This window comes from Pseudomonas sp. 3-2 (genome assembly GCF_019710535.1).
Taxonomy (GTDB): Bacteria; Pseudomonadota; Gammaproteobacteria; order Pseudomonadales; family Pseudomonadaceae; genus Aquipseudomonas; species Aquipseudomonas pharyngis.
Map to the genome: position 1 here is coordinate 5,762,501 of NZ_CP081200.1, position 57,671 is coordinate 5,820,171.

Below are 57,671 nucleotides of genomic sequence, written 5' to 3' on the forward strand. Positions count from 1 at the left end.
TACCCGAAGACCCACCTGCTCGCCGCAAGTGGTATCGCCGCCCTTCTCAGCCTGGCGCTCCTGGTGTTTCCATCCAGTGATGTTGAAGCCAAAAAGACAACGCTGAGCCTTGAACTGGAAAGTCCTGCTGAACAACTGACACAAGATCAAGACGCTGCCGACGCAGCTCAAGCCACAAATGAGTCCGTAGCCTCCCCTTTCGCGCAGATCGAAAACAGCGCCGAAGAGACGCAGGAAACCGCTCAGACTGCACCAGCGCCGACACCGGTAGCTGAAGAAAAGAAGGCCCCAAATCACAGGGAAGTGATCGTCTCCAAGGGCGATACGCTTTCTACACTGTTCGAGAAAGTCGGCCTCCCGGCCGCGGCCGTCCATGAAGTGCTGGCCAGTGATAAACAAGCCAAGCAGTTCAGTCAGCTCAAACATGGCCAGAAACTCGAATTCGAATTGAATCCACAAGGTCAGTTGACCAACCTGCACAGCAAGATCAGCGACGTTGAAACCATCACCCTGACCAAGAATGACAAGGGTTATGTGTTCAACCGCGTTACCGCCAAACCGACTGTTCGCACCGCTTATGTACACGGTGTGATCAACAGCTCGCTGTCGCAGTCCGCCGCCCGCGCAGGCCTGTCCCACAGCCTGACCATGGACATGGCCAGTGTCTTTGGCTACGACGTCGACTTCGCCCAGGATATCCGCCAGGGTGACGAGTTCGATGTGATCTATGAACAGAAAGTGGTCAACGGCAAAGCCGTTGGCAACGGTCCGATCCTGTCCGCCCGCTTCACCAACCGCGGCAAGACTTACACCGCCGTGCGTTACACCAACAAGCAAGGCAACAGCAGCTACTACACCGCCGATGGCAACAGCATGCGCAAGGCGTTCATCCGTACACCGGTGGACTTCGCCCGCATCAGCTCTAAATTTTCCATGGGCCGCAAACACCCGATCCTCAACAAGATCCGTGCCCACAAAGGCGTCGACTACGCCGCTCCACGCGGTACGCCGATCAAGGCTGCCGGCGACGGCAAAGTGCTGCTGGCCGGCCGTCGCGGCGGTTACGGCAACACCGTAATCATCCAGCACGGCAACACTTACCGTACGCTGTATGGACACATGCAGGGCTTCGCCAAGGGCGTGAAGACCGGCGGCACAGTTAAACAGGGCCAAGTGATCGGTTACATCGGCACCACCGGCCTGTCCACCGGCCCGCACCTGCACTATGAGTTCCAGGTCAACGGTGTCCACGTCGATCCATTGGGCCAGAAGCTGCCGATGGCCGACCCGATCGCCAAATCCGAACGAGCTCGCTTCCTGGCGCAGAGCCAGCCACTGATGGCTCGTATGGATCAGGAAAAAGCCACCATGCTGGCTTCGAGCAAACGTTAAGCCATGGCTCTGTATATCGGCGTGATGTCCGGCACCAGTCTCGACGGGCTGGACATCGCCCTGATCGAGCAATCCTCGGCGATCAATCTGGTCGCCACGCACTACATCCCCATGCCTGAAACCCTGCGCGCCGAGCTGCTTGGCTTGTGCGCCAGCGGCCCTGACGAGATCGCCCGCTCGGCGATTGCTCAGCAAAACTGGGTAAAGCTCGCCGCGCAAGGAATCCATACCCTCCTCGAACAGCAACAGCTCAAGCCTGAAGCCATTCGCGCGATCGGCAGCCACGGTCAGACCATTCGCCATGAACCGGCGCGCGGTTTCACCGTACAGATCGGTAACCCCGCCCTGCTCACTGAACTGACCGGCATCACCGTCGTCAGCGACTTCCGTAGCCGCGATGTAGCCGCCGGTGGCCAGGGGGCCCCACTGGTTCCGGCCTTTCATGAAGCGTTGTTCGAAGAGCGTACCGGTAACCGTGCGGTCCTGAATGTCGGCGGTTTCAGCAATCTCAGTCTGATCGAGCCGAACAAGCCTGTAGCCGGTTTCGACTGTGGGCCGGGGAATGTGCTGATGGATGCCTGGATTCATCAGCGCCAGGGCGAGAACTACGACCGCAACGGGCAATGGGCAGCCAGCGGCAAGGTTGAGCCCACCCTGCTGAAAGCCCTGCTCAGCGATCCGTTTTTCGTGACGCAAGGCCCAAAGAGCACCGGCCGCGAAGTCTTCAACCTGCCCTGGCTGGAGCAACACCTTTCGCGCCTGCCAGTGTTCCCGGCGGAGAACGTGCAAGCGACGCTGCTGGAGCTCACCGCACTGACTATTGTCGACTCACTGCAAAGCGCTCAGTCCGACACTCGGGAACTGCTGGTCTGCGGCGGTGGCGCTCACAACGCCACACTGATGAATCGTCTGGCCGGGTTGCTGCCGAACGCCAAGGTCGCCAGCACGTCGACTCATGGCGTTGATCCGGACTGGGTCGAGGCCATGGCCTTCGCCTGGCTGGCTCACTGCTGTCTGGAAGGCATCGCCGCCAATCGCCCGAGCGTCACCGGCGCCAAAGGCCTGCGTGTACTCGGCGCCATCTACCCCAACTGACAAATTGCAGATAACAAAACGCCGCAGAACCGTGAGGCTCTGCGGCGTTTTATTGTGTTCGGTGAAACGCGATCAGATCGAGAACGAGGAGCCGCAACCACAAGTGGTGGTGGCATTCGGGTTCTTGATCACGAAACGCGAACCTTCCAGACCTTCCTGATAATCCACCTCGGCACCTGCCAGGTACTGGAAGCTCATCGGATCAACCACCAGACTGACGCCTTCGCGCTCGACGATGGTGTCGTCCTCGGCCACATCCTCATCGAAGGTGAAGCCGTACTGAAACCCTGAACAACCGCCGCCCGTAACGAATACGCGCAGCTTCAAGCGATCATTCCCCTCTTCATCGACCAGGCTCTTCACCTTGTGCGCGGCACCTTGAGTGAATTGCAAAGCCGTGGGGGTGAAGGATTCGACGCTCATGCTGACTATCTCCCGGCGTTACGCCGCCATAATGCGTGATGACGCGCATTATCCGCTTGTCCTAGAAAATCGGTCAACTATTGTTACGGTATATCAATAAAGCTGATTCACTCACCAGAATGCAAAAAGGCCCGTTAGACGGGCCTTTTTACCAAGCAAGATCGGTCGTTACGGCAGCATGCCAGCGTGGGACAGGCCCAGACGCTCATCCAGCCCGAACAGGATGTTCATGTTCTGCACGGCCTGACCCGACGCGCCCTTGACCAGATTGTCGATCACAGAAAGCACCACCACCAGATCACCATCCTGTGGACGGTGAACCGCGATTCGGCAGACGTTGGCGCCACGCACGCTACGGGTTTCCGGATGGCTGCCGGCTGGCATCACATCGACGAACGGCTCATTGGCATAACGCTTCTCGAACAGCGCCTGCAGATCCACCGAGCGATCCACCACAGTCGCGTAGAGCGTAGAGTGAATGCCACGGATCATCGGCGTCAGGTGCGGCACGAAAGTCAGACCGACGTCCTTGCCTGCGGCACGACGAAGTCCCTGGCGAATTTCCGGCAGATGACGGTGACCTTTCACCGCATAGGCCTTCATGCTTTCCGACGTCTCGGAGTACAGCGAGCCTACGGCAGCACCTCGACCGGCACCGCTGACACCGGATTTGCAGTCGGCGATCAGGTGCGAAGCATCGGCAATGCCCGCCTCAAGCAACGGCAGGAAACCCAGCTGCGTCGCGGTCGGATAGCAACCCGGCACCGCGATCAGGCGTGCTTTCTTGATTTGCTCACGATTGACTTCTGGCAAGCCGTAAACCGCTTCGTCCAGCAGCTCCGGTGCACCGTGCGGTTGGCCGTACCACTTGGCCCATTCATCGGCGTCCTGCAGACGGAAGTCTGCCGACAGGTCGATGACCTTGGTTCCTGCCGCCAGCAGTTCGCCGGCCAGTGCGTGGGCGACGCCGTGGGGAGTTGCGAAGAACACCACGTCGCAAGCGCCCAGCGTCTTGATGTCCGGCACGCTGAATGCCAGACCGTCATAGTGGCCGCGCAGGTTCGGATACATGTCAGCCACGGCCAGACCGGCCTCGGATCGGGAAGTGATAACCACCACTTCTGCCTGCGGATGCTGTGCCAACAGACGCAGCAGTTCGACACCGGTGTAACCCGTGCCGCCGACGATACCGACCTTGACCATAAACCTGCCCTCAACGAACCCACTGGAAAGCCGTCGATAATAGGGGCCGCGCGCGCCTGCGACAACCGCCAAGGTGACGTGCGGACGCTCAAGCCTCTACTATCCGGCCTACCGTGACTTAGGGAATAACCAAAAATGCTCTATCTGTGGATCAAAGCGCTACATATCGTCAGCATCGTGTGCTGGTTTGCCGGCCTCTTCTATCTTCCGCGACTGTTCGTTTATCACGCGCAAAGTGAAGACACGATCAGCAAGGAACGCTTCAGCATCATGGAACGCAAGCTCTATCGCGGCATCATGGGCCCGGCAATGATCGCCGCGCTGATCTTCGGCGGCTGGCTGATCTACCTGAACCCGAGCATCTTCAGCAGCGGTGGCTGGATCCACGCCAAACTGACCCTGGTCGTGCTGTTGATCGGTTACCACCACATGTGCGGCGCGCAGGTAAAACGTTTTGCCCGTGGCGAGAACACCCGCAGCCATGTCTTTTATCGCTGGTTCAATGAAGTGCCGGTTCTGCTATTGCTGGCTATCGTAATTCTGGTCGTGGTCAAGCCGTTCTAACTTCTACAAATACAACTTTCCGGGGTACTTCCGATGTCGCTGCCCGCTCTGCTCGAACAACGTCTGCGTCTGCCCGTAGTGGCAGCACCGATGTTTCTGATCTCCAATCCTGAACTGGTGCTGGCGTGCTGCCGTAACGGCGTGGTCGGCAGCTTTCCGGCGCTGAATCAACGCGAAAGCAGCGGATTCAAGGCCTGGCTGGAGCAGATCGAAGCGGGACTGGCGACACTGGAGAACCCGGCGCCTTATGCCGTGAATCTGATTGTTCACAAGAGCAATCCACGTCTGGAGGCGGACCTGAACATCTGCGTCGAACACAAAGTCCCCATCGTCATCACCAGCCTCGGCGCGGTGAAGGAAGTAGTAGACGCCGTGCACAGTTACGGCGGCCTGGTCTTCCACGACGTGACGACCCGCCGCCATGCCGAGAAAGCCGCCGAGGCCGATGTCGATGGCTTGATCGCCGTCGCGGCCGGTGCCGGTGGGCACGCCGGGACCTGGAGCCCGTTCTCGCTGATCGCCGAGATCCGCGAGTTCTTCGACAAGACCCTGTTGCTTGCAGGATGTTTGAACCATGGGCATGAGATTCTCGCCGCACAACTGCTCGGCGCGGATCTGGCCTACTTCGGCACGCGATTTATCGGCACCACTGAAAGTCATGCGCCTGACGCCTACAAGCAGATGCTGCTGACTGCCAAAGCCGCCGACATCATTCATACTCCTGCCGTGTCCGGTGTTCCGGCCAGTTTCATGCGCCAAAGCCTGGAGGCCGCCGGTTTCGACATGGCAGCCCTGCAGGGCAAGGGTGAGGTGAACTTCGGCGACAAACTCAAGCCGATCAATGACGAAGCCAAGGCCTGGAAAACCGTGTGGTCGGCGGGTCAAGGCGTCGGGCAGATCGACGATCTGCCAAGCGTGGATCAACTGGTGGCGCGTCTTGATGCGGAGTATCGCCAAGCCCTGGAGCACGCAGCGCAACTGCCGAAACGCTGGCCGCGCTGAATGAAACCTGGCCGGTCGCTGTCTGACTGGCCTTAGACTCAATTTATCTCGCGACAAGGATGCCTCGGCCATGAGCGAACCCCGTTACAAGATCGTTTTCGACGGCGCGCTCCAGCCCGGCGTCGATATCACCACGGCCAAGCTCAACCTGGCCAATCTGTTCAAAAGCGATGTTGCCGCCATCGAGCGTCTGTTCAATGGCCGCACCGTCGCGCTCAAGCGTGATCTGTCGCACAGCGATGCGCAGACTTATCTGCAAGCGCTGGGCAAGACCGGGATCGATGCCCGGATCGAAACGGAAACGCCCATCGAACTGAATCTGTCGGATGTCCACGAGCAAGGCGCCGCCGTCACCGAACCCGACTCGCCTTACGCGCCTCCTCGCGCCGCCGTCGGTGAAAGCCTGCCGGCATTCGCGCCTCTAAAGCCGCTCAGCGTCGAAGGCCGGATCGGCCGTTTGCGTTACCTGGCATGGTCGATGGTGTTGAGCCTGGTAGCCCTGCCAATCGTCAGCGTATTCGCGCTGATCGGCCTGGGCCTGGTGAGCGCCGACTCGACCACCGGCCTGATCATCGGCGGCCTCCTCGCCTTCTTCCTGTTTTTGGCCTTCGCGATTGTCGGGATCCTGTTCAGCATCCAGCGCCTTCACGATATTGGCTGGTCCGGCTGGCTCTGGCTGCTGACGCTGGTGCCTTTCGTGGGCAGCTTCTTCCCGCTGGTGATCATGGTCGTGCCGGGCAATACCGGCGCCAACCGCTACGGTCCACCCCCTCCGCCGAACAGTACGGCAGTCAAAGTGCTGTGCTCTTTGTGGATCGTGTTTATCGGGCTGTTTTTCATGGCCGGCATGCTGGGCGGGATTACCGCCATCCAGGAAGAGTACGAAAGCAGTCTTGAAAGCAGCTATGAGAGCGGTTCGGTGACCACCGATGAAATCGAGGTCGAAGTCGAACCCGCCGCGAATTCGGCAGACGATGCAGCCGAAGCCGCCCTCGCCCCTGTAGACTCTGCGAAAGAATGAACAACACTCCCCGCCGTGACACCTGCGTCGACGGCGCGGCGCTGTTGCGATGGAGATTTGCATGACCCGTTACGCTCTGATCACCGGCGCCTCCAGTGGCATCGGCCTGGCGATGGCCGAAGCCCTGGCGCGCCGTGGCCGCAGCCTGATTCTGGTGGCCCGCCAGCGTGATCAGCTGGAAAGCATTGCGATTGAACTGACCCAACGCTTCGGCGTGGAGGTGCTGTTCCGCGCCTGCGACCTCGGTGAGCCGCTGCGCCTGTCCGGTTTCCTGCTGGAGCTGGAAGAAGGCGACCGGCAGATCGATCTGCTGGTCAATTGCGCCGGCATCGGTACTTGCGGCCCGTTTCTGGCCCAGGACTGGATGACCGAACAGGACCTGATCGAAGTGAACATCCTCGCCCTCACCCGCCTCTGCCATGCCATCGGCAACAGCATGGCGTTGCAGGGCGGCGGGCAGATTCTCAATGTCGCGTCGGTGGCGGCCTTCAACCCTGGGCCCTGGATGAGCACCTACTACGCCAGCAAGGCGTATGTTCTGCACTTCTCGGAAGCACTGCGGGTGGAATTGAAGAAGTGTGCGGTCAAAGTGTCGGTGCTCTGCCCCGGTCCGACCCGCACCGCGTTCTTTCGCACCGCGCAACTGAACAACGACAAACTCAACGCCAGCAAATTGCTGATGAGCCCCGAGGAGGTCGCGCTGTATACCGTGCGCGCCCTGGAGAAAAACCGCGCAATCATCATTCCCGGACGCCGAAACCGCTGGTTCGCCTTTCTGCCACGGCTCGGTTCGCGCTGGCTCAATCGCACGATTATCGGCATGGTCAACAAGGCTTACTGCCCGCGCTGAAAAGTCCTACGGCAAAACACTGGGCGGCCTTATCACCCTATGAGTACACTCAGGCCAGCCCAAACAACGGAGAAAACAGCTGTGGATACTCTGTTCACCAAGATCATCAACCGGGAAATCCCGGCGAAGATCATTTACGAGGACGACCAGGTTCTGGCGTTCCACGATATCGCCCCACAGGCACCGGTGCATTTTCTGGTGATCCCGAAGAAACCGGTGCGCACCCTCAATGACCTGACCGAAGACGACAAGGCACTGGCCGGGCATATCCTGTTCACCGCCCAGCGTCTGGCGCTGGAGCTGGGCTGCGAGGAAGGCTTCCGGGTGGTGATGAACTGCAATGAAATGGGCGGGCAGACGGTCTACCACATTCACATGCACGTTCTCGGTCAACGCCAGATGAACTGGCCGCCGGGCTGATTGAACCCAGAGATCGGTGGGAGCGCCCCGCTCCCACATGACCCAGCGCAAACCTTCCACGGCCGATTCGGTTAAACTGGCCGCCGAGATTCTTCCCGGAGGTCAGCATGACTACCCAACGTCACTACTCGCCCATTGATCGTCTTCTGCTGCAAGCCGATGCCGCGATGCGTACCTTGCTGCCCTTCAGCGGCCAGCCGTACCGTCCGTCGCCAGCGATCGTGCAGCCCGATGTGCAGATGAGCGATGAAGACACCCGCCACGTCGCCGGTCTGATGCGCATCAACCACACCGGCGAAGTCTGCGCCCAGGCGCTGTATCAGGGCCAGGCGCTGACCGCCAAGCTGCCGCAGGTGCGCGAGGCCATGGAGCATGCGGCCGAAGAAGAGATCGATCATCTGGTCTGGTGCGAACAGCGCATTCACCAGTTGGGCAGCCACACCAGCGTGCTCAATCCGCTGTTCTATGGCATGTCGTTCGGGATCGGCGCAGTCGCCGGGCTGATCAGCGACAAGGTCAGCCTCGGATTTGTCGCGGCGACCGAGCATCAGGTCTGCAAGCATCTGAACGAGCATCTTGAGCAACTGCCGGCCGAGGACGAAAAATCCCGGGCGATTCTGGAACAGATGCGTATTGATGAAGAGCATCATGCGGAAAGTGCACTGGAGGCTGGTGGTTTCCGTTTTCCGGCTCCGGTGAAGTTCGGCATGAGCCTGTTGGCCAAAGTGATGACCAAGAGCACTTACCGGATCTGAAAAACGCCCGTAAAAAAGGCGACTGCCGCAAAGCAGTCGCCTTTTTTTGTGCCCGGATTTCTTAGCTCGGCATATTGCGCGCGTAGAAGATTTCCAGCATTTCGTGCTTCACACGCTCGGCCACCTGAGCGCGTTGCTCGGAAGACAGGTTGCTGGTGGCATCGCCGAACAGGTAGTTGTCCAGTTCGAAGTTCTTCAGCAGCATTTTGGTGTGGAACAGGTTTTCCTGGTACACGTTCACGTCGGTCATCTGGTACGCGTCGCGAGTGTCATCGGAAAGGTAGTTCTGGATCGAGTTGATCTCGTGGTCGATGAAGTGCTTGTTGCCTTCAACGTCACGGGTGAAGCCGCGCACACGGTAATCCACGGTCACGATGTCCGAATCGAACTGGTGAATGAGGAAGTTGAGCGCTTTGAGCGGTGAAATGACACCACAGGTCGACACATCGATGTCCACACGGAAGGTCGCGATACCGGCATCCGGATGGATTTCCGGGTAGGTGTGCACCGTGATGTGGCTCTTGTCGAGGTGGGCCAGGATGATTTCGGGCAATGGGCCCGGGGACTCTTCGATCTGGCTTTCGGTCGGGGTCACCGGCTCTTCCGAGATCAGAATCGTGACGCTGGCACCCTGAGGCTCATAGTTCTGACTCGCAATGTTCAGAATGTTGGCACCAATGATTTCGACAACTTCCGTGAGGATCTGCGTCAGGCGTTCGGCGTTGTACTCTTGATTGATGTACTCGACGTAAGCCTGCTGGTCTTGCGGGGTTTCCGCGTAGCAGATGTCATAGATGTTGAAGCTCAAGGTCTTTGTCAGGTTATTGAACCCGTGGAGCTTGAGTTTGCTTTTCACCGTTAAAAACTCTCTATGTATGCGGCACGGCCGCGTGATCAAGCATGCCCGTCAAGTGCGAACAACGCACCTGCGTAGGACGGTTAACACCTCTTCGCGATGGCGATTTTGGTTATCTGTTCAGGCGGATGACCCGTCGATTGACTGATCACGGCCCTGAAAAAAGTGGCGCATTATGCAGACGTCAGCGGGGGATCGCCAGAGTCTGCACTGCTTTTATGATAGTTGAATGTCGGCTCAGCCGAGTTCAACGATTTCGTAGTCGTGGGTGATCGCTACGCCAGCCGCGCCGAGCATGATCGAGGCCGAGCAATACTTCTCCGCAGACAGTTCGATGGCGCGTTTGACCTGGGCTTCTTTCAGGCCCCGGCCCTTGACTACGAAGTGCATGTGGATCTTGGTGAACACTTTCGGATCTTCGGTCGCGCGTTCGGCATCCAGAAAGGCTTCGCAGCTTTCAACGGCCTGACGGGACTTCTTCAAAATGCTGACCACGTCGAAATTGCTGCAACCGCCGACACCCAGCAGGAGCATTTCCATGGGGCGGACACCCAGGTTACGACCACCGGCGTCCGGCGGACCGTCCATGACCACGACATGACCGCTGCCGGATTCGCCGAGGAACATGGCTTCGCCAGCCCATTGGATGCGTGCCTTCATCGCCAAGACTCCACTGTAGAAAAAAGGGTCGCCAGCTTAGCACAGGGCCCCGCCCGGACAGCGAGCAGGTTCCTAGGACGAATGCACCTTCAGCGTAGGTGATTTCTCGAAATTTCGACGAAGTGTCTGGTAAGCTGGCGCCAATTCACTGGCGCCTTCGCCAGACTGTGTAGCGACCGCCTCAGCGCCTCATATAAAAACCAAATATAACCGTGCAGTCTTTTCGGGATACAACCATGGTTGGTATTACCCCCACACCCAAAATCAAGAACCTCGACAAGCTGCTGATGCATTGCCAGCGCCGCCGTCACGCGGCCAAGAGCAACATCATCTGCGCCGGAGATCGCTCCGACACGCTGTATTTCATCATCCGCGGTTCGGTCACGATCCTGATCGAGGACGACGACGGCCGCGAAATGATCATCGCGTACCTGAATGCCGGGGACTTCTTCGGCGAGCTGGGTCTTTTCGAAGAGGCCGGCCAGGAACAGCAGCGCAGCGCCTGGGTGCGGGCCAAGGTTGAGTGCGAAGTCGCGGAAATCAGCTACGCCAAGTTCCGCGAATTGTCGCAACAGGATCCGGACATTCTTTACGTGCTCAGCGGACAAATCGCACAACGTCTGCGCAACACCACACGCAAGGTCGGCGACCTGGCGTTCTTCGACGTTACCGGCCGTGTCGCTCGCTGCCTGCTGGAGCTGTGCAAGCAACCGGACGCCATGACTCACCCGGACGGCATGCAGATCAAGGTGACCCGTCAGGAAATCGGCCGGATTGTCGGTTGTTCGCGAGAGATGGTCGGTCGCGTGCTCAAGGATCTTGAGGAACGCAACCTGGTGGATGTGAAAGGCAAGACCATGGTGGTCTTCGGCACTCGCTGAGTTCCAAAGCTCAGCCGGCGTAGACCTGCGCCAGCATCAAACGGAAGAGTTCATCGAGACGCGCCAGTGCATGGGGCGCCGGGAATTTTTCATGCAGAGCGATGTGGCTGGCGGCACGAACCCGCTGCTCCAGACCACACGCTTCGTTGAAGCGGTTGACCGCCGCGACCATCGACTCACGTTCGTCATCCACCAGCATCGCCCCGTGAACCAACCCCACCGGACGCTGACCACCCTGACTCTGGCGCCAGCGCTGCGCGGTGCCGACCATCTTGCGACCGTCGAGATTGACGTTGAAGCGACCGTCGCAGAACGCACCGTCGATTTCACCCAACGACGAAGTCCCACCCAACTCATCCAGCAACTCGCAGATCGGATCGCACAACCGCCGGTAGCCGGTTTCGATGCGGTTCAAATCGCCTTCGCTGCGAGGCGGTGCGTAGACCAGTGCAATGTTGATGGTGGAAGCCGATTGCGGAACCGGTTCGCCGCCGGTTTCACGCAGCAACACCGGCCAACCGGCAGCAGCGGAGACTTCGCAGGCGTGATCGAATCCGGGCAAGCGGTTCAAACGGCGCGGCATGACCAAAGCGCGATCGCTGGGCTGCCAGAACAGCAAGCCAAATTCGGCATCACCGGCGCAGACCGAGGCCAGCAGATCCTGTTCGGCTTGCAGGCCGGCTTCGATGGTCAGGGAAGTGGGGATCATAAGGTTTCCATAGGACGTTGAGTCTGAGGTGAATCTTATGCCGCCTTCGCGGGCAAGCCCGCTCCCACAAGGGGACGGGCGCCTGCGAAGACTCGATCAGTCGAGGGTCGAACCGCTCACCGGAACGCCGCGCTCCGGGAAGAACAGACGCTGCAGTTCGATGCCCGGACTTTCGGCGCGCATGAACGCTTCGCCGACCAGGAACGCATAGACATCGCTGATTTCCATCAACTCGACATCGGCACGATTGAGGATGCCGCTCTCAGTGATGACCAGGCGATCACGCGGAATGCGCGGCAGCAAGTCGAGGGTGGTTTCCAGACTCACGTCAAAGGTGTGCAGATTGCGGTTGTTGACTCCGACCAGCGGCGTGTCGAGGGTTTTCAACGCGCGTTCCAGCTCATCGCCGTCGTGCACTTCCACCAGCACATCGAGGCCGACATCTTTGGCCACCGACGCCAGTTCGGCCATTTTCACGTCATCCAGCGCGGAGACGATCAACAACACGCAATCGGCGCCCAGGGCACGGGCTTCGACGATCTGGTACGGATCGATCATGAAATCCTTGCGGATCACCGGCAGTGAGCACGCCGCGCGGGCCTGTTGCAGGTAGGTATCGGCGCCCTGGAAGTAGTCGATATCGGTCAGCACCGACAGGCAGGTCGCCCCGCCCTTCTCGTAGCTTTTGGCGATCTCGGCGGGAACGAAGTTCTCGCGGATCACGCCTTTGCTCGGCGACGCCTTCTTGATTTCGGCGATGACCGCCGGTTGTTTCTTCTTGGCCTGCGCCAGCAATGCCTGGGCAAAACCACGGGGTGCATCGGCCGCCTTGGCCAGACTTTCCAGCTCGCTCAGGCTCACACGAGCGCTACGCTCGGCGACTTCCTGAACCTTGCGGGCCAGAATGTTTTCCAGAACCGTCGGTACACTCATCCCTCATTCTCCACTTTGAATACCGCGGTAAAGGCACCCAACTCCTCGAGTTTTTCCCGAGCAAGACCTGTGTGCAGAGCGTCGTGGGCCAGTGCCACGCCCTCTTTCAGACTTGTCGCCAGGTCGGCGGCGTACAGCGCCGCACCGGCATTGAGCACGATCATTTCGGCAGCCTTCTGGCCGTTCTCGGTCTTGCGCTTGCCCAGTGCATCGCGGATCAGCGCCAGCGACGCTTCCGGGCCTTCGACCGACAGGCCATGCAGGCTCTGGCTCTTCATGCCCAGATCTTCCGGCTCGACCCAGTACTCGGTGATCTGATCGTCTTTCAGCTCGGCGACAAACGTCGGCGCCGCCAGGCTGAATTCGTCCAGACCATCCTTCGAATGCACCACCAGCACGTGCTTGCTGCCCAGACGTTGCAAGACTTCAGCCAACGGCCGGCACAGCGCCGGGGTGAACACGCCCACCACCTGATGCTTCACACCGGCCGGATTCGTAAGCGGGCCGAGCATGTTGAACAGGGTGCGCAGACCGAGATCGCGGCGCGGGCCGGCGGCGTACTTCATGGCTTTGTGGTGAGTCTGGGCAAACATGAAACCGATGCCGACGTTATCGATGCAGCGCGCCACCTGAACCGGGGTCAGGTTGAGGTAGATGCCGGCGGCTTCCAGCAGGTCGGCACTGCCGCTCTTGCCCGACACCGCACGGTTACCGTGCTTGGCCACGGTGCAGCCAGCAGCAGCGACCACAAAGGAAGACGCGGTCGACACGTTGAAAATATTCGCCCCGTCACCGCCGGTGCCAACCACATCGACCACGCCGTCGAGGGTCTTGAGTTCGACCTTGTCCGCCAGTTCGCGCATCACCGACACGGCGCCGACGATCTCGTCGATGCTTTCGCTCTTCATGCGCATGGCCATCATGAACGCGCCGATCTGCGCGTCCGTGCATTGGCCGGTCATGATTTCGCGCATCACGTCGCGCATTTCATCGGTGCTGAGGTCGAGGTGATCGACGATACGGCTCAGGGCTGTCTTGATATTCATGGAAAGTCCTTAGCGCGTGCCGCCGGTTTGTTTGAGGAAGTTGGCGAACAGTTCATGGCCCTGCTCGGTGAGGATCGATTCCGGGTGGAACTGTACGCCCTCGATGTTCAGGGTCTTGTGACGCAGGCCCATGATTTCGTCGACCGAACCGTCATCGTGCTGGGTCCACGCCGTCAGCTCCAGGCAATCGGGCAACGTTTCGTGCTTGACGATCAGGGAATGATAGCGGGTGACGGTCAGCGGGCGGTTCAGCCCGGCAAACACACCCTTGTCCTCGTGGAATACCGGACTAGTCTTACCGTGCATCACCTGGCGGGCGCGGACGACGTCGCCGCCAAAAGCCTGGCCGATGGACTGGTGGCCGAGGCAGACGCCGAGGATCGGCAGTTTGCCGGCGAAGTGCTTGATGGCTTCGATGGAGATACCGGCTTCGGTCGGTGTGCACGGGCCCGGGGATACGACGATGCGCTCAGGGTTGAGCGCTTCGATTTCGGCAATGGTCAGTTCGTCGTTGCGCACCACCTTGACCTCGGCACCCAACTCGCCGAGGTATTGCACAACGTTGTAAGTAAAGGAGTCGTAGTTGTCGATCATCAGCAACATGGCGTTTCGAACCTCTTGAATTCTGACTTGAAGACAGCCTTCGGATGACTTGCCAGGCGCTGCACACGGTCAGACGCGCAGGTCGCGTCGGCACAGCGGCATTTCAAACGGGCAAGGAAGGCAAAGCGATACAGATCCGGCGGAGCCGGCAGAATAGATTCAGGCGCGCCAACGCCAGCGGGCGTGTGCCTTGATGACTTGATCCAGAAGTTTGCTGGTGATCAACACGGGGAAGGTCTCGTTCATACGTTTCGGCACAGTAACTTAGCTGGGCGGAGCGTGCAATATGGCCGGGGCCGTGGGGGATAAAACAATGGGAGGGTTGACGACCGATGGCAAAACGCCGGAAGTTTTTGGTACTGTCGTTTCGTTCACTACAACAATAAATAAACGGACTTGCTCATGATCAAACAGACGTTGTTTGTACCGCTCGCCGGATGCCTGCTCGCGATGGCCTGCGCCCAGGCGAACGCCGCACCCAATCCTTATTCGAATTTCGTGGTCTTCGGCGACAGCCTCAGCGATGCGGGGACTTTCACCGACAGCGGCGGCCCGGCCGGCGCCACCGAACGCTACACCAACCGTACCGGTCCGAACTATCAGGACGGCAGCGGTGAGTTCTACTCGCTCAACGCCACGCAATTGCTCGGTGGCCGCCTCGGCTTCACCCCCGATCAAACCGCCTCCTCGTCCTCCGCGGTACGTGCCGGCCAAGGCCAGCCGGACGGTAACAACTGGGCTGTGGGCGGCTACCGCACCGACCAGATTCTCGACTCGATCACCGGCCAGTCCGCCACCGGCGAACGTACCCGCGCCGGTTATCTGCCGTCGAACGGTTTCCGCGCCGACCCGAATGCCCTGTATTACCTGACCGGGGGCGGCAACGACTTCCTCCAGGGCCGGGTCACCAGTCTCCCTCAGGCGAATGCCGCCGCCGATCGACTGGTCGACAGCGTACGCACACTGCAAGGTGCCGGCGCCCGCTACATCATGGTCTGGCTGTTGCCGGACATCGGTCTGACCCCGGCCATCAACGGTTCGCCGCTACAAGCCTTCACCTCGCAACTCAGCGCCCAGTTCAACACCGAACTGGTCAGCCAGTTGCAGAGCGTCAATGCCAACGTCATCCCGCTGAACGTCCCGGTTCTGCTCAAAGAGGCATTCGCCAATCCGGCGCAGTTCGGTCTGGCGACCGACCAGAATCTGGTCGGCACCTGCTTCAGCGGCAACAGTTGCACGGAGAACGCGCGGTACGGGATCAACAGCGCCACCCCGGATCCGACCAAGCTGATCTACAACGATGCCGTCCACCCGACCGAAGCCGGGCAGCGCCTGATTGCCGATTACGCCTACTCGCTGCTGGCCGCACCATGGGAAGCGACCCTGTTGCCGCAAATGGCCCAAGGCACCCTGCGCTCGCATCAGGATGAACTGCGCAACCAGTGGCTGGCGGATTGGCAAAACTGGCAGGCCGTTGGCCAATGGCGGGCGATTGTCGCCGGCGGCGGCCAGCATCAGGACTTCGACAGCCAGCGCAGCGGCGCCAGCGCCGACGGCAACGGTTACAACCTGAACATCGGCGGCAGCTACCGCCTCAACGACGCATGGCGCGTGGGCGTGGCGGCCGGTTTCTACAATCAGAAACTCGAGGCCGGCGACAACGACTCGGACTACAAGCTGAACACTTATCTGGGCACCGCATTCGCCCAGTACCAGCAGAACCGCTGGTGGGGTGACGCCGCCGTGACCGCCGGGCATCTGGATTACGACAGCCTCAAACGCAAATTCCAGCTGGGAGTCAACGAACGCGGCGAGAAAGGCGATACCGACGGCTATGTTCTGGCCTTCAGCGGACGCGTGGGCTACGACATTGCGCCAGAAGCGAGCAGCCCATGGCACCTGTCGCCATTCGTCAGCGCCGATTTCGCCAAGGTTGAAGTCGATGGCTACTCGGAAAATGGCGCCGACTCCACGGCACTGACGTTCGATGACCAGTCGCGCATTTCCCGGCGTCTCGGCCTCGGGATCCAGGGCAAGTACCAGATCACCTCGCAGACCCAGGTGTTCGGCGAACTGGCCCACGAGCGCGAGTACAACGACGACACCCAGAATGTGACGATGAACCTCAACAGCCTGCCGAACAACCGCTATACCCTGGCCGGTTATGCCCCTCAAACCAACCTGAACCGCCTGAACCTCGGCGTGAGCCACAACCTCACCAAGGATCTGGCATTGCGCGCCAGCTACGACATCCGCAAGGATGACGACTTTACCCAGCAAGGGATCAACGTCGGCGTAGCGCTCGACTTCTGATTCGCAGGCCATAAAAAAACGCGGCGCCCTCACAGGCGCCGCGTTTTTTTTGGCTGAATCAGCAATCACTCAGTCCGGGGTTTGCTCGGCCAGTGCAACGGCGCGGAACATCGCCCGGCGCTTGTTGATGGTTTCTTCCCATTCCAGCGCCGGCACCGAGTCAGCGACGATGCCGCCACCGGCCTGCACGTGCAGTTCGCCGTTCTTGATCACGGCGGTACGGATCGCAATCGCGGTGTCCATGTTGCCGTTCCAGGCGAAGTACCCGACCGCGCCGCCATACACGCCACGCTTGACCGGCTCCAGCTCGTCGATGATTTCCATCGCACGGATCTTCGGCGCGCCGGACAAGGTGCCCGCCGGCAGGATCGCCCGCAGTGCGTCCATCGCCGTCAACCCGGCCTTCAACTGACCGGTGACGTTGGACACGATGTGCATCACGTTGGAATAACGCTCGATCACCATCTTCTCGGTGAGCTTCACCGAGCCGATCTCCGATACGCGCCCGGTGTCGTTGCGACCGAGGTCGATCAGCATCAGGTGCTCGGCGATCTCCTTGTCGTCGGACAGCAGGTCTTCTTCCAGCGCCACGTCCGCCTCTTCGGTGGCCCCGCGAGGACGGGTGCCGGCAATCGGGCGCACGGTGATCAGGTTGTCTTCGACCCGCACCAGCACTTCCGGCGAACTGCCGACGACGTGGAAGTCACCGAAGTTGAAGAAGTACATGTACGGCGTCGGGTTGAAGCAACGCAGTGCGCGGTACAGATCGATCGGCGCTGCCTTGAAGTCGATCGACATGCGCTGGGACGGCACCACCTGCATGCAGTCACCGGCGAGGATGTATTCCTTGATGGTGTCGACGGCTTTTTCGTAGTCGTCCTGAGTGAAGCTGGAACGGAACACCGGCTCGGCCGCCTGCGGCTTGCTGAAATCCAGGCCACGGCGCGGGGTGATCGGCTGACGCAGTTTTTCCAGCAGTTGCTGCAATTGCGCCTGGCCCTGCTCGTAGGCATCGGCCTGCGTCGGGTCGGCCAGCACGATCGCGTGCATCTTGCCGGCGAGGTTGTCGAACACCACCACCGCATCGGAGACCATCAGCAGAATGTCCGGCACACCCAGCGGATCCGGGTTCGGGCATTTGCCGAGGCGCTTCTCTACATAACGCACGCAGTCGTAACCGAAGTACCCCACCAGACCGCCGTTGAAGCGCGGCAGACCGGCAATGGTCGGCACGTTGTAGCGGGCCTTGAAGGTTTCGACGAAGGCCAGCGGGTCTTCGACGTCGTGGCTTTCGGTCTCGACGCCATCGACGGTGATACTCACGTGATGGTCGTGAACCCGCAGCACGGTGCGGCACGGCAGGCCGATGATCGAGTAACGGCCCCATTTCTCGCCGCCCTGCACCGATTCGAGCAGGTAGGAGTTGGGCTGGTCGGCCAGTTTCAGGTAGATCGACAGCGGGGTGTCGAAGTCGGCCAGGGTTTCGCAGGCCAGCGGAATGCGGTTGTAGCCGTCAGCGGCCAGACGCAGGAATTCTTCGCGGATCATAGGGTGCCTCGTGGTGTGAGGGGCAAATCAGTCAGGTGTGCAAACGCGCCGGCAGGCCGGCCAGGAACAAGTCAGGCGCGCCAACGCCAGCGGGCCAGGGCCTTGATGACTTTCATCCAGAGTTTGCGGGTGACCACCACGATGGCGTTTCCAGAAGGGGATTGAGAAGCGTCGGGCAACGTTATCTCAGCGGCCGTATCCAGGCAACCGGGAATTAGCTTGCGCAGGTCGTCGATCACCAGCGCCGGGGATTCCTCGGCAATCGGCCGGCCATGGTTGTAGCCATAACTGAGCCCGACGCATTTGACCCCCGCCGCTTTCGCCGCCAGTACATCGCTGCGCGAGTCGCCAACGAACAGCGATTGCGAGGCCGGGATACCGGACATCTTCATCACGAAGAACAGCGCCGCCGGGTCAGGCTTCTTCTGCGGCAGGGTATCGCCGCCGATGATCCACTTGAAGTAGCGGCCGATCTTCATCTGATCCAGCAGCGGTGCGACGAAGCGCTCCGGCTTGTTGGTGATCAGCGCCATGGCCACGCCCTGCTTGTGCAGCCATTTCAGGGTGTCGCGCACGCCGGGATAGACCACGGTCAGCTCATGGCTGGCGCCGTAGGCCTCCATGAAAACCTCCAGCGCATGCTCGGCTTCGACGTCATCCACGGAGGAATGATCGATGCCGCCGGCCAATGCGCGGCGCACCAGCACCGGCGCACCGTTGCCGACCCACTCGCGTACCGACTCGATACCGGCAGGCTTGCGCCCGAGCGAGAGCAGCATGTTATCCACAGCCGCCGCCAGGTCGGGTACCGAATCGATCAGCGTGCCATCCAGATCGAACATCACCAACCGCGGCAGTTGCCCCGGGAACAGCTGCTCAAAACCGCTCATGGGCGAGCCAGCGCCAATTCGGAACGCATCTTGTCGATGACTTCCTGATAGTTCGGCGCATTGAAGATCGCCGAGCCGGCCACGAAGGTGTCGGCGCCAGCGGCAGCGATTTCGCGGATGTTGTTGACGTTGACGCCGCCGTCGATTTCCAGGCGGATGTCACGGCCCGAGGCATCGATGATCGCCCGCGCTTCGCGCAGCTTGTCGAGGGTGCCGGGAATGAATTTCTGTCCACCGAAGCCCGGGTTGACGCTCATCAGCAAGACCATGTCGACCTTGTCGATCACGTACTTGAGCACGTCCAGCGGGGTCGCCGGGTTGAACACCAGGCCGGATTTGCAGCCGCCTTCACGGATCAGTTGCAGCGAACGATCGACGTGCAGCGTGGCTTCCGGGTGGAAGGTGATGTAGGTGGCGCCGGCTTCGATGAAGTCGCCGACGATGCGATCCACCGGGCTGACCATCAGGTGGGCGTCGATCGGCGCGGTCACGCCGTACTTGCGCAGCGCGGCGCAGACCATCGGGCCGATGGTCAGGTTCGGTACGTAGTGGTTGTCCATGACATCGAAGTGGACGAAGTCGGCACCGGCGGCCAGAACGTTGTCCACTTCCTCGCCCAGGCGGGCGAAGTCGGCGGAAAGAATCGACGGAGCAATAACGAAGGGCTGCATGACGCACCTTTTCTGAGCTAAATCACGATGGCGCGCATTGTATACCTCAAGTTTCCGCGCGCGCACCGTGACCGCGATGATTGGGTTGTGCCATGACCGATGACCGGCGGGTTCTCAGTACGCCGCCCGGTAGATCTTCTCGATGTCGGCGGCGCTGAGCTTGCGCGGGTTGTTGCGCATCAGGCGCTCGATTCCCGCGGCCTCTACCGCCATGGCCGGGATCGCTTCTTCAGGCACGCCGAAACTGCGCAGACCCAGCGGGATTTCCACCGCCGCGCACAGTTCGGTCATCGCCGCGACGGCGCTATCGGCGGCTTCATTGAGACTCAGATGAGCGGTCTTTACTCCCATGGCTTCGGCAATATCCTGCATCCGTTCGACGCAGGCCATCTTGTTCCAGGTCATGACATACGGCAGCAGCAAGGCGTTGCTGACACCATGGGCAATGTTGAAGCGCCCGCCCAGCGGATACGCCAGCGCATGCACCGCGCCGACCCCGGCATTGCCGAACGCCATGCCGGCCATCAGGCTGGCGGTGGCCATGTCCTCTCGGGCTTGCAGGTTGGAGGGATTGGCGTAGGCCTTGGGCAAGGACCGGGCGATCAACTTGATCGCGCCGATGGCCAGCGAATCGGTGATCGGCGAGGCATTCAGCGACAGGTAGGACTCGATGGCATGCACCAGCGCATCGACGCCACTGGCGGCGGTGACACTGCGCGGGCAGGTCAGGGTCATCTGCGGACTGACCAGCGCCACGTCCGGCAACAGGTAGTCGCTGACGATGCCTTTCTTCAGTTGGGCGACCTTGTCCGAAAGAATGGCGACGTTGGTCACTTCAGAACCGGTGCCGGCCGTAGTCGGGATGGCGATCAGCGGCGGGCCTTTGCGCGGCACCTGATCGACGCCGAACAGATCCTCCAGTGCGCCGTGATAACCGGCGTACGCCGCGACGCTCTTGGCGATGTCGATGGCACTGCCGCCACCGAGGCCAATCAGACCGTCATGCCCGCCCTCTCGGTAGACGCGCATGCAATCCTCGACAATGGCGATTTCCGGGTCCGGCAGCACGCGGTCGAAGATTTCGTACTCGCGCTCGCCGATCTGCGCCAGCGCCAGCTCCACCGTGCCGGACTTGACCAGCGCGGCATCGGTGACGATCAGCGGGTTGTCGATATCCAGCCGCGTGAGTTCGGCCGCCAGTTGCTCGATGGCCCCGGCGCCGGTGATCAGTTTGTGAGCGATCTTGAACGAGGAAAGACTCATCGTGCGCAGCCTCTTATAGATGGGGGAGCTGAGCACAAGCGTAGCTGGGGAAATCAGGTTGTCTGTCATTCAGCGCATGAATGGCAGACAACCCGGATCTTGCAGTCGTCAGACTTGAGCGGTGCGTAGTTTTTCACTCCGCCCACGCAACCATTCCAGCGTCAGCAACAGAATCACCGAGAAGGCAATCAACAACGTCGCAGCCGCAGCAATCGTCGGACTCAGGTTCTCGCGAATCCCGCTGAACATCTGCCGTGGCAACGTCGCCTGCTCGGGACCTGCAAGAAACAGCGTCACCACCACTTCATCGAACGAGGTTGCGAAGGCAAACAGCGCCCCGGAAATTACCCCCGGCGCAATCAGCGGCAAAGTCACCCGGCGGAACGTGGTCAATGGCGAAGCACCAAGACTGGCCGCCGCCCGCACCAGATTATGGTTGAAGCCCTGCAACGTCGCCGACACCGTGATGATCACGAACGGCACACCGAGCACCGCGTGCACCACGATCAGCGAAAAGAAGCTGTTGCCCAGGCCCAGCGGCGCGAAGAACAGGTAACTCGCCACACCGATGATCACCACCGGCACCACCATCGGCGAAATCACCAGCGCCATCACCAGCGGCTTGCCGGGAAAGTCGCCACGGGTCAGACCGATGGCCGCCAGCGTGCCGAACACCATCGCCAGCACCGTCGCGGCCGGGGCGACGATGATGCTGTTCTTCAACGCGCGCATCCATTCCGCCGAGGCGAAGAAATCCTGATACCAGTGCAGCGAAAAGCCCTGCAGCGGATACACCAGGAAACTGCCCGAGTTGAACGACAGCGGCACGATCACCAGCACCGGCAGGATCAGGAACAACAGGATCAAGCCGCAGAGGATCCGCAAGCTGTAGAACCACACCCGCTCGATGGGCGACATATAAGGACTCAGCATTTCAAATTCCCCTTAGCTCAGGCGCAGGCGACTGGCGCCCACCAGCCAGCTGTAGATCAGATAAAGCACCACAGTCGCCAGCAGCAACAGCCCGCCGAGTGCGGTGGCCATGCCCCAGTTGATGCTGGTGTTGGTGTAAAACGCGACGAAGTAGCTGACCATCTGATCGTTCGGGCTGCCGAGCAGCGCCGGGGTGATGTAGTAGCCGATGGCGAGGATGAACACCAACAGGCAACCGGCGCCGACACCGGCGTAGGTCTGCGGGAAGTACACCCGCCAGAAACTGGCGAACGGATGGCAGCCAAGGGAAATCGCGGCACGCATGTAGGTCGGCGAGATGCCTTTCATCACGCTGTAGATCGGCAGGATCATGAACGGCAGCAGGATGTGCACCATCGAGATGTAAACCCCGGTGCGGTTAAACACCAGCTCCAGCGGTTTATCGATGATCCCCATCGCCATCAGCGCGCTGTTGATCAATCCGCCGGATTGCAGCAACACGATCCACGCGGCGACTCGCACCAGAATCGAGGTCCAGAACGGCAGCAACACCAGAATCATCAGCAGGTTGCTTTGACGCGACGGCAGGTTGGCCAGCAGGTAGGCCAGCGGATAAGCGAGCACCAGGCAGATCACGGTGATGATCAGGCCCATCCAGAAAGTCCGGGCGAAGATGTCGAGGTAGATCGCCTGATCCGGAGTCGCCGGGGCAATTTCGCCGAGGTCGTCGATACGATGATCCACCGCCGCCAGCAGATAGAACGGGGTGATGCTGCTGGTGTTGCGCTTCACCGCTTGCCAGTAGGCCGGGTCGCCCCAACGCTCGTCGAGGCCTTCCAGTGCTTCTTTATAAGAGGCCGGTTCGCTGGCGAATGGCAGCGAGCGAGCGGTTTTGGTCAGCAGGCTGCGATAACCGGCCAACTCCATGTTCAGGCGCTTGGACAGATCGCCCAGGGTCTGGTTTTTGCGCGCTTCGGCGAGGTCTTCGCTGGCGGCTTTGTAGACCGGTTCGGCGGGCAGGCCTCGGCCGTCCCACGCAGCAATCGCGGTTACGGTGCGCGGCATGCCGCCAACCACTTCCGGGTTGCCGACACTTTTATAGAGCAGCGCCACGATCGGCACCAGGAACACCAGCAACAGAAACAGCACCAGCGGCGCGATCAGCGCCTGGGCCTTCCAGCGGTTGACCCGCTCGGCGTGCTTGAGCCGCTGCTTCAAGGTGGGGCTGTTGCCCTCGTTCAGGGGAACGGCGATGGCCATGACGTACTCCGCAAATCTTTGATCGTTACAGAGGCGGCAAGCCACCTCGAACTTTTAATGTGGGAGCGGGCTTGCTCGCGAAGGCGGCGTGTCAGTCGACATCAAGGTGAATGTGCTGACGCTTTCGCGAGCAAGCCCGCTCCCACAGGAGGGCAAGCCCTCTGGTTACTTCGCAGCCCAGGAATTGAAGCGCTGCTCCAGTTGCTCGCCGTTGTCAGCCCAGAAGCTGACGTCGATCTGCACCTGGTTGGCGATGTTTTCCGGGGTGGTCGGCATGTCTTTCAGGATCGCCTTGTCCAGCAAAGGCACTGCCTGAGAGTTGGCCGGGCCGTAGGCGATGTTTTCCGAGTAGGTCTTCTGCTGTTGTGGCTGCACCGAGAACGCGATGAATTTCTTCGCCGCTTCGGCGCGCTTGGCGTCCAGGCCTTTCGGAATGGCCCAGGCATCGAAGTCGTAGATACCGCCGTTCCACACCACTTTCAGATTGGATTCTTTCTGCACGGCAGCAATACGACCGTTGTAGGCCGAGCTCATGACCACGTCACCGGAAGCGAGGTATTGCGGCGGCTGGGCGCCGGCTTCCCACCACTGGATGTTCGGTTTCAACTCATCCAGTTTCTTGAACGCGCGATCCTGACCGCCCTTGCTGGCCAGTTCCTTGTACACGTCTTTCGGCGCAACGCCGTCGGCCATCAGTGCGAATTCGAGGGTGTACTTGGCGCCTTTGCGCAGGCCGCGCTTGCCCGGGAATTTTTTGGTGTCCCAGAAATCCGCCCAGCTGGTCGGTGCGGTTTTCAGCTTGTCGGCGTTGTAGGCCAGCACGGTCGACCACACGAAGAAGCCCACGCCGCACGGCTGGATCGCGCCTTTGACGTAGTCTTCGGACTTGCCGAACAGCGCAGGATCCAGTTGCTCGAACATGTCTTCGTCGCAGCCACGGGACAGTTCCGGCGATTCAACCTCTACCAGATCCCAGGACACGCTCTTGGTGTCGACCATGGCTTTGACCTTGGCCATTTCACCGTTGTACTCGCCGGCGACGATCTTGCCGTTGCCCGCCGCTTCCCACGGTGCGTAGAAGGCTTTGACTTGCGCCGCCTTGTTCGCCCCGCCAAACGACACCACGGTCAGATCCGGGCCGGCGGCCATTGCGCTTGCCGCACCCATCAGGCCCAGGGTCAGGGCTGTGAACTTCAGGGATCTCAACATTTATTGTTCTCTCCACGTGCAGGGTTGGTGTTGGTATTGCGGGGCGTTTCAGTGCGCCTCATGGGGACGCCCTCACTTAGTTTCCTCACCGCGTTGTCGCCTTAAAGCGGGCCAGGCAAGGCGCAGGCCGAAGGGAATGGTGTTCCCTTTCCAAGGCCTGCAACGCAGCATGGCCCGCTTTAAGGCACAACCCGAAGGGCCGGGCCTGCTGTTGTGCAGGGCTGCGTTGCTCGAAGCTTATTTGGAATGACCAAACCACGCTTCTCGCGCCTTGCCCTGCACAACAGCAGACCCGGCGCGGTGTGGAAACTAAGTGAGGGCGTCCCCTAGTGGATCGAGCGCGCGAACGTGCTCGACCTGCCAGCCAAGCGGAACCACGTCGCCGACCGCGAGCGCTGGATCGAGCTCGGCAATCGGTTGTTTCACGAAGAAGTCGGTCTTGCCGCAGACTTCCAGGCGCACCCGGACGTGGTCGCCCAGATAGATGAATTCGGCCACCCGCCCGGAGAAGCGGTTGACGCATTGGTCACTCGAACCGTTGAGGCTGACGCGCTCGGGGCGGATCGACAGGGTGACCGGTTCGCCGGTCTGGCCGATGTTGACCGCCAGCGCCTCGACCTTTTCCCCGCGCCCCAGCTCGACCACGCAGCGCTCGCCGCTCTGGCTGAGCAGGCGACCGTTGAGGCGGTTGTTCTCGCCGATGAAGTTGGCGACGAAGGTGTTTTTCGGTTCTTCGTAGAGGGTGCGCGGCGGGGCGATCTGCTGGATCTCGCCCTGGTGGAACACGGCCACGCGGTCGGACATGGTCAGGGCTTCGCCCTGGTCGTGGGTCACGTAGACCACAGTCACGCCGAGGCGCTGGTGCAGGTGTTTGATTTCCATCTGCATGTGTTCACGCAGTTGCTTGTCGAGGGCGCCGAGGGGTTCGTCCATCAACACCAGTTGCGGCTCGAACACCAGCGCGCGGGCCAAAGCCACACGTTGTTGCTGACCGCCGGACAATTGCGCCGGATAACGCGATGCGAACGCATCAAGCTGGACCATGCTCAGGACTTTCTTGACCTTGTCGCTGACGTCGCTTTTGTTCAGGCCACGCACGGTCAGCGGAAACGCCAGGTTTTCAGCGACGGTCATGTGCGGGAACAGCGCGTAGTTCTGGAACACCATGCCGATGTCGCGCTTGTGCGGCGGCACGTTGTTGATCGCCCGCCCGGCGAGGAGGATTTCACCGGCGGTCGGCGTTTCGAAACCGGCGAGCATCATCAGGCTGGTGGTCTTGCCCGAGCCGGACGGCCCGAGCAAGGTGAGGAATTCGCCCTTGCGAATGTCCAGGTTGAGGTCTTTGACGATCAGGTTCTCGCCGTCGTAGCTCTTCTGCACTCCACGAAAGCTGACCAGCACATCGCTGGCCCCTGCGTTTGATTCGACCTGGCTCATACCCACACCTTTGTTATTGATGACTGCTGTGGGATTAAGCCTAGTGGCTGCTTGCAGTCACGCAAATCGGGGCGCAGGAGAGAATTGCCTCAGCCGGATGGAAGGCCGGGGGTAGGGATTGCCCTACAAGGATGGCGTGTTTTGGCAAACCCGACGCATGGGTCGGGGCTCAAGCCGTCAGAACCGGCAAAAGCGCCTGTCGCTATTGGATATGTCGCTCAGAGGAGCTTGTGTTCCATCGCATACTTCACCAGCTCGGCGAGCGAAGTGATGTTGAGTTTCTGCATCAGCCGCGCCTTGTGGGTACTGATGGTCTTGCTGCTCAGGGCCAGTTGTTGGGCGATGTCGTTGACGTTGGCGCCTTGCGCCAGGCGTTCGAACACCGAGAATTCGCGCTCCGACAGCAACGAGTGCAGTGGTCGCGCATCGGTCAGGCCGACTTCGAAGACCATGCGGTCGGCCAGCTCCGGGTCGATGTAGCGCCCGCCCGCCGCCACTTTGCGAATGGCCGTCAGCAGCAGCGCCGGATCGCTGTCCTTGGTGGCATAACCGGCGGCGCCGACCTTCAGCGCCCGGGCGGCCATCTGTGCTTCGTCGTGCATCGACAGCACCAGAATCGCCGGCGGATGGTTCAGCGCGCGGATTCGTGGAATCGCTTCGAGCCCGTTGACGCCGGGCATCGAGATGTCCAGCAACACCACTTCGCAGGGCACATTGCGCAGGGTTTCGAGCAATTGCTCGCCGTTGCTCGCCTCCCCCACTACTTGCAGATCCTTGGCCAGGCCGATCAATTGCTTGATGCCTTCGCGAACGATGGTGTGGTCTTCGGCTACCAGTACACGGATCACTTACTTCTCCTCATCCAGTGGCACCCGCACGCTCAGCGTGGTGCCCTCGCCCGGCTCGCTGTCGAGTGACAGCTGCCCGCCCATGATCAACACCCGCTCGCGCATGCCCACCAGTCCAAAGGATGTCGGCCTGCCGGCAGCGGCGACAAATCCTACGCCATCATCGCTGACCGTCAGACACAATTCGTTGCCTTCCTGCGTCAGCGTCAGTTCCACAGTATGCGCCTGAGCATGGCGCATGACGTTGGTCAACGCCTCCTGAAGAATACGGAACAGGCCGATGGCCTTGGCGTCGCTGAGGGGCGCAAGGTTGTCCGGTACCTGCACCAGACACGGAATCTGCGTGCGCGCCTCGAACCGCCGCGCCTGCCACTCGATGGCCGAGGCGATCCCGGCATCGAGAATCGGCGGGCGCAGCGCCGTCGCCACATCCCGCACCAGCTGGAACAACTGGGCAATCAGGCGCTTCATGCTGTTCAAGCGCTCGTTCAGACCCGGATCAAGTTGCGCGTAGGCCAGTTCGCACATCGACGTTTCCAGTTTCAGCACCGTCAGCATCTGCCCCAGTTCATCGTGAACCTCCCGGGCGATGCGCGCCTTTTCCTCTTCCCGCACGCTTTCCAGGTGCGCCGACAGTTCGCGCAGTTGTTCGCGGGAGGCCGCCAGCTCCAGTTCGATGCGTTTACTTTCGGTGATGTCCCAGACAATGCCGTCCCAGACATAGGCACCGCCCTCCAGCTGACGGGTGATGGCTTTGATCTCAGCCCAGCGCTGCTCGCCCTGGCGCGTGAGAATCCGGCCCTGCCACGACCAGTCGCTGTCGGTGTCCAGCGCCTGGTCCTGAGTCTGGTGATAAGCGGCCCGGTCATCCGGATGCACCAGACTGCGAAGTCCCATGTCGCGATGGGCGATGGCGGCCGGCGCATAGCCGACCAGACTTTCGCTGCCCTCGCTGATGTAGGCAAAGTCGATCTGCCCGGTTACCGGTGCACGCTCGAGACGGAACACCAGCCCCGGCACATTGGCCGCGATGCCTTGCAGCCGCGCCTCGCTTTCTTGCAACGCAGCCAGGGCACGACGGCGTTCGGTGACATCGGTGAGGTAAACCACCAGATACTCGCCATCGCGAAAACGCAGAAAACTCAGCGACACGTCCGCCGGCAGCACACTGCCATCGGCCCGCACACAATTGGTTTCAAAGCTCAGCGGCCCTTCTTCGCTGGCTCGGGCGCGTTTCCACAGGTTGAGCCAGCGATCCATGTGCAGGCCCGGTTCGAAGTCGATCAACGGTCGGTCGATGATGGCGCCCTGTGGATAACCGAGCATGTTTTCTGCCGCACGGTTGGCGTAGCGCACATGGCTGTCCCAATTGACCCAGAGAATGCCGACGGTGCTCTGATCGATGGAAAACTGGGTCAGGCGCAAGGCCTCTTCGCTGGCGGCGCGCAGGGCGATGTCTTCACGCGCGTCGAGCAGGCGCTGTTCAAGACTGCGCTGCTGGCGGCGCTGCCAGAAGACGATGGCCACGCAACTGAGCAGTAGCACCGCGAACAACAGACTCAGGTTCTGCCAGAAGCCCGGCGATTCGGAGAGTCGCGGATATTTGGGTTGCAGCCATTGCGCATGCAGGCGCTCCAGATCCTTGGCCGGGATTGCGCGCAAGGCACTCTCGACGATCCCGGCCAGCTCCGGCCAGTCACGACGGGTGCCGATGCGCAGCAGTTGCGGCAGACCGATGTCACCGACCACCACCAGCCCGGCAAACTCCGGTTCCGCCGACAGCCGCCCGAGCTGCGCCTCATCGACCACCGCGTAGGACGCCTGCTGACTCAGCAACAGTTGCAGCGCCTGGCGCTCCATCGGTACGCCTTGCAGATTCAGGTGCGGATAGTTGCCGCGCAGATAATCGGCGGTGACGCCGGGCATGCGCACGGCGACGCGGGTCTGGCTGTCGAGTTTTTCCAGCTCCACGGTCGCGCTGCTTTTCTGGTCGCTGACCACCAGTTGCGGCACACGCATGTACGGGTCGGAGAACTGCCACAGACGCAGCCCGCCCGGGGTCTGGGTCAGACCCGGGGCAATGTCGATTTCGCCGTCCCGGGCGGCGGCCTCGAGTTGGGCCAGATCCTGAAAATTGCGCCAGCTCAGTTCGACATTCAGCGCTCTGGCCAATGCCTTCATCACTTCGACATTGGCCCCCGACAGCCGCTGCAAGCGCCGGTCGTATTGCGCGTACGGCGCCTGCAGCACCAGACCGACACGCAATTCGTTGTGCTGTGCGAGCCACTGTTGTTCGCTCGCCGATAACCGCGCGAGGTGGCTCGGTGGCGCAGGCGCCGCCCAGCCCATCAAGGGAAACGCCAGACAGCCGATAACCCACAGGCAGCAAAAACGCATCATTGAAGTCTCATACACTGACAAATTCTGACCAACCCATTAGGCTGCCGGGATAACTTCTGGCCTGGAATAACCGATGCCCCCTGTCTATCGCCTGGCAATGCCAGCATTGTGCCTGTCGCTGATCCTGCCTTGTGCGTTTTCCGTCGAAGCCGCGGATCCGGCACCTGCCCCCGCCGCAGAAAAAGCCGCCGAAGAAAAACCGGTCGAACGCCAGCCACTGCTTGAGCGTAGTCAGGAAGAAGCCGCGGCACTCGAACGCAAGGTTCCAGCCCAGGAACAACAGCAACTGCAAGCGGGCAGCGACACCTTCCTTGCCCTGTGGAAACCGGCCAACACCGCCGAACCCAAAGGCGCGGTGATCCTCATTCCCGGTGCCGGCGAAACCGCTGACTGGCCCCAAGCGATCGGCCCGTTGCGCCGCAAGTTGCCGGACGTCGAGTGGAGCAGCCTGAGTATCACCCTGCCCGATCTGCAAAGCGATGCCATCGCCCCGCGCGTGGTCGAAGCCCCCGCCGCAGCGAAAACCGCTGACCCCGGCAGCAAGGATTCGACCACCGCCGAGCCGATCGAACAAGCCGCCGGCGGCGAAGCCGACGTGGCCGACAAGGTCGTTGCCGAAACCACCGAGGAGCAGTCCAAGGCCGATGCCGAGCGAATTTTCGCCCGCATCGACGCCGCGCTGGCCTACGCCGAACAACAGAGCGCGCGCAGCATCGTCGTCCTCGGCCATGGCACCGGTGCTTACTGGGCGGCGCGCTACATGAGCGAGCGACAAAGCTCGCAGGTCGAGAAGCTGGTCCTGGTAGCCGCGCAGACCCCGGCCAAGGCCCAACCGCAACTGGTGGAACTGACGCCGACCCTGAAGCTGCCGACCGCGGACATTTTCTACATGGATAAAGCGCTGGACCGCAACGCGGCACTGGAGCGCATGCAGGCGAGCAAGCGACTGAAGACCTCCGCGTTCAGTCAGGTCGCACTCAAGGCTTTGCCGGACAACAAGGCCGAGCAGGAGCAGTTGTTCCGCCGGGTGCGGGGCTGGTTGAATCCGCAGAGCCCGGACTGACAAAGCGCAGAAAAAAAATCGCAGCCCAACGCTGCGATTTTTTTATGCCTAGCGAAAATCCCGCCGTTCGCGAATCAACGTGTAGGCATTGTGCAATTCGCGGGTCCTGTCGGTGGCCTCACGCACCTGCGCCGGCGTGGCCCCAGTCCCGGCCACCTTGTCCGGGTGATGCCGGCTGAGCAGACGCCGATAGGCGCGTTTGATCTGTGCCGGTTCGCTGGTGGCTGAGACGCCGAGCAGGCGCATCGCTTCCTGATAGCTCACCGCCGCGCTGACGATCGGACGCTTGTGTGGCTCGTAGTCCGCCGCCAGCGCCTGGATCTGCTGGGTCGTCCAGCCCAGCCACTTGCCCCACTGCGCCAGCAATTCCCGCTCGCTGACGCCGGCCCGACCATCGGCGAAGACCATTCGCCAGCAGGCGCGCAATACACCTTCAGCCGCGTGAGGTTGAGTGCTCAATCGACGCAGATAACCGCGCAGATTGTCGTTGCCGGACTTGCCGCGATTGAACGCGGCAATCGCCCGGCGCTGCGCCGGCTCGCTCATTTCCAGCGCGCGCATCTCATGCCGCGCCTGCTGGATGTGACCGTCCGTGACCCGCCCGTCGCTCTTGGCCAGACGCCCGAGCAACACGAATAACAGTTCGTCGTTGCGCAGCATCGGCCGCCCGCCGAGTTTTTCCCGCAAATGCCCCCAGCTCTGCAAATGCAGGCGCCGATCCAGCGCCTGCCCCAACAAAGCCCCAAGCATGGCCCCCGGAATGCTCGCGATAGCAAAACCCGCTCCGGCTCCAATCAGAGTCCCTGGCCACAACATATCAGCGACTCGCTTCTATCAAGGCTTCGGCTTCGGCCAGACGCTCGTGGGTACCGACATCGACCCAGTGACCTTTCAGTCGCTCGCCGGTCACCTGCGCCTCCGCCATGGCTTTACGCAGCAGCGGCGCCAGTTTGAAGGCACCGTTGCTGCAGCCATCGAACAACTGCGGGTGCAGCACGGCGATGCCGCTGTAGGTCAGGGTCGCCGCGTCAGCCTGGCCATCACGCACCTGGCCGTCGGTCAGGGTGAAGTCGCCTGTCGGGTGATGGGCCGGGTTGTCCGCCAGCACCAGATGCGCCAGCCCGGTGATCGGCTGATGCAGCACGCTGAAGTCGTAATCCGTCCAGATGTCACCGTTGACCACCAGAAACGCGTCGTCGCCCAACAGCGGCAAGGCGCGGAAAATGCCGCCGCCGGTTTCCAGTGGCTCGCCCTCCGGCGAGTACTGGATCGACACGCCGAACTGCGAACCATCGCCCAGATGATCTTCGATCTGCTGGCCGAGCCAGGCATGGTTGATCACGATCTCATTGAAACCGGCTGCGGCCAGGGCACGCAGGTGATATTCAATCAGCGGCACCCCACCGGCTCGCACCAGCGGTTTGGGGGTGGTCAGGGTCAGCGGGCGCATGCGCTCGCCTTTGCCGGCCGCCAGAATCATTGCCTTCATGCCGTCACTCCACCACGCAGGCTGGCGAGCAGTGCCTGCAGATCCGCCAGCTCGGGACGGCGGGCGACGACCGCTTCTATATAAGAGAAGAAACGCGGCACATCACCGAGGTAACGCGGCTTGCCGTCGCGATGGCAGATACGGGCGAAGATGCCGATGACTTTCAGATGACGCTGCACGCCCATCAGATCGCTGGCGCGCATAAACTCTTCGAAGCCCGGCTGCACCGGGATGTTCAGTGCTGACGCCTGCTGCCAGTAGCTTTCCAGCCAGCCGCGCACACGCTCTTCTGGCCAGCTGAGGAAGGCGTCCTTGAACAGGCAGGTCACGTCGTAGGTCACCGGGCCATACACCGCGTCCTGGAAATCCAGCACGCCGGGATTCGGCTCGCTGAGCATCAGGTTGCGCGGCATGTAGTCGCGGTGCACCAGCACTTTCGGCTGGGCCAGGGCGCTGTCGATCAGCAGCTCGCTGACCTTTTGCCACTGCTGCTGTTGGGTGGCATCGAACTCGACGCCCAACTCGCGTTTCACGTACCACTCGGGAAACAGTTCCAGCTCGCGGCGCAACAACGCGACGTCATAGCTCGGCAGCGGTGCCACCATCGGCAACTGCTGAAAAGCCAGCAGCGCTTGCAGGGCATCGCTGAATAACGCTTCGGCATTTTCGCTGTCGATCACGTCCAGATAGGTCTGGTTGCCCAGGTCATTGAGCAAAAGAAAGCCACGTTCGAGGTCTTCGGCATAAATTTTCGGCACGTTGATACCGGATTTCGCCAGCAAAAAGGCGATATCCACGAACGGTTTGCAGTTTTCCTGAGGCGGCGGCGCGTCCATCACGACGAAGCTGCGACCCGCGCCTTCCCAACGGAAATACCGGCGGAAACTCGCGTCGCTGCTGGCCGCGGTCAACGTGGCCGGGGGTACGGCTCCCCAGCCCTGATCTGCAAAAAGGGTTGCCAACTGTTCATCGAGCCAAACTTTCAGGTGTTGCAAGCGTACATCTTGATCAGGCATTGCAAGGGTCTCCGACGGCGCTAGCCGTCAAGCGGGTCATGCTTTATTATCCAGCATCTTTTTCAGACCATCGAGAGGCGTGCGGCCCACACCGCGGGCAGATGGCACGCAGGAAGCCCGGACTAATAAGATGGCATTGAAATCCCCCGCGTTTCGTAAAAAATTTCCGTTGTTGGTAACCGGCAGTCTGCTGGCTATGCAACCTCTGGCCAGTTCATTCGTTGTTGCCGCCGAGCAGTATGACTGCGCCGTCTCGGCAACGGGTGGCTGGGCCTGCTCGCCGAAGACGCCGGCCGCTGCCTTGCCGCCGCGTCCCGTGCATGACGGCAGTGCCGTCAGCGCCGCTGGCGAAGCCCCGGCCGAGAGCGGCTCCACTGCGGAGTCCGGGCCCAAGCCGGTACTGGTTACCGAGTCCAAGGGCCGCGGCCTGAAATCCCGTAGCGAAGACTACAGTCACCTCGACTGGGTTCCGCGCGAGAAGCTCACTGCCGCCCAACTGGCCGAGACCGGTCCTTACTGCTCTGGTTCCTATATCGAACCGATTCGTCCTGGCATGAATGACAAGACGAATAAAAGTGATGCCCCGACCTTCATCGGCGCCAAGGCGTCGCGTTATCAGCAGGATTCGCAGGTTGCGAGTCTGGCCGGTGACGTGGTCATGCGTCAGGGCAGCATGCAGGTCGAAGCCGACGAGGCCAACCTGTATCAGGCCGAAAGCCGTGGCGAACTGGCGGGCAACGTGCGCATTCGCGACAACGGCGCGCTGATCGTCGGCGACCACGCCGACGTGCAGCTCGACACCGGTGAAGCCAAGGTCGACAACGCCGAATACGTCATGCACAAGTCGCGCATCCGCGGTAACGCGCTGTACGCCAAGCGTGCCGAAAACGCGATCATCCGTCTGAAGGACGGCACGTACACCACGTGCGAACCGAACAGCAACGCCTGGCAGCTCAAGGGCAACAACATCACCCTGAACCCTGCCACCGGCTTCGGTACCGCGACCAACGTGACGCTGCGGGTCAAGGACATTCCGGTCCTGTACACGCCGTACATCTACTTCCCGATCGACGATCGTCGTCAGTCGGGTTTCCTGCCGCCGACCATCGGCACCGGCAGCGACACCGGCTTCATGCTGGTGACCCCGTACTACTTCAACCTGGCGCCGAACTACGATGCCACGTTGTATCCACGTTACATGGCTAAACGCGGCCTGTTGATGGAAGGCGAATTCCGCTACCTCACCAAGTCCAGCGAAGGTCAGTTCGGTGCGGCGTACCTCAACGACGAGGAAACCGAGCGCAGCAAACAGACCGACTACCAAAAGAATCGCTACATGTACAACTGGCAACACAAGGGCGGTCTCGACTCCCGCGTGTTCACCCAGGTTGACTACACCAAGATCAGCGACCCCTACTACTTCCAGGATCTGCAGACCGATCAGATCGGCGTGAAAAGTGCCGACTTCGTGAACCAGCAGGGCTCGGTCACCTATCGTGGTGACAGCTACACCGCCCGCTTGAACGCCCAGGCGTACCAACTGGCAACCGTATCGAACATCACGCCATATGACCGTCTGCCGCAGATCACCTTCAATGGTCAGCTGCCGTATCATCCGGAGGGTCTGAACTTCGATTACGAGACCGAGATCGTTCGGTTTGACCGCGATCTGAAGGACGGCAATTTCGTCAACGAAGACGGCACGATCGAGCGCCGCCTCGATAACAACGTGTTCGGCCTGGCTCGCGCCAACGGTGACCGTCTGAACCTGAAACCAGGCGTCAGCCTGCCGATGAACTGGACCTATGGCTTCTTGAAGCCGTCGCTCAAGTACCAGTACACCCAGTACCAACTGGATCTGGATGGTCAAGGCAAACGCGACATTGCGACGCAAAATGCCGAGCAAAACAAACTCAACGGCACCTTCGACAGCAACCAGAGTCGTGGCGTCCCTATCGCCAGCGTTGACGGTGGCCTGTACTTCGACCGCAATACGTCCTTCTTTGGCAAGAACTACCGCCAGACGCTTGAACCGCGCATGTTCTACCTCTATGTGCCGAAGGTGGATCAGGAAGACATTCCGGTATTCGATACCAGCGAATACACCTTCAACTATGCGTCGCTGTTCCGCGACAACCGCTTCTCCGGCGCCGACCGTGTCGGCGACGAGAACAAGCTGTCGCTGGGCGTGACCAGTCGCTGGATCGAAGACGACGGGTTCGAGCGTCAACGCATCAGCGTCGGCCAGGCTCTCTACTTCAAGGATCGCGAAGTCCAACTGCCAGGCATCGCGTTCAACGACCGCGACGACGCCAAGGCCAATGTTTCGCCTTACGCGCTGGAATACGAATACCGCTGGAACCGCGACTGGCGCACCACGGCCGACTACAACTGGGATCCGGACAGCCGCAGCCCGCGTTCCGGTAGCGCGATGTTCCACTACCAGCCTGAAGACAACCCGAACAAGGTGGTCAACGTCGGCTATCGCTATCGCAACGACCAGGTCCGCTACGACCAGAACACCGGTAAATGGGCCGTTGGCGGTGGTGACTACGGCACGCCTGGCCAGCCTGGCTACGTGAAGGACTACTACAAGATCCAGCAGCATGATTTCTCGGTCATCTGGCCGATCGTTCCGCAGTGGAGCGCGATCAGCCGCTGGCAGTACGACTACAACCGCAACCGCACGCTGGAAGCCTTCGGTGGTTTCGAATATGACAACTGCTGCTGGAAACTGCGCCTGATCAACCGTTACTGGGTCAGCTATGACGAATTCAGTCAGAACGCCCCGGAAAACGAAAAAGGCGACCACGGCGTCTTCCTCCAAATTGTTCTGAAGGGACTCGGCGGCCTCACCGGCGCCAAGGTAGAGAGCTTCCTCGACAAAGGCATCCAAGGTTATCGTCAACGTGAAGACCAAGCTTTCTGATTGTCTGCGCCCGCTGATGCTGGGCGCGCTGTTCCTGGGTACCGCGGCTAACGCCGCGGTGCAGTCCATCGATAAGGTTGTGGCCATCGTCGACAACGACGTGGTCATGCAGAGCCAGCTGGATCAACGCGTCCACGAAGTTCAGCAAACCATCGCCAAGCGTGGCGGCGGCTTGCCGCCTCCGGGCGTACTGGATCAACAGGTGCTCGAGCGCCTGATCGTCGAGAACCTGCAACTGCAGATCGGCGAACGTTCCGGCATCCGCATCACCGATGAAGAGCTGAACCAGGCGGTCGGCACCATTGCCCAGCGCAACAACATGACCCCGGAGCAGTTCCGCATCGCCCTGTCCCGCGATGGCCTGTCCTACGAGGACGCTCGCGAGCAGATCCGTCGTGAAATGATCATCAGCCGTGTACGCCAGCGTCGTGTGGCCGAACGTATTCAGGTCTCGGAACAGGAAGTGAAGAACTTCCTCGCCTCCGATCTGGGCAAGATGCAACTGTCCGAAGAGCTGCATCTGGCCAACATCCTGATTCCGACCCCGGAAAGCGCCAACTCCGAAGCGATTCAGAGTGCTGCTCGCAAGGCAATGGACGTTTACCAGCAGCTCAAGCAAGGTGCCGACTTCGGCCAGATGGCCGTGGCCTACTCCGCAAGTGACAACGCCTTGGAAGGCGGCGATATGGGCTGGCGTAAAGCCGCTCAACTGCCACCGCCGTTCGACCGTGAACTGAGCAGCATGACACCGGGTGACATCACTCAACCGGCACGCACTCCAGGTGGTTTCATCATCCTGAAGCTGCTGGAAAAGCGTGGTGGCGAGAGCCAGATGCGCGACGAAGTGCATGTGCGTCACATCCTGGTCAAGCCAAGTCCGGTTCGCGACGAAGCCAAGACCAAGGAACTGGCTCAGTCGCTCTACAACCGCATCGAAGCCGGTGAAGATTTCGCCGAACTGGCCAAGAAGTATTCGGAAGACCCGGGCTCCGCCCTCAACGGCGGCGACCTGAACTGGATCGACCCGAACGCACTGGTACCGGAATTCCGCGCCGTGATGGCCAAGTCCCCGCAGGGTCAGCTGTCCAAGCCGTTCCAGACCCAGTACGGCTGGCACGTTCTGGAAGTCCTTGGCCGTCGCGCCACCGACAGCACCGAACAGGCCCGTGAGCAGCAAGCAATGACCGTACTGCGTAACCGCAAATACGACGAAGAGCTGCAAACCTGGCTGCGTCAGATCCGTGACGAAGCGTACGTAGAGATCAAACTCCCTGGTGCAGACCAGGCAGCGCAGTGAAACCCAAGCGTTTCGCGCTGACACCCGGCGAACCGGCCGGCATCGGTCCCGACCTGTGCCTGCTGCTCGCCTCGCAAGCCCAGCCACATCCCCTGATTGCCATCACCAGCCGCGACCTGCTCCAAGAGCGGGCCGCGCAGTTGGGGCTGGCCGTCAGCCTGCTGGAAGTCGCACCAGGCAACTGGCCGGACGCTCCGGCGCCCGCCAACAGCCTGTACGTCTGGGACACCCCGCTCAGCGCCCCCGTGGTCGCCGGGCAACTGGACAAGGCCAACGCCGCATTCGTCCTCGAAACCCTGACCCGCGCCGGCAATGGCTGCCTGAACGGTGATTTCGCCGGGATGATCACCGCCCCGGTTCACAAAGGCGTGATCAACGAATCGGGTATCGCGTTTTCCGGTCACACCGAATTTCTCGCCGACCTGACCCACACCGCCCAAGTGGTAATGATGCTCGCCACCCGCGGTTTGCGCGTGGCGCTGGTCACCACTCACCTGCCCTTGCGCGACATCGCCGATGCGATCACGCCGGAGCGGCTGGAACGGGTCACGCGGATTCTGCACGCCGACCTGCAACAAAAATTCGGCATCGCCCAACCGCGCATCCTGGTCTGCGGGCTCAACCCGCACGCCGGTGAAGGCGGACACCTGGGCCATGAAGAAATCGACATCATCGAACCCACATTGGAGCGCCTGCGCGGCGAGGGCATGGACCTTCTTGGCCCGCTGCCTGCCGACACTCTGTTTACCCCCAAATATCTGGAGCACTGCGACGCAGTGCTGGCGATGTACCACGACCAGGGCCTGCCCGTGCTGAAGTACAAAGGCTTCGGCGCTGCGGTCAACGTGACCCTGGGCCTGCCGATCATCCGCACGTCGGTCGACCATGGCACCGCCCTGGATCTGGCCGGCAGCGGCAGGATCGACACCGGCAGCCTGCAAGTCGCCCTGGAAACCGCCTATCAGATGGCCGAGACCCGTTTATGACCGAGCAATACCAACACAAGGCGCGCAAACGCTTTGGCCAGAACTTCCTGCATGATGCCGGCGTCATCGACCGCATCCTGCGCTCCATCAGTGCCAAGGCCGGCGACCGCATGCTGGAGATCGGCCCGGGCCAGGGCGCATTGACCGCCGGCATCCTCAACTCCGGCGCCCAGCTGGACGTGGTGGAGCTGGACAAGGACCTGATCCCGATCCTCAATCAGCAGTTCGCCGGCAAGAGCAATTTCAACCTGCATCAGGGCGATGCGCTGAAGTTCGACTTCAACAGCCTGAATGCTGCGCCGAACAGCCTGCGCGTGGTCGGCAACCTGCCGTACAACATCTCCACGCCTCTCATTTTCCACCTGCTGAACAACGCCGGCATCATCCGCGACATGCACTTCATGCTGCAGAAGGAAGTGGTCGAACGTCTGGCCGCAGGTCCGGGTGGTGGTGACTGGGGTCGGTTGTCGATCATGGTTCAGTACCATTGCCGCGTAGAGCATCTGTTCAACGTGGGGCCGGGCGCATTCAACCCGCCACCGAAAGTCGACTCGGCCATCGTTCGCCTGGTGCCGCACGCGGTTCTGCCGCACCCGGCCAAGGATCATCGCCTGCTCGAACGCGTGGTTCGCGAAGCTTTCAACCAGCGCCGCAAAACCCTGCGCAACACCCTCAAACAACTGCTCAGCAACGCTGAAATCGAAGCCGCCGGCGTTGATGGCAGTCTGCGTCCCGAGCAACTGGATCTGGCGGCATTCGTACGTCTGGCCGACCAGCTCGCGGTACAGGTCCCGGCAACCCCCGCCGCCGACTGACAGCCGATGAACGCTATCGGGCAGGACGCCACTCTGGTTTACTGCCCGATACTTGCCTAGACTGATTCCCCATCAGCTACGCCTCGCGTTCCGCTTCGTTTAAGGCCCTTTTGCATGTCCGATCCTCGTTATCAGGTCGATGTCAGCGTCGTTACCCACTATCTGGCAGACCAATCGCAACCCGAGCACGACCGCTTCGCCTTCGCCTACACCATCACCGTGCAGAATAATGGCGAGCAGCCCGCACGCCTGATGTCGCGTCACTGGGTGATCACTGACGGCGACGGCCATGTCGAAGAAGTCCGCGGCGCCGGTGTCGTCGGCCAGCAACCACTGATCGATTCAGGCAAAAGCCACACGTACAGCAGCGGCACGGTCATGACCACCAAGGTCGGCACCATGCAAGGCACTTACGAAATGGTTGCCAGCGACGGCAAACATTTCGACGCAATCATCAAGCCCTTCCGCCTCGCCGTCCCCGGAGCCCTGCACTGATGGCGACGTATGCCGTGGGGGACCTGCAAGGCTGCCTCGAACCGCTGAAATGCCTGCTCAAGCAGGTTGCGTTCGATCCGGCGATCGATCGGCTGTGGCTGGTCGGCGACCTGGTCAACCGTGGCCCGCAATCGCTGGAAACCCTGCGTTTTCTATATGGCATGCGTGAATCGCTGGTTTGCGTGCTGGGCAATCACGACCTGCACCTGCTGGCGGCCGCTAAAAAGATCGAGCGCCTGAAAAAGTCCGACACCCTGCGCGAGATTATCGAAGCCCCCGACGGCCCGGTGCTGATGGAGTGGTTGCGTCAGCAAAAGCTGATGCACTACGACGAAGTGCGTGATGTCGCCATGGCCCACGCCGGCATCCCGCCGCAATGGTCGCTGCGGCGCGCTCTGAAGTGCGCCGCCGAAGTCGAAACCGCCCTGCGCGACGACAATCTGTTTCCCGCCTACCTCGACGGCATGTACGGCAACGAACCGGCGAAGTGGGACAACGATCTCAAAGGCGTCACCCGCCTGCGAGTCATCACCAACTATTTCACGCGCATGCGCTTCTGCACCGCCGAAGGCAAGCTTGACCTCAAGAGCAAGGAAGGCCTCGACACCGCGCCACCGGGGTATAAGCCCTGGTTCCAGCACAAGGAGCGCAAGACCAAAGGTCTGCGGATCATCTTCGGTCACTGGGCGGCGCTGGAAGGCAATGTCCATGAGCCAGGCATCTGCGCACTGGACACCGGTTGTGTCTGGGGCGGCAGTCTGACCCTGATGAACGTCGACAGCGGCGAACGCCTGTCATGCAAATGCGATGAGCATGGAGGCATTGCCCCAACCGTCGCACCACTTATCCCCGAAACTTCGCCAGTCAGCGTCCCGCGTTAGACTGCGCTATCAGCCGAGCAACAGGAACCCGCCATGAGCGAATTCAAACGTATTCCCCCAGAGCAGGCCCAGGCCCTGCGCGAGCAAGGTGCAGTCGTGGTCGACGTTCGCGACCCGGCGACCTTCGCCGCCCTGCACATCAGCGGCTCGAAGCATCTGGATAATCATTCCCTGCATGCTTTCATCCAGGGCGCCGACCTCGATGCTCCGACCGTCGTGGTCTGCTATCACGGCAACTCGAGCCAGGGTGCTGCGGCGTACCTCGTGAGCCAGGGCTTCTCCGACGTCTACAGCATGGACGGCGGCTTCGAACTGTGGCGTACGACTTTTCCTTCGGAAACCGCGCAAGGCACCTCCGAATAATTTTTTTGTAACGCGCAGGCCCCGGCTCCCGTGGGCCTGCGCCGGCAGACGAACGGTCTTGCCACAACTAATTACGTATCTCGCCTTTACCTCCCGAATTCCCAACTATCCTTAAGCCCAGGCCATCCAAAACAGGGGAGAGCCGGTACACCGGCGCACGGGTCATCGGGAGTGACTTTCAAGGTTGTCGACCGCGAAAGTGTTCTGGGGGGTAAACAATCAGCTGCCACAGCGGCTGCTTGCCAGCATCGACTGAGTGATCCGGCGTCGGCTCCACGTATCGAGCGAGGTGACGTCATGAGTATCTTTAGCCACTTCCAACAACGCTTCGAGTCCACACGCCAGGAAGAATTCTCCCTGCAGGAGTACCTGGAACTGTGCAAAAAGGATCGCAGTGCCTACGTTTCCGCCGCCGAGCGTCTGTTAATGGCCATCGGCGAACCGGAACTGCTCGACACCTCGACCAACTCGAGGCTGTCACGAATCTTTTCCAACAAGGTGATCCGCCGCTATCCGGCCTTTGAAGACTTCCACGGGATGGAAGAATGCATCGACCAGATCGTGTCGTATTTCCGGCATGCGGCCCAGGGCCTGGAAGAGAAGAAACAGATCCTTTACCTGCTCGGCCCCGTCGGCGGTGGTAAATCGTCCCTGGCCGAGAAGCTGAAACAACTGATGGAAAAAGTGCCCTTCTATGCCATCAAGGGCTCGCCGGTATTCGAATCGCCTCTGGGCCTGTTCAACGCCACCGAAGATGGCGCGATCCTCGAGGAAGACTTCGGCATTCCACGGCGCTACCTGAACACCATCATGTCGCCATGGGCCACCAAGCGCCTGGCCGAATTCGGCGGCGACATCAGCCAGTTCCGCGTGGTCAAGCTGTACCCGTCGATCCTCAACCAGATCGCCGTGGCCAAGACCGAACCGGGTGACGAAAACAACCAGGACATCTCCGCACTGGTGGGCAAGGTCGATATCCGCAAACTCGAAGAGTTTCCGCAGAACGACGCCGACGCCTACAGCTACTCCGGTGCGCTGTGTCGGGCCAACCAGGGCCTGATGGAGTTCGTCGAGATGTTCAAGGCACCGATCAAGGTGCTCCACCCGTTGCTGACCGCCACTCAGGAAGGCAACTACAACAGTACCGAAGGCCTGGGAGCGATTCCTTTCACCGGGATTTTGCTGGCCCACTCCAACGAGTCGGAGTGGCACACCTTCCGCAACAACAAGAACAACGAAGCCTTCATCGACCGGATCTACATCGTCAAGGTGCCGTACTGCCTGCGGGTCAGCGACGAAGTGAAGATCTACGACAAGCTGCTGTTCAATAGCTCCCTGTCCAAGGCCCATTGCGCGCCGGACACCTTGAAGATGCTGGCGCAGTTCACTGTGCTGTCACGCCTGAAGGAGCCGGAAAACTCCAACATCTATTCCAAGATGCGCGTGTATGACGGCGAAAACCTCAAGGACACCGATCCGAAGGCCAAGTCTATCCAGGAGTACCGCGATGCAGCGGGCGTCGACGAAGGCATGAACGGTCTGTCGACCCGGTTCGCGTTCAAGATCCTGTCCAAGGTCTTCAACTTCGATCCGCACGAAATCGCCGCCAACCCGGTGCACCTGCTCTATGTGCTGGAGCAGCAGATCGAACAGGAACAGTTCCAGGCCGAAACCCGCGAGCGCTACCTGCGCTACCTGAAAGAATACCTGGCGCCGCGTTATATCGAATTCATCGGCAAGGAAATCCAGACCGCCTACCTCGAGTCTTACAGCGAGTACGGCCAGAACATCTTCGACCGCTACGTGCTGTATGCGGACTTCTGGATTCAGGATCAGGAATACCGCGATCCGGAAACCGGCGAGATCCTCAACCGCGTTGCCCTCAACGAGGAGCTGGAAAAGATCGAAAAACCGGCCGGCATCAGCAATCCGAAGGATTTCCGCAACGAGATCGTCAACTTCGTGTTGCGTGCCCGGGCCAACAACAACGGCAAGAACCCGACCTGGCTCAGCTACGAAAAACTGCGGGTGGTCATCGAGAAGAAAATGTTCTCGAACACCGAGGACCTGCTGCCAGTCATCAGCTTCAACGCCAAGGCCAGCAAAGAGGATCAACAGAAACACAACGACTTCGTTACACGAATGGTCGAACGCGGCTACACCGACAAACAGGTACGACTGCTCTCCGAGTGGTATCTGCGGGTCCGGAAATCGCAGTAAAGCAGCTGCAAGCTACAAGCTTCGAGCTGCAAGTAAAAAGCGCATGAGCCTGATGCCAGGGCATATGCCTGCACTTGCGGCTCGCAGCTCACTACTTGAAGCTGCCCGGAGGGCCTCCTATGAGCTATGTGATCGACCGACGTCTCAATGGCAAGAACAAGAGCACGGTGAACCGTCAGCGCTTCCTGCGGCGTTACCGTGACCACATCAAGAAGGCTGTCGAAGAGGCGGTCAGCCGGCGTTCCATTACGGATATGGAGCACGGTGAGCAGATCAGCATTCCCGGTCGCGATATCGACGAGCCGGTGCTTCACCATGGTCGCGGCGGCAAGCAGACGGTGGTCCATCCCGGCAACAAGGAGTTCACCGCCGGCGAACATATTGCCCGTCCGCCGGGAGGCGGAGGTGGCCGTGGGCCAGGCAAGGCTGGCAACTCCGGCGAAGGCATGGACGAGTTCGTCTTCCAGATCACCCAGGAAGAATTCCTCGAATTCATGTTCGAGGACCTCGAACTGCCCAACCTCGTCAAGCGCAACCTGACCGGCACCGACACCTTCAAGACGGTACGTGCGGGGATCAGCAACGAGGGCAACCCGTCGCGGATCAACATCATCCGTACCCTGCGTTCGGCTCATGCACGGCGCATTGCGTTGTCGGGCAGCAGCCGCGCCAAATTGCGGGAAGCCAAAGAGGAGTTGGCTCGGCTGAAACGGGAAGAGCCGGACAACTTCGGCGATATCCAGGATCTTGAAGCAGAAATCGAGCGACTCAGTGCGCGTATCCATCGCGTGCCGTTTCTCGATACCTTCGATTTGAAATACAACCTGCTGGTCAAGCAACCCAATCCCAGCTCCAAAGCCGTGATGTTCTGCCTGATGGACGTTTCCGGCTCCATGACCCAGGCGACCAAGGACATCGCCAAGCGCTTCTTCATCCTGTTGTACCTGTTCCTCAAGCGGAACTACGACAAGATCGACGTGGTGTTCATCCGCCACCACACCAGCGCCCGGGAAGTGGACGAAGAAGAGTTTTTCTATTCCCGCGAGACCGGCGGCACCATCGTTTCCAGTGCACTCAAGCTGATGCAGGAGATCATGGCCGAGCGCTACCCGAGCAACGAGTGGAACATTTACGCCGCCCAGGCTTCCGACGGCGACAACTGGAACGACGACTCGCCGATCTGCCGCGACATCCTGATCAACCAGATCATGCCATTCGTGCAGTACTACACTTACGTGGAGATCACCCCGCGCGAACATCAGGCCTTGTGGTACGAATACGAGCGCATCGCCGAAGCCTTTTCCGACACTTTTGCCCAGCAACAACTGGTCTCGGCCGGGGATATCTATCCGGTCTTCCGTGAACTCTTCCAGCGCAGGTTAGTGACATGACCGCCAAAGAGCAGAAGCGCCAACCCATTTCCACCGGCTCGGAATGGACATTCGAGCTGATCCAGACGTACGACCGTGAAATCGCCCGTATCGCGGCCCGCTATGCCCTGGATACCTATCCCAACCAGATCGAAGTGATCACCGCCGAACAGATGATGGACGCCTATGCGTCGGTCGGCATGCCGCTGGGCTATCACCATTGGTCCTACGGCAAGCACTTCCTCAGCACCGAAAAATCCTACAGTCGCGGGCAAATGGGGCTGGCGTACGAGATCGTGATCAACTCGGACCCGTGCATCGCCTACCTGATGGAAGAAAACACCATCTGCATGCAGGCGCTGGTGGTTGCGCATGCCTGCTACGGCCACAATAGCTTCTTCAAGGGCAACTATCTGTTCCGCACCTGGACCGACGCCAGTTCGATCATCGATTACCTGGTCTTCGCCAAGCAGTACATCATGCAGTGCGAGGAGCGCCACGGGATCGATGCCGTGGAGGATCTGCTCGATTCCTGCCACGCCCTGATGAACTACGGTGTCGACCGCTATAAACGTCCGTACCCGATTTCCGCCGAAGAAGAGCGGCGTCGGCAGAAGGATCGCGAAGAACACCTGCAGAAGCAGATCAACGACCTGTGGCGCACCATTCCCAAAGGCGCAGACAAGTACAGCGACAAGGACAACGCGCGCTTCCCGGCCGAACCGCAGGAAAACATCCTGTATTTCATCGAGAAACATGCTCCGCTGCTGGAGCCCTGGCAGCGCGAGATCGTGCGGATCGTGCGCAAGATCGCCCAGTATTTCTATCCACAGCGCCAGACCCAGGTGATGAACGAAGGCTGGGCGACGTTCTGGCACTACACGCTGATGAACGACCTGTACGACGAAGGCCTGGTGACCGACGGCTTCATGATGGAGTTCCTGACGTCCCACACCAGCGTGGTGTTCCAGCCTGGGTTCGACAGCCCGTATTACAACGGCATCAACCCGTATGCCCTGGGCTTTGCCATGTATCGCGACATCCGGCGCATGTGCGAAGAGCCCACGGAAGAAGACCGCCGCTGGTTCCCGGACATCGCCGGCAGCGATTGGTTATCGACCATCAAGTTCGCCATGAGCAGCTTCAAGGATGAGAGTTTCATCCTGCAATACCTGTCACCCAAGGTGATCCGCGACCTGAAGCTGTTCAGCATCCTCGATGACGACCAGAAGGACGATCTGCTGGTACCGGCGATCCATGACGAGGGTGGTTACCGGATCATTCGCGAAACGCTCGCGGCGCAATACAACCTGGGCAACCGCGAACCGAACGTGCAGATCTACAGCATCGACCGCCGCGGCGATCGCTCGCTGACCCTGCGCCACCAGCAACACGACCGCAAACCGCTGGGCGACTCCACCGAGGAGGTCCTGAAACACCTGCACCGGCTGTGGGGCTTCGACATTCATCTGGAAACCCTGCAGGGCGACCAGATCATGAAGACCCATCATGTTCCGCCCCGCAGCGAACACAGCGAGGGGGACTACGGTCGACTCGACCTGGCCGTCATTCATCTTTGATCCCGTTCAGGCCTCCGAAAGTCCGGCGCAAGGGTTATCCTGTCGGGCCAACGGAGGTTTTTTATGCAGATTTACAAGGTCGGCGGTGCGGTACGTGATCGCCTGCTGGGCAAACCGGTCACCGATATCGATTGGGTGGTGGTCGGCGCGACCACGGAAGAAATGCTTGCCAAGGGATTTCGCCCGGTCGGCGCGGATTTCCCGGTGTTTCTTCACCCGAAAAGCGGCGAGGAGTACGCCCTCGCCCGCACCGAGCGCAAGAGCGGTCGCGGTTATGGTGGCTTCACCTTTCACGCCAGCCCCGAGGTCACGCTTGAAGAGGACCTGATCCGCCGTGATCTTACGATCAACGCCATGGCCGAAGACGATCAGCAAAACCTGACGGATCCCTATCATGGCCAGCGCGATCTCGAAGAACGGATTCTGCGTCACGTTTCCCCGGCGTTTGCCGAAGATCCGCTCAGGGTTCTGCGTGTTGCGCGCTTTGCTGCCCGCTACGCGGAGCTCGGTTTCAAGGTGGCGCCCGAGACCCTGGAGCTGATGCGTCAGCTCAGCGAATCGGGCGAACTGGAAGCCCTTACCGCCGAACGCAGCTGGAAAGAGATTTCCCGCGCACTGATGGAAGATCAGCCCCAGGTATTCATTCAGGTACTGCGCGATTGCGGCGCCTTGAAGGTGCTGATGCCAGAAGTCGACGCCTTGTTCGGCGTACCGCAGCCGGAAGCCCATCACCCGGAGATCGACAGCGGCATTCACACCCTGAGCGTGCTCGAGCAATCGGCCCTGCACAAGCAACCGCTGACCGTGCGCTGGGCCTGTCTGCTGCACGACCTCGGCAAAGGCCTGACGCCAGAGGCGGAATGGCCACGACATATCGCCCATGAGCACAAAGGCCTGACATTGATCAAAGCGGTCAACGAACGCTTCAAGGCACCGAAGGACTGTCAGGAGTTGGCCTTGCTGGTCGGCCAATATCACACCCACGGGCATCGCGCCCTGGAGTTGAAAGCGTCGACTTTGCTTGAGTTGCTGCAAAGCTTTGACATTTACCGTCGACCACAGCGTTTCGAAGAATTTATCGCCGCGTGCGAGATGGACGCCCGAGGCCGCAAAGGGCTTGAGCAGCGCAGTTATCCACAGGCCGATTACCTGCGCGGTGCGGCCAATGTGGCGCGCAGCGTGGCGGTACAGCCGTTGCTGGAGAAGGGATTCAAGGGCCCGGAACTGGGCGAGGCACTCAAGCGCGAACGGCTAAAGGCGCTAAAGGCTCACAAGGAGTCGGCAGCGTTCTGAAATCAGGTGATCCGCCCTTGCGAGGACGGATCAGGCAGTTCAACGCATGCCCGAAGGCGTGAGCTGAGTACCGCGCCACTCAAATCCGACCGGTGCAAGCACCTGATCGATCTGCGCCTCAGCCCACAATGTCGCAAAGCTTTTTCCCACACCAGGATGCACCCGATCCGGCGCAATCAAAGACAGCGGCCACAGCACAAAGGCATTTTTCAGGATTTCCGCCCGAGGCAGGACCAGTCCATCGAAGTTGCCCGCCAGATCGCCGTACAGCAGCACGTCGATATCCAGCGGCAAGCCCTTGCGATCCGGCGCATAACGGCCATTGTCCGCTTCAATGAATTTCAAGCGGCGATCCAGTTCGATCAACGGCAGATCCGTAAAAGCCGACACCACGAAGTTGAAGAACGGCCCGCTCTTGATCCCCACCGGCTGGCTTTCGAACACAGGCGAACAGCGGATATCCACCAGAAACGTGGACAAGGCATCCAGACCGGCCTGCAAATGGGTTTCGCGCTCGATATTGCTACCGAGCCCGAGATAGACCTGGGTCAGCGACATCCGCGCTCGATCTCCACACCCACGCCACCCTTGGCGGCCGGTACGGCACCTGGCTTGGTCAGCTTCAGGCGCACCCAGGTGATCTTGAATTCACTCATCAGCGCTTCAACCAGACGTTCGGCGAAAGTCTCGACCAGTTGATACTGGGATTGCTCGGCAAAGGCCTGGATCCGCGTGGACACACTGGCGTAATCGAGCGCCAGGGTCAGGTCGTCACCGGCGGCGGCCGGCCGATTGTCCCAGGCGAAGCTCAGATCAAGACGCAGGCACTGTCGGATGCCGCGCTCCCAGTCGTAGGCACCGATCACGGTGTCGACTTCCAGGCCCTCGATAAACACTCTGTCCAAGCACTTCTCTCCGCTGCACGACAAGGGCGCAATGCGCCGTTAGAATCAGGGCGTCCTCGCCCGGAATAGTTAGCATGTTTTGGTTACTGGCGATCCTCGCCTACCTGCTCGGCTCTCTGTCCTTCGCCATTTTGCTCAGCCGCCTGACCGGAAATCCGGATCCGCGAATGAGTGGCTCGGGTAATGCCGGCGCCACCAACATGCTACGCCTGGCCGGACGCAAACTCGCGATCCTGACCCTGCTGGGTGATCTGTGCAAAGGCCTGCTGCCGGTGCTGATCGCTTCGGCTGTAGGCCTTTCGCTGCAGGATCAGGCGTGGATCGGCGTCTGCGCCGTGATCGGTCACCTGTTCCCGTTGTACTTCCGTTTTCGCGGCGGCAAGGGCGTCGCTACAGCGGCCGGCATGTTGCTGGGCCTTTATCCACCCGCCGCGCTGTTGGCCGTGTGCGCCTGGCTGCTGACGTTCTATCTGACCCGCACCAGTTCGCTGGCGGCGCTGATCGCCACACCCCTGACTCTGCCACTGCTGGCGTGGCAGGAACCGGCAGCGTTGTTGCCGATGAGCACGCTGACACTGCTGATCGTCTGGCGCCACCGGGGCAATCTACGCGACCTGTTCGCCGGGCGCGAACGGCATTTTTAAATACCGCACGTGAGCGCCGCTCATTACAGCGCCGACAGTTGCTCCATTGGCCAGCGCGCCTGCACGCTGATCGCCAGGCTTTCCTGCTGACCGGCCTGCAAACGCTGGCAGCCGGCAAACGCGATCATCGCGCCGTTATCGGTGCAAAACTCGGGACGGGCATAAAACACATCGCCCTTCATGTCGCCGAGCATTTTCTCCAGCGACACACGCAGGGCCTTGTTGGCACTGACGCCGCCGGCGATCACCAGACGCTTCATGCCGGCCTGCTTCAGGGCCCGCTTGCACTTGATGGTCAAAGTCTCCACCACGGCCTGCTGGAACGCCAGCGCGATGTCGCAACGGGCTTGCTCGCTGTCGTCCCCGGCGCTGACGCATTGCTGCCAGGTGTTGAGAGCGAAGGTCTTCAGGCCGCTGAAGCTGAAATCCAGGCCCGGGCGATCACACATCGGACGCGGGAAGGTGAAACGTCCTGTGACGCCCTTCTCTGCGAGCTTGGCGATTTCCGGTCCGCCCGGATAATTCAGGCCCATCATTTTGGCAGTCTTGTCGAAAGCTTCGCCCGCCGCATCGTCCAGCGTCTCGCCGAGCAGGCTGTATTGGCCGATGCCATCGACCTGAACCAGCTGCGTATGACCACCGGAGACCAACAAAGCGACGAACGGGAACTCTGGCGGTTTTGGCTCCAGCATCGGCGCCAGCAGGTGGCCTTCCATATGGTGCACGCCGAGCGCCGGAATGCCCCAGGCAAACGCCAGCGCCTGGGCGCAGGAAGCCCCCACCAGCAGCGCCCCGACCAGGCCGGGACCCGCGGTGTAGGCGATGGCGTCGATCTCGGTCGGTACGCAGTCAGCCTCGGCCAGCACCTGACGAATCAGGGGCAGCATGCGCTTGACGTGATCGCGCGAGGCGAGCTCCGGCACCACGCCGCCATAGACGCGGTGCAGGTCGATCTGGCTGAACAGCGCGTCGGCCAGCAGACCGCGCTCACTGTCGTACAAAGCGACGCCGGTTTCGTCGCAGGAAGTTTCTAATCCCAGTACTAGCATGGGTTTGCGCCTTGTTTAGGCTGAATTCGAAGGCGCGCATAATAGTCGCCGCGTGATGCCCCGACCAGCGGTTTTCGATCAGAGGCTTTGCATTCCGAGCGATGAGGGGTTAACATCCGCAACCCTTAAAAACCGACGTCTTCAAGTGCTCTTTTGCCGCGAGGATGTTGACCCCGGTAATGAATGAAGGTAGCTCTGGATGCCAGCCGTCAAAGTTAAAGAGAACGAACCCTTCGACGTAGCTCTGCGTCGTTTCAAGCGCTCCTGCGAAAAAGCCGGTGTACTGGCTGAAGTTCGTAGCCGCGAATTTTACGAGAAGCCAACTTCTGAGCGTAAGCGCAAGGCAGCTGCTGCTGTTAAGCGTCACGCCAAGAAAGTTCAGCGCGAACAGCGCCGCGCCGTTCGTCTGTACTAATACACAGACGATCGTAGCAAGCTTCTGCCAAGCCCGGCCCTCAGCCGGGCTAATGGCATTTGCGTAAAACGCTTGATGCTTCACCGTCGAAGCCGCAGATGCGACCGAGACAAACCCGCTTCACCGCGTCAGGCCTGGCTCTTTTGCCAGCGGTGCACGTCTTTTCTGACGAGCCTTTCAAGGCTACTGACGAGCACACCCACTGATTCCTCTTACGACGATCAGCCCAAGGCACCTGCTTGCGTGCCCGCTTCATGAGCTATCCGAGGCCGATTACCAGCCGTCAGCGGATTCAGCGCAACATTTTCGAATAGTCGAAGACTGATGATTACTAACGTCAGTGGATTTTCGGCAGATACACTTCCCGACAGCGATTACGCAAACGACACCGGTCGAGCCGCCCCACGTGCGCGCATCACTCATTGACCCGCGTCTGGCCGCCTTTCGCATCGGATCCATTACAGCGCAGACGAGAACGCCATGGCCGGGCTGATTCCCCAGAGCTTCATTGACGACCTTCTGAACCGCACCGACATCGTCGACGTGGTCAGCTCGCGCGTGCAATTGAAGAAGGCCGGCAAAAACTACACCGCCTGCTGCCCGTTCCATAAAGAGAAAACCCCGTCGTTCAGCGTCAGCCCCGACAAACAGTTCTATTACTGTTTCGGCTGCGGCGCCGGCGGCAACGCCCTCGGTTTTCTCATGGATCACGATAACCTGGACTTCCCTCAGGCCGTCGAAGACCTCGCCAAAGCCGCCGGCATGGAAGTCCCACGGGAAGAAGGCGGTCGCACGAACAAACCGCGCCAGCCGACCGACTCGCCACTTTATCCACTGCTCACCGCCGCCGCCGACTTTTATCGACAGGCGCTCAAGAGCCATCCGGCACGCAAGGCGGCAGTGGATTACCTCAAGGGGCGCGGCCTGACCGGCGAAATCGCCCGGGACTTCGGCCTCGGATTCGCCCCACCGGGTTGGGACAACCTGTTCAAACACTTGAGCAGCGACACCTTGCAGCAGAAAGCCATGATCGATGCCGGCCTGCTGATCGAAAACGCCGAAACCGGCAAACGCTACGACCGCTTTCGCGATCGCGTGATGTTCCCGATCCGCGACACCCGCGGGCGGATCATCGCTTTCGGCGGCCGAGTGCTCGGCGACGACAAGCCAAAGTACCTGAACTCGCCGGAAACCCCCGTGTTCCATAAAGGCCAGGAACTCTACGGCCTCTACGAAGCACGCAAGAACAATCGCAACCTCGACGAAATCATCGTCGTCGAGGGCTATATGGACGTCATCGCCCTGGCCCAGCAAGGCCTGCGCAATGCCGTCGCGACATTGGGCACCGCCACCAGCGAAGAACACCTCAAGCGCCTGTTTCGCGTCGTGCCGAACGTACTGTTTTGCTTTGACGGCGACCAGGCTGGCCGCAATGCCGCGTGGCGCGCACTGGAAGCCACACTGCCCTGCCTGCAGGACGGGCGCCGTGCACGCTTTCTGTTTCTGCCTGAAGGCGAAGACCCGGATACGTTGATTCGCGCCGAGGGCACTGACGCCTTCCGCGCCCGGATCAATCAGCACGCACAGCCGCTGGCGGACTACTTCTTCCAGCAACTGACCGAAGAAGCCGACCCGCGCTCGCTGGAGGGCAAGGCCCACATGGCCACGCTCGCAGCACCGCTGATCGACAAGGTCCCTGGCGCCAACCTGCGCATCCTGATGCGTCAGCGCCTGAGCGAGATCACCGGCCTGAGCAGTGAAAGCGTCAGCCAACTGGCCCAGAGCGCGCCGCAGGAAGCACCGCCGGCCTACGACCCGGGCATCGACTATGACGCCATGCCGGACTACAGCGACTACCATCAGCCGCAGGCACAGGACATGTATGTGCCGCAGCAGGAATGGACGCCGAAGAAACCCGGTGCCGGCGGCAAGAAATGGGACAAGAAACCGTGGGACAAGAATGGCAAGCGTGGCGGCGATCGCGACCAGCCCCGTGCCCCACGCGTGCCGGCCGCCGTCGAACCACCGACCCTGGCCGCCCTGAGAACCTTGCTGCATCACCCGCAACTGGCGGAGAAAGTCGAGGACGCCGGGCACTTCGCGGACGAGACCCAGACCAACGCACAACTGCTGGTGGCACTGCTCGAAGCCGTACAGAAGAATCCCAAGCTAAACTCATTTCAGTTGATCGCGCGATGGCACGGAACCGAACAGGGCCGCTTGCTAAAGGCGCTGGCGGAAAAGGAATGGCTGATTGACGGAGACAACCTTGAACAACAGTTTTTCGACACCATTACTAGCTTGTCAGCCCGCCAACGCGAGCGAAATCTGGAACAACTGCTCAGGAAAGCGCGTCAAAGCGAACTGAGCGCCGAAGAGAAAAATCAACTGCGCGACCTTTTAAGTCGCAATGTTTCCGCATCAAACCCGACCTCAACTGGCGCGTGAGGTCATAGCTCAGGTATAATCCTCGGCTTGTTTTTTGCCCGCCAAGACCTTCAGTGGATAGGGTGTTATGTCCGGAAAAGCGCAACAGCAGTCTCGTATTATTGAGTTGATCAAACTGGGTCGTGAGCAGAAGTATCTGACTTACGCCGAGGTCAACGACCACCTGCCCGAGGATATTTCAGATCCGGAGCAGGTGGAAGACATCATCCGCATGATTAACGACATGGGGATCCCCGTACACGAGAGTGCTCCGGATGCGGACGCCCTTATGCTGGCCGACGCCGATACCGACGAGGCCGCTGCGGAAGAAGCAGCCGCTGCGTTGGCGGCGGTGGAGACCGATATCGGTCGCACCACCGACCCGGTGCGCATGTACATGCGTGAAATGGGTACGGTCGAGCTTCTGACTCGTGAAGGCGAAATCGAAATCGCCAAACGCATCGAGGAAGGCATCCGTGAAGTGATGAGCGCCATCGCGCACTTCCCTGGCACGGTTGACCATATTCTCTCCGAGTACACTCGCGTCACTACCGAGGGTGGTCGCCTGTCCGACGTTCTGAGCGGTTACATCGACCCGGACGACGGCATTGCGCCGCCTGCCGCCGAAGTGCCGCCGCCGATCGACGCGAAAGCGGCGAAAGCCGAAGAATCCGACGACGATGACGACGCCGAAGCTTCCGATGACGAAGAAGAAGCCGAAAGCGGTCCGGATCCGGTCATTGCCGCACAGCGCTTCGGTGCTGTCGCCGACCAGATGGAAATCACCCGCAAGGCCCTGAAAAAGCACGGTCGTCACAACAAGGCGGCAATTGCCGAACTGTTGGCCCTGGCCGAGCTGTTCATGCCGATCAAACTGGTGCCGAAGCAATTCGAAGCCCTGGTCGAGCGTGTTCGCAGTGCCCTGGATCGTCTGCGTCAGCAAGAGCGCGCGATCATGCAACTCTGCGTACGTGATGCACGTATGCCTCGCGCCGACTTCCTGCGCCAGTTCCCGGGCAACGAAGTCGACGAAAGCTGGTCCGACGCCCTGGCCAAAGGCAAGAGCAAGTACGCCGAAGCCATTGCTCGCGTGCAACCGGACATCATCCGTTGCCAGCAGAAGCTGACCGCGCTGGAAACCGAGACCGGTTTGACCATCGCCGAGATCAAGGACATCAACCGTCGCATGTCGATCGGTGAGGCAAAAGCCCGCCGCGCGAAGAAAGAAATGGTTGAAGCGAACTTGCGTCTGGTGATCTCCATCGCCAAGAAGTACACCAACCGCGGCCTGCAATTCCTCGATCTGATCCAGGAAGGCAACATCGGTCTGATGAAAGCGGTGGACAAGTTCGAATACCGTCGTGGTTACAAGTTCTCGACTTATGCCACCTGGTGGATCCGTCAGGCGATCACTCGCTCGATCGCCGACCAGGCCCGCACCATCCGTATTCCGGTGCACATGATCGAGACGATCAACAAGCTCAACCGCATTTCCCGCCAGATGCTGCAGGAAATGGGTCGCGAACCGACCCCGGAAGAGCTGGGTGAACGCATGGAAATGCCTGAGGACAAGATCCGCAAGGTATTGAAGATCGCCAAAGAGCCGATCTCCATGGAAACCCCGATCGGTGATGACGAAGACTCCCATCTGGGTGACTTCATCGAAGACTCGACCATGCAGTCGCCAATCGATGTCGCCACTGTTGAGAGCCTGAAAGAAGCGACCCGCGAAGTACTGTCCGGCCTTACTGCCCGTGAAGCCAAGGTACTGCGCATGCGTTTCGGTATCGACATGAACACCGACCATACGCTCGAAGAAGTCGGCAAACAGTTTGACGTGACCCGCGAGCGGATCCGTCAGATCGAAGCCAAGGCGCTGCGCAAGCTTCGCCACCCGACGCGAAGCGAGCATCTGCGCTCCTTCCTCGACGAGTGATACCAGAACCCCCGGCCCAGGCCGGGGGTTTTGTTTATAGGGCAGATTAAATACTCAGCTCCGCCCTCCCCCGCGCACAGCCCGTCTACACTCGAAACATTCCCCCGAGCCATAACGAGACCGTTATGCCCAGACTGGCGTCCGTGCTTTTTTTGCTGCCACTGATGATCTGGACCGCAACGGCTGACGCGCTGACTCTGAACGATGAAGAACGTAGCTGGCTGGCGGCTCACCCGGACCTGCGCCTGGGTGTCGATGCATCGTGGCCACCCTTCGAGTTCCGCGACGACCAGAATCGCTATCAGGGCCTGGCGGCGGACTATATCGATGTGATTCGCCAACGCCTGGCGATCAAACTCACGCCCATTGAGCCGGTGAGCTGGACCGTAGTGCTCGAACAGGCGAAAAACGGCAAGATCGACCTGTTGCCGGGCATCATGTCCACCCCGGAACGCCAGAGCTACCTGTCGTTCACCCGCCCTTATCTCGACTTTCCGATCGTCATCCTCGCCCACGTCGGCGGCCCACAACCGCGCAAGCTCGAGGAGCTTTACGGCCTGAAAATCGCCGTGGTGGAAAACTACGCGCCCCACGAACTGCTGCGCACCCATCATCCCGACCTGAACCTGGTGGCGATGCCCAACGTCAGCTCTGCGCTGCAGGCCCTGGCCACCGATGAAGTGGACGCCGTGGTCGGCGATCTGGCCTCCAGCGTCTGGAGCCTGCGCCAGCTCAAACTGGATGGATTGTATGTCAGCGGCGAAACCCCTTATCGCTACCAACTGGCGATGGGCGTCCCTCGGGACAACAAAATGCTGGTGGGGATTCTGGACAAGGTGCTTGCCGATATGTCCCCGGAGGAAATCAGCAGCATTCAGGAACATTGGGTGGGCAACGTCCTCGATCACCGGACATTCTGGTCCGATCTGCTGGTTTACGGTGTACCGGGGCTCTCGCTTCTGGTCATCGTGCTGGCGGTGGTGATCCGCATCAACCGCCGCCTCAGTTCGGAAATCGCCCGGCGTATCGACCTCGAACAGGAACTGCGCAGTAGCGAATACCACTATCGCGGACTGGTGGAGAGTCTTTCGGCCATCGCCTGGGAAGCGCGGATCAGTGACTTCACCTACAGCTATGTTTCGCCCCACGCCGAAGATCTGCTCGGTTATCCGCTGTCTCACTGGCTGATTCCGGGCTTCTGGCGCAATATCATTCACCCGGCGGATCTGACCCGCGCCCAGAGCTTCTGCGATCACGAAGTCTTGGCTGGACGCGACCACAGCCTCGATTACCGGGTGATCACCGCTGACGGCCGCTGCCTGTGGGTGCGCGACATCGTCAGCCTGATCGAACATGGCCATGAACCGGTGATGCGCGGTCTGATGATCGACATCAGCGAAACCAAACGCACTGAAGAGGCGTTGCGCCTGTCGGAACAGAAGTTCGCGTCGGTATTCCAGCAATGCCCGGACATCCTGGTCATTGCACGGCTCTCCGACGGCTGCCTGCTGGAGGTCAACGAAGCCTTTGAGGAGCAGATCGGGCTCAAGGCCGAAGAAGTCATCGGCCAGACCGCCACCGAACTCAACATCTGGGGCATTCCCGGTGTTGGTCCCGGCCTGCTTCAGCGACTGCAGGCCGGCAGCATTCGCAACCTGGAGATGCCCTTTCGCCGCAACAATGGTCAGGTGTTCACCGGGCTGATTTCCGCAGAACCCTTCGAGCTCGACACCACACCGGCGCTGGTCGTGGTGGTGCGCGACATCACCCAGCTCAAGGAAACCCAGCAGCAACTGCAAACCTCCGAAGAAAAGTTCGCCAAGGCTTTCCACGCCTCGCCGGACGGTCTGCTGCTGTCGCGCCAGAGCGATGGCCTGCTGCTGGAGGTCAACGAAGGTTTCAGTCGCATCACCGGTTTCAACAGCGCCATGTCGGTGGATCGCTCGGCGCTGGACCTGGGCATCTGGGTCAACCTCAACGAACGCAAGCAAATGCTCGATCTGCTGCACCGCGACGGGTTCGTTCGCGACTTCAGCTGCCACATCCGCCGCAGCGACGGCCAGATCCGGCTCTGCGAGGTCTCCAGCCGTCCACTGCCGATCGGCGACGAAGACTGCATGCTGACCATCGCCCGGGACATCACCGAACGCCACTTGATGCAGGAAAAACTGCAGCAGGCTGCAACCGTGTTCGAGAGCACTGCCGAAGGCGTGCTGATCACCGACACCCAGCAACATATCAGTGCCGTGAACCGCGCCTTCACCGAAATCACCGGTTACAGCGAAAGCGAAGCGCTGGGTCACACTCCGCGCCTGCTGGCCTCCGGACTGCACGACAGCGCGTTTTACGCGGCGATGTGGCATCAATTGACCGACGAAGGCCACTGGCAGGGCGAAATCTCCAACCGGCGCAAGAACGGTGAGCTCTACCCAAGCTGGCTGACCATCAGCGCCGTGCGCAACCGCGACAAGTTCATCACCCACTTCGTCGCGGTGTTCGCCGATATCTCCAGCCTGAAGCACGCCCAGGCCAAACTCGACTACCAGGCCCATCACGACCCGCTCACCGGCCTGCCAAACCGCACGCTGTTCGAAAGCCGCCTGTTGATGGCACTCAACAGTCAGCAGGAAAACGGCGGCCAGGGCGCGGTGTTGTTCCTCGACCTCGACCGTTTCAAGCACATCAACGACAGCCTCGGTCACCCGGTCGGCGATTTGCTGCTCAAGGGCATCGCCGTACGCCTCAAGGAGCAACTGCGAGACATCGACACCGTCGCGCGGCTGGGGGGCGACGAATTCATCATTCTGCTGCCCGGCCTGCAGCAACCCGGCGATGCCGACAACATCGCCACCAAACTTCTGAACTGCTTTGGCGCGCCGTTCCAGGCCGGCGAGCATGAGTTCTTCATCAGCGCCAGCATCGGCACCAGCCTTTACCCGCGCGACGGCTGCGATGTCGCGACCCTGATCAAGAACGCAGACGCGGCGATGTACCGCTCCAAGGCCAAGGGCCGCAACCGGGTCGAAAGCTACACCCGCGACCTCACCGCCCAGGCCAGCGAACGCGTAGCACTGGAACACGAACTTCGCCGGGCCATCGAGCGCGAGGAGTTGTACCTTTATTACCAGCCGAAAATCAGCCTCGACGATCACAATCTGGTCGGCGCCGAAGCCCTGATCCGCTGGCGCCACCCGAACTTCGGCGAAGTGCCGCCAGAGCATTTCATTCCGCTGGCAGAAGAGAACGGCATGATTCTGCAAATCGGCGACTGGGTGCTGGAAACCGCGTGCCGGCAAATGTTCGAGTGGGGCCA

51 protein-coding genes (2 of these 51 running past the window's edge) are annotated in these 57,671 nt (G+C 60.7%); 27 read left to right on the top strand and 24 right to left on the bottom strand.

Features of this window, described 5'->3' with window-relative positions:
- Positions 1-1,392, top strand: partial view of a peptidoglycan DD-metalloendopeptidase family protein gene (locus tag K3819_RS26240; RefSeq protein ID WP_085612903.1) — the 3' portion only. Its footprint begins 33 nt before the window's first position; 1,392 of the gene's 1,425 nt are visible here — the last part of the coding sequence; the start codon falls outside the window, past its left edge; it ends in the stop codon at positions 1,390-1,392.
- Between the two features lie 3 nt (positions 1,393-1,395).
- Positions 1,396-2,487, top strand: coding sequence for an anhydro-N-acetylmuramic acid kinase (locus tag K3819_RS26245; RefSeq protein WP_221398200.1), 1,092 nt, complete (start codon positions 1,396-1,398; stop codon positions 2,485-2,487).
- Between the two features lie 72 nt (positions 2,488-2,559).
- Here K3819_RS26245 and erpA read toward each other — a convergent pair whose 3' ends face one another.
- Both erpA and argC read right to left on the bottom strand, forming a co-directional pair.
- Positions 2,560-2,910 (bottom strand): iron-sulfur cluster insertion protein ErpA, encoded by a 351-nt coding sequence (erpA, locus tag K3819_RS26250; protein WP_003228776.1) that lies wholly within the window; start codon positions 2,908-2,910, stop codon positions 2,560-2,562.
- Positions 2,911-3,078: 168 nt separating this feature from the next.
- Positions 3,079-4,113 (bottom strand): N-acetyl-gamma-glutamyl-phosphate reductase, encoded by a 1,035-nt coding sequence (gene argC, locus K3819_RS26255; RefSeq protein ID WP_064599800.1) that lies wholly within the window; start codon positions 4,111-4,113, stop codon positions 3,079-3,081.
- Between the two features lie 135 nt (positions 4,114-4,248).
- Here argC and hemJ point away from each other — a divergent pair, with 135 nt between their 5' ends.
- From hemJ to coq7, 6 genes are all read left to right on the top strand, one after another.
- Positions 4,249-4,677 (top strand): protoporphyrinogen oxidase HemJ, encoded by a 429-nt coding sequence (gene hemJ, locus K3819_RS26260; RefSeq protein ID WP_011336184.1) that lies wholly within the window; start codon positions 4,249-4,251, stop codon positions 4,675-4,677.
- 33 nt (positions 4,678-4,710) lie between these two features.
- On the top strand, positions 4,711-5,679 hold the full coding sequence (locus tag K3819_RS26265) for a nitronate monooxygenase family protein (protein ID WP_221398201.1): 969 nt from the start codon (positions 4,711-4,713) through the stop codon (positions 5,677-5,679).
- A gap of 70 nt (positions 5,680-5,749) precedes the next feature.
- Positions 5,750-6,700 carry a DUF805 domain-containing protein gene (locus tag K3819_RS26270; protein ID WP_085612907.1) on the top strand — a complete coding sequence of 317 codons (951 nt, stop codon included), beginning with the start codon at positions 5,750-5,752 and terminating at the stop codon, positions 6,698-6,700.
- A gap of 61 nt (positions 6,701-6,761) precedes the next feature.
- On the top strand, positions 6,762-7,550 hold the full coding sequence (locus K3819_RS26275) for an SDR family oxidoreductase (protein WP_064599806.1): 789 nt from the start codon (positions 6,762-6,764) through the stop codon (positions 7,548-7,550).
- 81 nt (positions 7,551-7,631) lie between these two features.
- Positions 7,632-7,970 carry a histidine triad nucleotide-binding protein gene (locus K3819_RS26280; protein ID WP_007956318.1) on the top strand — a complete coding sequence of 113 codons (339 nt, stop codon included), beginning with the start codon at positions 7,632-7,634 and terminating at the stop codon, positions 7,968-7,970.
- A 107-nt stretch (positions 7,971-8,077) separates the two neighbouring features.
- A complete protein-coding gene (gene coq7 / locus K3819_RS26285; RefSeq protein ID WP_007956317.1) occupies positions 8,078-8,725 on the top strand; it encodes a 2-polyprenyl-3-methyl-6-methoxy-1,4-benzoquinone monooxygenase in 648 nt (215 codons plus the stop codon).
- A gap of 61 nt (positions 8,726-8,786) precedes the next feature.
- Here the strand turns inward: coq7 and speD are convergent, their stop codons facing one another.
- Positions 8,787-9,581 (bottom strand): adenosylmethionine decarboxylase, encoded by a 795-nt coding sequence (speD, locus tag K3819_RS26290; protein WP_085612909.1) that lies wholly within the window; start codon positions 9,579-9,581, stop codon positions 8,787-8,789.
- A 237-nt stretch (positions 9,582-9,818) separates the two neighbouring features.
- Entirely contained in the window at positions 9,819-10,241 is a 423-nt protein-coding gene (locus K3819_RS26295) for an OsmC family protein (protein ID WP_016772921.1), read from the bottom strand.
- Positions 10,242-10,477: 236 nt separating this feature from the next.
- Between K3819_RS26295 and crp the strand changes: the two genes are divergently transcribed.
- Entirely contained in the window at positions 10,478-11,122 is a 645-nt protein-coding gene (crp, locus tag K3819_RS26300; RefSeq protein ID WP_011336190.1) for a cAMP-activated global transcriptional regulator CRP, read from the top strand.
- 10 nt (positions 11,123-11,132) lie between these two features.
- Here crp and K3819_RS26305 read toward each other — a convergent pair whose 3' ends face one another.
- The 4 genes from K3819_RS26305 to K3819_RS26320 all read right to left on the bottom strand — a co-directional run bounded on the left by K3819_RS26305 (position 11,133) and on the right by K3819_RS26320 (position 14,413).
- Entirely contained in the window at positions 11,133-11,831 is a 699-nt protein-coding gene (locus K3819_RS26305) for a lipoyl protein ligase domain-containing protein (RefSeq protein WP_064599808.1), read from the bottom strand.
- A gap of 96 nt (positions 11,832-11,927) precedes the next feature.
- Positions 11,928-12,764: an indole-3-glycerol phosphate synthase TrpC gene (trpC, locus tag K3819_RS26310; RefSeq protein ID WP_221398202.1), complete on the bottom strand. Its 837-nt coding sequence runs from the start codon at positions 12,762-12,764 to the stop codon at positions 11,928-11,930.
- A complete protein-coding gene (trpD, locus tag K3819_RS26315) occupies positions 12,761-13,810 on the bottom strand; it encodes an anthranilate phosphoribosyltransferase (protein WP_039768098.1) in 1,050 nt (349 codons plus the stop codon). The genes trpC and trpD overlap by 4 nt, the downstream gene beginning before the upstream one ends.
- Before the next feature lie 9 nt (positions 13,811-13,819).
- Entirely contained in the window at positions 13,820-14,413 is a 594-nt protein-coding gene (locus K3819_RS26320; protein WP_007956309.1) for an aminodeoxychorismate/anthranilate synthase component II, read from the bottom strand.
- 402 nt (positions 14,414-14,815) lie between these two features.
- Between K3819_RS26320 and estP the strand changes: the two genes are divergently transcribed.
- The gene (gene estP / locus K3819_RS26325) at positions 14,816-16,726 is read left to right on the top strand and encodes an esterase EstP (protein ID WP_221398203.1); all 1,911 of its coding nucleotides are present in this window, start codon (positions 14,816-14,818) and stop codon (positions 16,724-16,726) included.
- 69 nt (positions 16,727-16,795) lie between these two features.
- Here estP and trpE read toward each other — a convergent pair whose 3' ends face one another.
- From trpE to K3819_RS26375, 10 genes are all read right to left on the bottom strand, one after another.
- On the bottom strand, positions 16,796-18,274 hold the full coding sequence (trpE, locus tag K3819_RS26330) for an anthranilate synthase component I (RefSeq protein WP_085612919.1): 1,479 nt from the start codon (positions 18,272-18,274) through the stop codon (positions 16,796-16,798).
- A gap of 71 nt (positions 18,275-18,345) precedes the next feature.
- The gene (locus K3819_RS26335; RefSeq protein ID WP_007956306.1) at positions 18,346-19,164 is read right to left on the bottom strand and encodes a phosphoglycolate phosphatase; all 819 of its coding nucleotides are present in this window, start codon (positions 19,162-19,164) and stop codon (positions 18,346-18,348) included.
- Positions 19,161-19,835 carry a ribulose-phosphate 3-epimerase gene (gene rpe / locus K3819_RS26340; RefSeq protein ID WP_007918813.1) on the bottom strand — a complete coding sequence of 225 codons (675 nt, stop codon included), beginning with the start codon at positions 19,833-19,835 and terminating at the stop codon, positions 19,161-19,163. The genes K3819_RS26335 and rpe overlap by 4 nt, the downstream gene beginning before the upstream one ends.
- A gap of 114 nt (positions 19,836-19,949) precedes the next feature.
- Positions 19,950-21,098: an iron-containing alcohol dehydrogenase gene (locus K3819_RS26345; RefSeq protein ID WP_011336197.1), complete on the bottom strand. Its 1,149-nt coding sequence runs from the start codon at positions 21,096-21,098 to the stop codon at positions 19,950-19,952.
- Between the two features lie 108 nt (positions 21,099-21,206).
- A complete protein-coding gene (locus tag K3819_RS26350; RefSeq protein WP_221398204.1) occupies positions 21,207-22,031 on the bottom strand; it encodes an ABC transporter permease in 825 nt (274 codons plus the stop codon).
- A 12-nt stretch (positions 22,032-22,043) separates the two neighbouring features.
- Positions 22,044-23,291, bottom strand: a complete 1,248-nt coding sequence (locus K3819_RS26355) for an ABC transporter permease (protein ID WP_007959935.1) — start codon at positions 23,289-23,291, stop codon at positions 22,044-22,046.
- A gap of 165 nt (positions 23,292-23,456) precedes the next feature.
- Positions 23,457-24,500 (bottom strand): ABC transporter substrate-binding protein, encoded by a 1,044-nt coding sequence (locus K3819_RS26360; protein ID WP_007959933.1) that lies wholly within the window; start codon positions 24,498-24,500, stop codon positions 23,457-23,459.
- 309 nt (positions 24,501-24,809) lie between these two features.
- Positions 24,810-25,937, bottom strand: coding sequence for an ABC transporter ATP-binding protein (locus tag K3819_RS26365; protein ID WP_064599820.1), 1,128 nt, complete (start codon positions 25,935-25,937; stop codon positions 24,810-24,812).
- Between the two features lie 218 nt (positions 25,938-26,155).
- A complete protein-coding gene (locus K3819_RS26370) occupies positions 26,156-26,785 on the bottom strand; it encodes a response regulator transcription factor (protein ID WP_007959929.1) in 630 nt (209 codons plus the stop codon).
- Positions 26,786-29,185 (bottom strand): PAS domain S-box protein, encoded by a 2,400-nt coding sequence (locus K3819_RS26375; RefSeq protein ID WP_085612927.1) that lies wholly within the window; start codon positions 29,183-29,185, stop codon positions 26,786-26,788.
- 73 nt (positions 29,186-29,258) lie between these two features.
- Between K3819_RS26375 and K3819_RS26380 the strand changes: the two genes are divergently transcribed.
- Positions 29,259-30,248, top strand: a complete 990-nt coding sequence (locus K3819_RS26380) for an alpha/beta hydrolase family protein (protein WP_085612929.1) — start codon at positions 29,259-29,261, stop codon at positions 30,246-30,248.
- A 48-nt stretch (positions 30,249-30,296) separates the two neighbouring features.
- Here K3819_RS26380 and K3819_RS26385 read toward each other — a convergent pair whose 3' ends face one another.
- From K3819_RS26385 to K3819_RS26395, 3 genes are read right to left on the bottom strand one after another with little or no spacing between them, the layout of a single operon-like run.
- Positions 30,297-31,064, bottom strand: a complete 768-nt coding sequence (locus K3819_RS26385) for a TerB family tellurite resistance protein (RefSeq protein ID WP_085612930.1) — start codon at positions 31,062-31,064, stop codon at positions 30,297-30,299.
- 1 nt (position 31,065) lies between these two features.
- Positions 31,066-31,737 carry an N-acetylmuramate alpha-1-phosphate uridylyltransferase MurU gene (murU, locus tag K3819_RS26390; RefSeq protein ID WP_221398205.1) on the bottom strand — a complete coding sequence of 224 codons (672 nt, stop codon included), beginning with the start codon at positions 31,735-31,737 and terminating at the stop codon, positions 31,066-31,068.
- Complete coding sequence (locus K3819_RS26395; RefSeq protein ID WP_221398206.1) at positions 31,734-32,753, bottom strand: aminoglycoside phosphotransferase family protein; 1,020 nt, start codon at positions 32,751-32,753, stop codon at positions 31,734-31,736. Before K3819_RS26395 ends, murU begins: the two co-directional genes overlap by 4 nt.
- A 130-nt stretch (positions 32,754-32,883) precedes the next feature.
- Between K3819_RS26395 and K3819_RS26400 the strand changes: the two genes are divergently transcribed.
- The 11 genes from K3819_RS26400 (at position 32,884) to K3819_RS26450 (ending at position 46,982) form a co-directional block, all read left to right on the top strand.
- Positions 32,884-35,682 carry an LPS-assembly protein LptD gene (locus tag K3819_RS26400; RefSeq protein WP_221398207.1) on the top strand — a complete coding sequence of 933 codons (2,799 nt, stop codon included), beginning with the start codon at positions 32,884-32,886 and terminating at the stop codon, positions 35,680-35,682.
- The gene (gene surA / locus K3819_RS26405) at positions 35,663-36,979 is read left to right on the top strand and encodes a peptidylprolyl isomerase SurA (protein WP_221398208.1); all 1,317 of its coding nucleotides are present in this window, start codon (positions 35,663-35,665) and stop codon (positions 36,977-36,979) included. The genes K3819_RS26400 and surA overlap by 20 nt, the downstream gene beginning before the upstream one ends.
- Entirely contained in the window at positions 36,976-37,965 is a 990-nt protein-coding gene (pdxA, locus tag K3819_RS26410; protein ID WP_221398209.1) for a 4-hydroxythreonine-4-phosphate dehydrogenase PdxA, read from the top strand. The genes surA and pdxA overlap by 4 nt, the downstream gene beginning before the upstream one ends.
- Entirely contained in the window at positions 37,962-38,780 is an 819-nt protein-coding gene (gene rsmA / locus K3819_RS26415) for a 16S rRNA (adenine(1518)-N(6)/adenine(1519)-N(6))-dimethyltransferase RsmA (protein WP_064599835.1), read from the top strand. The genes pdxA and rsmA overlap by 4 nt, the downstream gene beginning before the upstream one ends.
- 114 nt (positions 38,781-38,894) lie before the next feature.
- On the top strand, positions 38,895-39,275 hold the full coding sequence (apaG, locus tag K3819_RS26420; RefSeq protein WP_039768081.1) for a Co2+/Mg2+ efflux protein ApaG: 381 nt from the start codon (positions 38,895-38,897) through the stop codon (positions 39,273-39,275).
- A complete protein-coding gene (locus K3819_RS26425) occupies positions 39,275-40,156 on the top strand; it encodes a symmetrical bis(5'-nucleosyl)-tetraphosphatase (RefSeq protein ID WP_064599837.1) in 882 nt (293 codons plus the stop codon). The genes apaG and K3819_RS26425 overlap by 1 nt, the downstream gene beginning before the upstream one ends.
- 33 nt (positions 40,157-40,189) lie before the next feature.
- Positions 40,190-40,519 (top strand): thiosulfate sulfurtransferase GlpE, encoded by a 330-nt coding sequence (gene glpE / locus K3819_RS26430; protein WP_007959911.1) that lies wholly within the window; start codon positions 40,190-40,192, stop codon positions 40,517-40,519.
- Positions 40,520-40,816: 297 nt separating this feature from the next.
- The gene (locus tag K3819_RS26435) at positions 40,817-42,739 is read left to right on the top strand and encodes a PrkA family serine protein kinase (protein WP_064599839.1); all 1,923 of its coding nucleotides are present in this window, start codon (positions 40,817-40,819) and stop codon (positions 42,737-42,739) included.
- A 119-nt stretch (positions 42,740-42,858) separates the two neighbouring features.
- Positions 42,859-44,130, top strand: coding sequence for a YeaH/YhbH family protein (locus tag K3819_RS26440; RefSeq protein WP_064599841.1), 1,272 nt, complete (start codon positions 42,859-42,861; stop codon positions 44,128-44,130).
- A complete protein-coding gene (locus tag K3819_RS26445; RefSeq protein ID WP_064599843.1) occupies positions 44,127-45,689 on the top strand; it encodes a SpoVR family protein in 1,563 nt (520 codons plus the stop codon). The genes K3819_RS26440 and K3819_RS26445 overlap by 4 nt, the downstream gene beginning before the upstream one ends.
- 63 nt (positions 45,690-45,752) lie before the next feature.
- Positions 45,753-46,982 (top strand): multifunctional CCA addition/repair protein, encoded by a 1,230-nt coding sequence (locus K3819_RS26450; RefSeq protein WP_221398210.1) that lies wholly within the window; start codon positions 45,753-45,755, stop codon positions 46,980-46,982.
- Between the two features lie 39 nt (positions 46,983-47,021).
- Here the strand turns inward: K3819_RS26450 and folK are convergent, their stop codons facing one another.
- Positions 47,022-47,540 carry a 2-amino-4-hydroxy-6-hydroxymethyldihydropteridine diphosphokinase gene (gene folK / locus K3819_RS26455; RefSeq protein WP_085612936.1) on the bottom strand — a complete coding sequence of 173 codons (519 nt, stop codon included), beginning with the start codon at positions 47,538-47,540 and terminating at the stop codon, positions 47,022-47,024.
- Positions 47,531-47,887, bottom strand: coding sequence for a dihydroneopterin aldolase (folB, locus tag K3819_RS26460; protein WP_085612937.1), 357 nt, complete (start codon positions 47,885-47,887; stop codon positions 47,531-47,533). The genes folK and folB overlap by 10 nt, the downstream gene beginning before the upstream one ends.
- A 74-nt stretch (positions 47,888-47,961) precedes the next feature.
- On the opposite strand from folB, the gene plsY reads away from it, so the two are divergent.
- A complete protein-coding gene (gene plsY, locus K3819_RS26465) occupies positions 47,962-48,531 on the top strand; it encodes a glycerol-3-phosphate 1-O-acyltransferase PlsY (RefSeq protein ID WP_064599851.1) in 570 nt (189 codons plus the stop codon).
- A 23-nt stretch (positions 48,532-48,554) separates the two neighbouring features.
- Here the strand turns inward: plsY and tsaD are convergent, their stop codons facing one another.
- Positions 48,555-49,580: a tRNA (adenosine(37)-N6)-threonylcarbamoyltransferase complex transferase subunit TsaD gene (gene tsaD, locus K3819_RS26470; protein ID WP_221398211.1), complete on the bottom strand. Its 1,026-nt coding sequence runs from the start codon at positions 49,578-49,580 to the stop codon at positions 48,555-48,557.
- A gap of 199 nt (positions 49,581-49,779) precedes the next feature.
- Here tsaD and rpsU point away from each other — a divergent pair, with 199 nt between their 5' ends.
- The 4 genes from rpsU to K3819_RS26490 all read left to right on the top strand — a co-directional run.
- On the top strand, positions 49,780-49,995 hold the full coding sequence (gene rpsU, locus K3819_RS26475) for a 30S ribosomal protein S21 (protein ID WP_002551877.1): 216 nt from the start codon (positions 49,780-49,782) through the stop codon (positions 49,993-49,995).
- Positions 49,996-50,475: 480 nt separating this feature from the next.
- Positions 50,476-52,443, top strand: a complete 1,968-nt coding sequence (gene dnaG, locus K3819_RS26480; protein WP_085612938.1) for a DNA primase — start codon at positions 50,476-50,478, stop codon at positions 52,441-52,443.
- Positions 52,444-52,510: 67 nt separating this feature from the next.
- The gene (gene rpoD / locus K3819_RS26485; RefSeq protein WP_039768067.1) at positions 52,511-54,358 is read left to right on the top strand and encodes an RNA polymerase sigma factor RpoD; all 1,848 of its coding nucleotides are present in this window, start codon (positions 52,511-52,513) and stop codon (positions 54,356-54,358) included.
- Positions 54,359-54,483: 125 nt separating this feature from the next.
- Positions 54,484-57,671, top strand: partial view of a bifunctional diguanylate cyclase/phosphodiesterase gene (locus tag K3819_RS26490; RefSeq protein ID WP_221398212.1) — the 5' portion only. The gene runs 559 nt beyond the window's last position; 3,188 of the gene's 3,747 nt are visible here — the first part of the coding sequence; it begins with the start codon at positions 54,484-54,486; its stop codon lies off the right edge, out of view.

Excerpts from the sequence above, each read along its gene's own strand:
- K3819_RS26245 (WP_221398200.1), top strand. The coding sequence starts at position 1,396 with ATGGCTCTGTATATCGGCGTGATGTCCGGCACCAGTCTCGACGGGCTG.
- erpA (WP_003228776.1), bottom strand. The coding sequence starts at position 2,910 with ATGAGCGTCGAATCCTTCACCCCCACGGCTTTGCAATTCACTCAAGGT.
- argC (WP_064599800.1), bottom strand. The coding sequence starts at position 4,113 with ATGGTCAAGGTCGGTATCGTCGGCGGCACGGGTTACACCGGTGTCGAA.
- hemJ (WP_011336184.1), top strand. The coding sequence starts at position 4,249 with ATGCTCTATCTGTGGATCAAAGCGCTACATATCGTCAGCATCGTGTGC.
- K3819_RS26265 (WP_221398201.1), top strand. The coding sequence starts at position 4,711 with ATGTCGCTGCCCGCTCTGCTCGAACAACGTCTGCGTCTGCCCGTAGTG.
- K3819_RS26270 (WP_085612907.1), top strand. The coding sequence starts at position 5,750 with ATGAGCGAACCCCGTTACAAGATCGTTTTCGACGGCGCGCTCCAGCCC.
- K3819_RS26275 (WP_064599806.1), top strand. The coding sequence starts at position 6,762 with ATGACCCGTTACGCTCTGATCACCGGCGCCTCCAGTGGCATCGGCCTG.
- coq7 (WP_007956317.1), top strand. The coding sequence starts at position 8,078 with ATGACTACCCAACGTCACTACTCGCCCATTGATCGTCTTCTGCTGCAA.
- K3819_RS26295 (WP_016772921.1), bottom strand. The coding sequence starts at position 10,241 with ATGAAGGCACGCATCCAATGGGCTGGCGAAGCCATGTTCCTCGGCGAA.
- crp (WP_011336190.1), top strand. The coding sequence starts at position 10,478 with ATGGTTGGTATTACCCCCACACCCAAAATCAAGAACCTCGACAAGCTG.
- K3819_RS26305 (WP_064599808.1), bottom strand. The coding sequence starts at position 11,831 with ATGATCCCCACTTCCCTGACCATCGAAGCCGGCCTGCAAGCCGAACAG.
- trpC (WP_221398202.1), bottom strand. The coding sequence starts at position 12,764 with ATGAGTGTACCGACGGTTCTGGAAAACATTCTGGCCCGCAAGGTTCAG.
- trpD (WP_039768098.1), bottom strand. The coding sequence starts at position 13,810 with ATGAATATCAAGACAGCCCTGAGCCGTATCGTCGATCACCTCGACCTC.
- K3819_RS26320 (WP_007956309.1), bottom strand. The coding sequence starts at position 14,413 with ATGTTGCTGATGATCGACAACTACGACTCCTTTACTTACAACGTTGTG.
- estP (WP_221398203.1), top strand. The coding sequence starts at position 14,816 with ATGATCAAACAGACGTTGTTTGTACCGCTCGCCGGATGCCTGCTCGCG.
- trpE (WP_085612919.1), bottom strand. The coding sequence starts at position 18,274 with ATGATCCGCGAAGAATTCCTGCGTCTGGCCGCTGACGGCTACAACCGC.
- K3819_RS26335 (WP_007956306.1), bottom strand. The coding sequence starts at position 19,164 with ATGAGCGGTTTTGAGCAGCTGTTCCCGGGGCAACTGCCGCGGTTGGTG.
- rpe (WP_007918813.1), bottom strand. The coding sequence starts at position 19,835 with ATGCAGCCCTTCGTTATTGCTCCGTCGATTCTTTCCGCCGACTTCGCC.
- K3819_RS26345 (WP_011336197.1), bottom strand. The coding sequence starts at position 21,098 with ATGAGTCTTTCCTCGTTCAAGATCGCTCACAAACTGATCACCGGCGCC.
- K3819_RS26350 (WP_221398204.1), bottom strand. The coding sequence starts at position 22,031 with ATGCTGAGTCCTTATATGTCGCCCATCGAGCGGGTGTGGTTCTACAGC.
- K3819_RS26355 (WP_007959935.1), bottom strand. The coding sequence starts at position 23,291 with ATGGCCATCGCCGTTCCCCTGAACGAGGGCAACAGCCCCACCTTGAAG.
- K3819_RS26360 (WP_007959933.1), bottom strand. The coding sequence starts at position 24,500 with ATGTTGAGATCCCTGAAGTTCACAGCCCTGACCCTGGGCCTGATGGGT.
- K3819_RS26365 (WP_064599820.1), bottom strand. The coding sequence starts at position 25,937 with ATGAGCCAGGTCGAATCAAACGCAGGGGCCAGCGATGTGCTGGTCAGC.
- K3819_RS26375 (WP_085612927.1), bottom strand. The coding sequence starts at position 29,185 with ATGATGCGTTTTTGCTGCCTGTGGGTTATCGGCTGTCTGGCGTTTCCC.
- K3819_RS26380 (WP_085612929.1), top strand. The coding sequence starts at position 29,259 with ATGCCCCCTGTCTATCGCCTGGCAATGCCAGCATTGTGCCTGTCGCTG.
- K3819_RS26385 (WP_085612930.1), bottom strand. The coding sequence starts at position 31,064 with ATGTTGTGGCCAGGGACTCTGATTGGAGCCGGAGCGGGTTTTGCTATC.
- murU (WP_221398205.1), bottom strand. The coding sequence starts at position 31,737 with ATGAAGGCAATGATTCTGGCGGCCGGCAAAGGCGAGCGCATGCGCCCG.
- K3819_RS26395 (WP_221398206.1), bottom strand. The coding sequence starts at position 32,753 with ATGCCTGATCAAGATGTACGCTTGCAACACCTGAAAGTTTGGCTCGAT.
- K3819_RS26400 (WP_221398207.1), top strand. The coding sequence starts at position 32,884 with ATGGCATTGAAATCCCCCGCGTTTCGTAAAAAATTTCCGTTGTTGGTA.
- rsmA (WP_064599835.1), top strand. The coding sequence starts at position 37,962 with ATGACCGAGCAATACCAACACAAGGCGCGCAAACGCTTTGGCCAGAAC.
- apaG (WP_039768081.1), top strand. The coding sequence starts at position 38,895 with ATGTCCGATCCTCGTTATCAGGTCGATGTCAGCGTCGTTACCCACTAT.
- K3819_RS26425 (WP_064599837.1), top strand. The coding sequence starts at position 39,275 with ATGGCGACGTATGCCGTGGGGGACCTGCAAGGCTGCCTCGAACCGCTG.
- glpE (WP_007959911.1), top strand. The coding sequence starts at position 40,190 with ATGAGCGAATTCAAACGTATTCCCCCAGAGCAGGCCCAGGCCCTGCGC.
- K3819_RS26435 (WP_064599839.1), top strand. The coding sequence starts at position 40,817 with ATGAGTATCTTTAGCCACTTCCAACAACGCTTCGAGTCCACACGCCAG.
- K3819_RS26440 (WP_064599841.1), top strand. The coding sequence starts at position 42,859 with ATGAGCTATGTGATCGACCGACGTCTCAATGGCAAGAACAAGAGCACG.
- K3819_RS26445 (WP_064599843.1), top strand. The coding sequence starts at position 44,127 with ATGACCGCCAAAGAGCAGAAGCGCCAACCCATTTCCACCGGCTCGGAA.
- K3819_RS26450 (WP_221398210.1), top strand. The coding sequence starts at position 45,753 with ATGCAGATTTACAAGGTCGGCGGTGCGGTACGTGATCGCCTGCTGGGC.
- folK (WP_085612936.1), bottom strand. The coding sequence starts at position 47,540 with ATGTCGCTGACCCAGGTCTATCTCGGGCTCGGTAGCAATATCGAGCGC.
- plsY (WP_064599851.1), top strand. The coding sequence starts at position 47,962 with ATGTTTTGGTTACTGGCGATCCTCGCCTACCTGCTCGGCTCTCTGTCC.
- tsaD (WP_221398211.1), bottom strand. The coding sequence starts at position 49,580 with ATGCTAGTACTGGGATTAGAAACTTCCTGCGACGAAACCGGCGTCGCT.
- rpsU (WP_002551877.1), top strand. The coding sequence starts at position 49,780 with ATGCCAGCCGTCAAAGTTAAAGAGAACGAACCCTTCGACGTAGCTCTG.
- dnaG (WP_085612938.1), top strand. The coding sequence starts at position 50,476 with ATGGCCGGGCTGATTCCCCAGAGCTTCATTGACGACCTTCTGAACCGC.
- rpoD (WP_039768067.1), top strand. The coding sequence starts at position 52,511 with ATGTCCGGAAAAGCGCAACAGCAGTCTCGTATTATTGAGTTGATCAAA.